The organism is Streptomyces phaeochromogenes (assembly GCF_001418655.1).
In the GTDB taxonomy this organism is placed as follows: Bacteria; Actinomycetota; Actinomycetes; order Streptomycetales; family Streptomycetaceae; genus Streptomyces; species Streptomyces phaeochromogenes.
In genome coordinates this window covers 1-48,974 of sequence record NZ_LIQZ01000115.1, presented here as the reverse complement: position 1 = coordinate 48,974, position 48,974 = coordinate 1, and the positions used below count along the sequence as shown (strand labels likewise).

The 48,974-nt window shown below is 68.7% G+C and carries 36 protein-coding genes, 1 other RNA gene and 2 pseudogenes; 21 read left to right on the top strand and 18 right to left on the bottom strand.

What is annotated here, in order from left to right; all coding sequences use genetic code 11:
- Positions 1 to 148: 148 nt before the first annotated feature.
- The 4 genes from AOK17_RS16375 to AOK17_RS16360 form a co-directional block, all read left to right on the top strand.
- On the top strand, positions 149 to 1,045 hold an 897-nt coding region (locus AOK17_RS16375; protein ID WP_245697191.1), incomplete at its 5' end, for an ABC transporter substrate-binding protein.
- Between the two features lie 175 nt (positions 1,046 to 1,220).
- Positions 1,221 to 2,060, top strand: a complete 840-nt coding sequence (locus tag AOK17_RS16370) for a Nif3-like dinuclear metal center hexameric protein (protein WP_055613208.1) — start codon at positions 1,221 to 1,223, stop codon at positions 2,058 to 2,060.
- Positions 2,057 to 2,800 carry a zinc ribbon domain-containing protein gene (locus AOK17_RS16365; protein ID WP_206190771.1) on the top strand — a complete coding sequence of 248 codons (744 nt, stop codon included), beginning with the start codon at positions 2,057 to 2,059 and terminating at the stop codon, positions 2,798 to 2,800. Before AOK17_RS16370 ends, AOK17_RS16365 begins: the two co-directional genes overlap by 4 nt.
- 62 nt (positions 2,801 to 2,862) lie before the next feature.
- Positions 2,863 to 4,227, top strand: a complete 1,365-nt coding sequence (locus AOK17_RS16360) for a bifunctional RNase H/acid phosphatase (RefSeq protein ID WP_055613201.1) — start codon at positions 2,863 to 2,865, stop codon at positions 4,225 to 4,227.
- A 106-nt stretch (positions 4,228 to 4,333) separates the two neighbouring features.
- Here the strand turns inward: AOK17_RS16360 and eda are convergent, their stop codons facing one another.
- The gene (gene eda, locus AOK17_RS16355; protein ID WP_055613200.1) at positions 4,334 to 5,017 is read right to left on the bottom strand and encodes a bifunctional 4-hydroxy-2-oxoglutarate aldolase/2-dehydro-3-deoxy-phosphogluconate aldolase; all 684 of its coding nucleotides are present in this window, start codon (positions 5,015 to 5,017) and stop codon (positions 4,334 to 4,336) included.
- A 93-nt stretch (positions 5,018 to 5,110) separates the two neighbouring features.
- A complete protein-coding gene (yaaA, locus tag AOK17_RS16350; RefSeq protein ID WP_055613199.1) occupies positions 5,111 to 5,893 on the bottom strand; it encodes a peroxide stress protein YaaA in 783 nt (260 codons plus the stop codon).
- Positions 5,894 to 6,043: 150 nt separating this feature from the next.
- Here yaaA and AOK17_RS16345 point away from each other — a divergent pair, with 150 nt between their 5' ends.
- Positions 6,044 to 7,495: an RNB domain-containing ribonuclease gene (locus tag AOK17_RS16345; protein WP_055613198.1), complete on the top strand. Its 1,452-nt coding sequence runs from the start codon at positions 6,044 to 6,046 to the stop codon at positions 7,493 to 7,495.
- Positions 7,496 to 7,499: 4 nt separating this feature from the next.
- On the opposite strand, the gene AOK17_RS16340 is transcribed toward AOK17_RS16345, so the two are convergent.
- Both AOK17_RS16340 and AOK17_RS16335 read right to left on the bottom strand, forming a co-directional pair.
- Positions 7,500 to 8,111, bottom strand: coding sequence for a hypothetical protein (locus AOK17_RS16340; RefSeq protein WP_055613206.1), 612 nt, complete (start codon positions 8,109 to 8,111; stop codon positions 7,500 to 7,502).
- A 68-nt stretch (positions 8,112 to 8,179) separates the two neighbouring features.
- Positions 8,180 to 8,959, bottom strand: a complete 780-nt coding sequence (locus AOK17_RS16335) for a MerR family transcriptional regulator (RefSeq protein WP_055613197.1) — start codon at positions 8,957 to 8,959, stop codon at positions 8,180 to 8,182.
- Between the two features lie 183 nt (positions 8,960 to 9,142).
- Here AOK17_RS16335 and AOK17_RS16330 point away from each other — a divergent pair, with 183 nt between their 5' ends.
- From AOK17_RS16330 to fxsT, 9 genes and pseudogenes are all read left to right on the top strand, one after another.
- Positions 9,143 to 9,601: a DUF4260 family protein gene (locus AOK17_RS16330; protein WP_079053056.1), complete on the top strand. Its 459-nt coding sequence runs from the start codon at positions 9,143 to 9,145 to the stop codon at positions 9,599 to 9,601.
- A gap of 100 nt (positions 9,602 to 9,701) precedes the next feature.
- Positions 9,702 to 10,211, top strand: coding sequence for a TetR/AcrR family transcriptional regulator (locus AOK17_RS16325; RefSeq protein ID WP_055613204.1), 510 nt, complete (start codon positions 9,702 to 9,704; stop codon positions 10,209 to 10,211).
- A 131-nt stretch (positions 10,212 to 10,342) separates the two neighbouring features.
- Complete coding sequence (locus AOK17_RS16320) at positions 10,343 to 11,167, top strand: AraC family transcriptional regulator (protein WP_055613196.1); 825 nt, start codon at positions 10,343 to 10,345, stop codon at positions 11,165 to 11,167.
- Between the two features lie 19 nt (positions 11,168 to 11,186).
- A pseudogene (locus AOK17_RS53960) lies at positions 11,187 to 11,969 on the top strand (DMT family transporter); the annotation flags it as partial.
- A 127-nt stretch (positions 11,970 to 12,096) separates the two neighbouring features.
- Positions 12,097 to 12,503: RNase P RNA component class A (gene rnpB, locus AOK17_RS16380), an RNA gene on the top strand.
- Positions 12,504 to 13,614: 1,111 nt separating this feature from the next.
- Complete coding sequence (locus AOK17_RS16310; protein ID WP_206190770.1) at positions 13,615 to 14,643, top strand: effector-associated domain 2-containing protein; 1,029 nt, start codon at positions 13,615 to 13,617, stop codon at positions 14,641 to 14,643.
- Positions 14,636 to 16,126: a VMAP-C domain-containing protein gene (locus AOK17_RS16305; protein WP_055613193.1), complete on the top strand. Its 1,491-nt coding sequence runs from the start codon at positions 14,636 to 14,638 to the stop codon at positions 16,124 to 16,126. The genes AOK17_RS16310 and AOK17_RS16305 overlap by 8 nt, the downstream gene beginning before the upstream one ends.
- A gap of 430 nt (positions 16,127 to 16,556) precedes the next feature.
- Complete coding sequence (locus tag AOK17_RS16300; RefSeq protein WP_245697188.1) at positions 16,557 to 17,441, top strand: AAA family ATPase; 885 nt, start codon at positions 16,557 to 16,559, stop codon at positions 17,439 to 17,441.
- Positions 17,438 to 21,922, top strand: a complete 4,485-nt coding sequence (fxsT, locus tag AOK17_RS16295) for an FxSxx-COOH system tetratricopeptide repeat protein (protein ID WP_055613191.1) — start codon at positions 17,438 to 17,440, stop codon at positions 21,920 to 21,922. The genes AOK17_RS16300 and fxsT overlap by 4 nt, the downstream gene beginning before the upstream one ends.
- Before the next feature lie 38 nt (positions 21,923 to 21,960).
- Here the strand turns inward: fxsT and AOK17_RS16290 are convergent, their stop codons facing one another.
- Together AOK17_RS16290 and AOK17_RS16285 are read right to left on the bottom strand one after the other, a co-directional pair.
- Positions 21,961 to 23,769: an HEXXH motif domain-containing protein gene (locus tag AOK17_RS16290; protein ID WP_245697187.1), complete on the bottom strand. Its 1,809-nt coding sequence runs from the start codon at positions 23,767 to 23,769 to the stop codon at positions 21,961 to 21,963.
- A 126-nt stretch (positions 23,770 to 23,895) separates the two neighbouring features.
- The gene (locus tag AOK17_RS16285) at positions 23,896 to 24,105 is read right to left on the bottom strand and encodes a hypothetical protein (protein WP_157881343.1); all 210 of its coding nucleotides are present in this window, start codon (positions 24,103 to 24,105) and stop codon (positions 23,896 to 23,898) included.
- 251 nt (positions 24,106 to 24,356) lie between these two features.
- Here AOK17_RS16285 and AOK17_RS16280 point away from each other — a divergent pair, with 251 nt between their 5' ends.
- A complete protein-coding gene (locus AOK17_RS16280) occupies positions 24,357 to 24,704 on the top strand; it encodes a CU044_2847 family protein (protein WP_055613188.1) in 348 nt (115 codons plus the stop codon).
- Positions 24,705 to 24,979: 275 nt separating this feature from the next.
- The gene (locus AOK17_RS16275) at positions 24,980 to 26,632 is read left to right on the top strand and encodes an N-6 DNA methylase (protein ID WP_055613187.1); all 1,653 of its coding nucleotides are present in this window, start codon (positions 24,980 to 24,982) and stop codon (positions 26,630 to 26,632) included.
- 28 nt (positions 26,633 to 26,660) lie between these two features.
- Here AOK17_RS16275 and AOK17_RS16270 read toward each other — a convergent pair whose 3' ends face one another.
- The 8 genes from AOK17_RS16270 to AOK17_RS16235 all read right to left on the bottom strand — a co-directional run bounded on the left by AOK17_RS16270 (position 26,661) and on the right by AOK17_RS16235 (position 36,997).
- On the bottom strand, positions 26,661 to 28,796 hold the full coding sequence (locus AOK17_RS16270; protein ID WP_055613186.1) for a UvrD-helicase domain-containing protein: 2,136 nt from the start codon (positions 28,794 to 28,796) through the stop codon (positions 26,661 to 26,663).
- Positions 28,797 to 28,842: 46 nt separating this feature from the next.
- Positions 28,843 to 30,093, bottom strand: a complete 1,251-nt coding sequence (locus AOK17_RS16265; protein ID WP_245697186.1) for an McrC family protein — start codon at positions 30,091 to 30,093, stop codon at positions 28,843 to 28,845.
- Positions 30,090 to 31,928, bottom strand: coding sequence for a DUF4357 domain-containing protein (locus AOK17_RS16260; protein ID WP_055613185.1), 1,839 nt, complete (start codon positions 31,926 to 31,928; stop codon positions 30,090 to 30,092). Before AOK17_RS16260 ends, AOK17_RS16265 begins: the two co-directional genes overlap by 4 nt.
- Positions 31,929 to 32,030: 102 nt before the next feature.
- A complete protein-coding gene (locus AOK17_RS16255) occupies positions 32,031 to 32,306 on the bottom strand; it encodes a PIN domain-containing protein (RefSeq protein WP_055613184.1) in 276 nt (91 codons plus the stop codon).
- Positions 32,299 to 32,505, bottom strand: coding sequence for a hypothetical protein (locus tag AOK17_RS16250; RefSeq protein WP_055613183.1), 207 nt, complete (start codon positions 32,503 to 32,505; stop codon positions 32,299 to 32,301). Before AOK17_RS16250 ends, AOK17_RS16255 begins: the two co-directional genes overlap by 8 nt.
- A 12-nt stretch (positions 32,506 to 32,517) precedes the next feature.
- A complete protein-coding gene (locus AOK17_RS16245) occupies positions 32,518 to 34,155 on the bottom strand; it encodes a hypothetical protein (RefSeq protein ID WP_055613182.1) in 1,638 nt (545 codons plus the stop codon).
- Between the two features lie 41 nt (positions 34,156 to 34,196).
- The gene (locus AOK17_RS16240; RefSeq protein WP_055613181.1) at positions 34,197 to 34,604 is read right to left on the bottom strand and encodes a hypothetical protein; all 408 of its coding nucleotides are present in this window, start codon (positions 34,602 to 34,604) and stop codon (positions 34,197 to 34,199) included.
- Entirely contained in the window at positions 34,601 to 36,997 is a 2,397-nt protein-coding gene (locus AOK17_RS16235; protein WP_055613180.1) for an AAA family ATPase, read from the bottom strand. Before AOK17_RS16235 ends, AOK17_RS16240 begins: the two co-directional genes overlap by 4 nt.
- Before the next feature lie 488 nt (positions 36,998 to 37,485).
- Here AOK17_RS16235 and AOK17_RS48490 point away from each other — a divergent pair, with 488 nt between their 5' ends.
- Positions 37,486 to 39,840 carry a DUF2786 domain-containing protein gene (locus AOK17_RS48490; protein WP_055613179.1) on the top strand — a complete coding sequence of 785 codons (2,355 nt, stop codon included), beginning with the start codon at positions 37,486 to 37,488 and terminating at the stop codon, positions 39,838 to 39,840.
- A 3-nt stretch (positions 39,841 to 39,843) separates the two neighbouring features.
- Here AOK17_RS48490 and AOK17_RS16225 read toward each other — a convergent pair whose 3' ends face one another.
- Complete coding sequence (locus AOK17_RS16225) at positions 39,844 to 41,112, bottom strand: McrC family protein (protein ID WP_055613178.1); 1,269 nt, start codon at positions 41,110 to 41,112, stop codon at positions 39,844 to 39,846.
- Complete coding sequence (locus tag AOK17_RS16220) at positions 41,105 to 43,207, bottom strand: AAA family ATPase (RefSeq protein ID WP_055613177.1); 2,103 nt, start codon at positions 43,205 to 43,207, stop codon at positions 41,105 to 41,107. The genes AOK17_RS16225 and AOK17_RS16220 overlap by 8 nt, the downstream gene beginning before the upstream one ends.
- 139 nt (positions 43,208 to 43,346) lie before the next feature.
- Here AOK17_RS16220 and AOK17_RS16215 point away from each other — a divergent pair, with 139 nt between their 5' ends.
- A complete protein-coding gene (locus AOK17_RS16215; RefSeq protein ID WP_107102413.1) occupies positions 43,347 to 43,757 on the top strand; it encodes an EVE domain-containing protein in 411 nt (136 codons plus the stop codon).
- Positions 43,758 to 43,939: 182 nt separating this feature from the next.
- The gene (locus tag AOK17_RS16210; RefSeq protein WP_055613176.1) at positions 43,940 to 45,253 is read left to right on the top strand and encodes a hypothetical protein; all 1,314 of its coding nucleotides are present in this window, start codon (positions 43,940 to 43,942) and stop codon (positions 45,251 to 45,253) included.
- Between the two features lie 193 nt (positions 45,254 to 45,446).
- On the opposite strand, the gene AOK17_RS16205 is transcribed toward AOK17_RS16210, so the two are convergent.
- Positions 45,447 to 45,884 (bottom strand): ATP-binding protein, encoded by a 438-nt coding sequence (locus AOK17_RS16205; RefSeq protein ID WP_055613175.1) that lies wholly within the window; start codon positions 45,882 to 45,884, stop codon positions 45,447 to 45,449.
- A gap of 161 nt (positions 45,885 to 46,045) precedes the next feature.
- On the opposite strand from AOK17_RS16205, the gene AOK17_RS16200 reads away from it, so the two are divergent.
- Positions 46,046 to 46,924 (top strand): helix-turn-helix domain-containing protein, encoded by an 879-nt coding sequence (locus AOK17_RS16200; RefSeq protein WP_055613174.1) that lies wholly within the window; start codon positions 46,046 to 46,048, stop codon positions 46,922 to 46,924.
- Positions 46,921 to 47,106: a DUF397 domain-containing protein gene (locus tag AOK17_RS16195; protein WP_055613173.1), complete on the top strand. Its 186-nt coding sequence runs from the start codon at positions 46,921 to 46,923 to the stop codon at positions 47,104 to 47,106. Before AOK17_RS16200 ends, AOK17_RS16195 begins: the two co-directional genes overlap by 4 nt.
- 37 nt (positions 47,107 to 47,143) lie before the next feature.
- Here the strand turns inward: AOK17_RS16195 and AOK17_RS50770 are convergent.
- Positions 47,144 to 48,974: pseudogene (locus tag AOK17_RS50770) on the bottom strand (Eco57I restriction-modification methylase domain-containing protein); the annotation flags it as partial.

The window sequence follows — 48,974 nt, the reverse complement described above, 5'->3', positions numbered from 1 at the left end:
CCGACGCCGACCTCGGCCCGGGCCCGATCTCGTACCGGACCATGAACCACCGGAGTGTGTGCCTGATGTCCCTACGACGCCGCGGTTCCGCCGCCGTCGCCCTCGCCGTGGCGGCCGTTCTCTCGCTCGCCGCCTGCGGGTCGGGCNNGGCGGCGAGGACTTCGCGAAGGCGGCCGAGGAGACGGCCAAGCTGGGGACCACGGCCAAGGCCGGCGAGTTCCCGCGCACGATCGAGCATGCGATGGGCGAGACCGAGCTGAAGGCCAGGCCCAAGCGCGTGGTCGTCCTCGACGTCGGTGAGCTCGACAACGTCGTCTCCCTCGGCGTGCAGCCCGTCGGCTGGGCGCCCACCGAGGGCTCGGCCGGGATCCCCTCGTACCTGAAGAAGGACGCGGGCAGCCCCAAGGACGTCGGCACGATCAACGCCCTCAACCTGGAGCCGATCGCGGGCCTGAAGCCCGACCTGATCCTCGGCAGCGAACTGCGCGCCGCCAAGCTCTACCCGCAGCTCTCCAAGATCGCCCCCACCGTGTTCTCCATCCGTCCGGGCTTCACCTGGAAGGAGAACTACCTCCTCAACGCGGCGGCGCTGGACAGGACCGCCGAGGCGAAGACCCAGCTCGCCGCGTACGAGAAGAAGGCCAAGGCCCTCGGCGACGAACTCGGCCCCGACAAGCCGACCGTCACCATGCTCCGCTACCTGCCGGGCATGATCCGCCTCTACGCGAAGGCGTCCTTCATCGGCACGATCCTTGAGGACGTCGGCATCCCGCGCCCCAAGAACCAGCAGATCAACGACCTCGCGGCGGAGATCAGCCCGGAGAGGATCGACGACGCCGACGCCGACTGGATCTTCACCGGCGTCTACGGCGACGCCAAGAAGACCGACCGCGCCACCGCCGAGGACAACCCGCTCTGGAAGAAGCTCGGCGCGGTCAAGGGCGGCCAGGCCAAGGACGTACCCGACGAGACCTGGTACCTCGGCCTCGGCGTCACCGCGGCCGGCGAGGTCCTCGACGACCTCAAGGGCTTCCTCGCCAAGTAGGACGACGACAGCACGACCACCTCGCGAAGTGGCCGGACCAGGATTGCCCGGACCGGGATTGCCCGGACCGGGATTGCCCAGGCCAGGACCGCCCGCTGCGGGGTCGCCCGGTCACAGCTGGTCAAGTAGCCCGCGACCGGTGGGGCACGGACACAAGGCAGGTAGCCTTTTGTTCGTGCCCCGTCTGTCTGAAGTCATCGCCGCGCTCGACGCTCTCTGGCCCCCCGCGAGCGCGGAGGACTGGGACGCGGTCGGCACGGTCTGCGGAGACCCCGACCAGGAGGTCTCCCGCGTACTCTTCGCCGTCGACCCGGTCCAGGAGATCGTGGACGAGGCGGTGAAGCTGGACGCCGACCTGCTGGTCACCCACCACCCGCTCTATCTGCGCGGTACGACGACGGTCGCGGCCTCGAACTTCAAGGGCCGCGTCGTGCACACCCTCATCAAGAACGACATCGCGCTGCACGTCGCCCACACGAACGCCGACCGCGCCGACCCGGGCGTGAGCGACGCCCTCGCCGGAGCCCTGGACCTCCGCGTCGTACGCCCCCTCGTGCCGGACCCCGCCGACGCCGACGGCCGACGGGGCCTCGGCCGGGTCTGCGAGCTGGACCATCCGCTGACCGTCCGCGAGTTCGCCGCCCGCGCCGCCGAACGGCTGCCCGCCACCGCGCAGGGCATCCGCGTCGCGGGCGACCCCGAGGCGCTGGTGCGGACCGTCGCGGTCAGCGGCGGCTCCGGCGACAGCCTCTTCGCCGACGTACGCGCCGCCGGCGTGGACGCCTTCCTCACCGCGGACCTGCGCCACCACCCGGCGTCGGAAGCCCGCGCCCACAGTCCCCTCGCGCTGCTCGACGCGGCGCACTGGGCCACCGAGTGGCCCTGGTGCGAGCTGGCCGCCGCCCAGCTCGACGAGATTTCCGACCGTCACGGCTGGGACCTGCGGGTCCATGTCTCGAAGACGGTCACCGACCCGTGGAACTCCCACTCCCCTTCACCTGGAGCCCCCAACTGAACGCCGCGCCCGCCGACCAGATCCGACTTCTCGACGTCCAGTCCCTCGACGCCCGCCTGCAGCAGCTCGCGCACAAGCGGAGGTCGCTGCCCGAGCACGCCGAGATCGAGTCGCTGACCAAGGACCTCACGCAGCTGCGCGACCTGCTCGTCGCCTCCCAGACCGAGGAGAGCGACTGCTCCCGCGAGCAGACCAAGGCGGAGCAGGACGTCGACCAGGTGCGCCAGCGCGCCTCCCGCGACCAGCAGCGCCTCGACTCGGGTGCCGTCACGTCCCCCAAGGACCTGGAGAACCTCCAGCGCGAGATCGCCTCCCTCGCCAAGCGCCAGGGTGACCTGGAGGACGTCGTCCTGGAGATCATGGAGCGCCGCGAGTCCGCGCAGGAGCGGGTCGCCGAACTGACCGAGCGGGTCTCGTCCGTCCAGTCGAAGATCGACGACGCGACGGCCCGCCGGGACGCCGCGCAGGAGTCCCTCGACGGTGAGGCCGCGACGGCGACGAAGGAGCGCGAGGTCATCGCGGGCTCCGTCCCCGCCGACCTCCTCAAGCTCTACGAGAAGCTCCGCGAGCAGCAGGGCGGCGTCGGGGCGGCCCGCCTCTACCAGCGCCGCTGCGAGGGCTGCCGCCTGGAGCTCAACATCACCGAGGTGAACGACGTGAAGGCGGCGTCCCCGGACACGGTCCTGCGCTGCGAGAACTGCCGCCGCATCCTGATCCGCACGTCGGAGTCGGGTCTGTAGGCGTTTGTAGAGGTCTGCAGGGGTCTGCGGAGTCCTGTTCGGGTCTGTAAGGAGCTTCTGGCTTGCGCGAGTTGATCGTCGAGGCGGACGGGGGTTCCCGGGGAAACCCGGGGCCCGCGGGCTACGGAGCCGTGGTCATCGACGCGGCGACGGGGGAGACTCTGGCCGAGGCGGCGGAGTACCTCGGCGTCGCCACGAACAACGTCGCCGAGTACAGCGGCCTGGTCGCGGGCCTCCGCGCGGCCCGCGACCTCGACCCCACGGCCACCGTGCGGGTCCGCATGGACTCCAAGCTCGTGGTCGAGCAGATGTCCGGCCGCTGGCAGATCAAGCACCCCGCGATGCGCCCCCTGGCGGCCGAGGCCCGCTCCATCCTCCCGCCCGACCGGGTCACGTACGAGTGGATCCCCCGCGCGGAGAACAAGCACGCGGACCGCTTGGCCAACGAGGCGATGGACGCGGGGAAGAGGGGCGAGCAGTGGTCCCCGTCGCAGTCGACGGCAGACCTGGACGCGGGGGGCACCGCGAGGCCGGCAGTGCCCCGTAAGGGGCGCGGGGAACTGCGCGACCAGCCGCAGCGGACCCGCAGCGAGACGACTCCCGCCAGCACCACCGACGTACGGGGGACGCTGGCAGCGCCGGGTTCGGTGGCGCCCCTTGAGGGGCGCGGGGAACTGCGCGACCAGCCACAGCCGACCCGCACCCGAACAGCTCCCGTCGCCACCCCCGACACCAACGACATCCGAGCCGCCCGGAACCTGGCCTCCGAGGCGCCGACCGCCGGAGCCGCTCCCCCGGACCTCGGCACCCCCACCACCTTCGTACTGCTCCGGCACGGCGAGACCCCCCTGACCCCCCAGAAGCGTTTCTCGGGAAGCGGCGGCAGCGACCCCGCGCTGTCGGACACGGGCCGCGACCAGGCCGACCGCGTCGCAACCGCACTCGCCGCCCGCGGGACCGTACAGGACGTCATCTCGTCCCCCCTCGCCCGCTGCCGCGAAACCGCAGCGATCGTGGCGGCCAGGCTCGGACTGGACGTGCGAATCGAGGACGGGCTCCGCGAGACGGACTTCGGGGCATGGGAAGGCCTGACGTTCGGAGAGGTCCGCGACCGCTACCCGGACGACATGAGCGCCTGGCTGAGTTCCCCGGACGCCGAACCCACCGGCGGCGGCGAGAGTTTCGAGGCGGTGGCCCACCGGGTGGGCGCGGCCCGCGACGAGTTGCTCGCGGCGCACACCGGCCGCACCGTGCTCCTCGTCTCCCACGTCACGCCCATCAAGACCCTCGTACGGCTGGCCCTGGGCGCCCCGCCGGAGGCCCTGTTCCGCATGGAACTGTCGGCGGCGTCGCTGTCGGTGGTGGCGTACTACGGGGACGGCAACGCGAGCGTGCGGCTGCTCAACGACACGTCTGCGCTGCGCTGAGCGGGGGTTGAGCGCGGGTTGGTCTCGGAGTGGGCTCGGGTGGGGAGTTGGCTGCGGGTCGGTCGGGGGGATTGCGCAGTTCCCCGCGCCCCTGAAGGGGCGTGCCTCAGCCGGGGGTGTGTCCCAGGCTTGCGGCTTCCCTTGCCAGGGTCTCCACCCTTGCCCAGTCCCCGGACGCGATCGCGTCCGGCGGGAGCATCCAACTTCCGCCCACGCACAGGACGTTGGGCAGGGCCAGGTAGTCCGGCGCGACGGCCGGGCCGATGCCCCCGGTCGGGCAGAAGCGGGCCTGGGGGAGCGGCCCCGCCAGGGACTTGAGGTACGCCGTACCGCCGGCCGCCTGGGCCGGGAAGAACTTCATGTCGCTCACGCCCCGCTCCAGCAGCGCCACGACCTCCGACGTCGTGGAGACCCCCGGCAGGAACGGCACCCCGGACGCCTTCATCGCATCGAGCAGTACGTCCGTCCAGCCCGGGCTCACCAGGAAGCGCGCCCCGGCGGCCACCGACTGCGCCACCTGCTCCGGCGAGATGACCGTGCCGGCCCCGACCACCGCCTCCGGCACCCCGTCGGCGATCGCCCGGATCGCGTCGAGCGCCACCGGCGTCCGCAGCGTCACCTCGATCGCGGGCAGCCCGCCCGCGACGAGCGCACGGGCCAGCGGCACGGCGTCCGCGACGTCGTCGACGACGACCACGGGGACGACGGGCGCCAGTTCGAGTACGGACGAGGACAGCGGCGAGGGCAACGGTGACGAGGACAGCGATGACGAGGGCAGGGGCGAAACCATGCGCTCATCCTGCCCGCGCCCCGCAGCATGCGCAAAGGTCGTTGCGCATGCTGCAACATGCGACGGCTGCCCCACCCGGCGAACCCCGCGTACTCAGTGAATCTCGTCCACCAGCACGTCCAGCATCCACGCCCGCCCCGCCCCCGCAGGCGCCGCCGCCTCGACCACGTATCCAAGATCCCGCAGCGCCTCCACCAGCTCCGCGGGCCCCGAAGGCACGGCACCGGACTGCATGAGGCTGCGGACGATGCGGCCCTTGGTCGCCTTGTTGAAGTGGCTGACGACCTTCCGGGTCGGCGCGTGCAGCACCCGTACGCTCGCCGTGCGCCCCGCGACCTCCCCCTTCGGCTTCCACGCCGCCGCGTACGCCGAGGACCGCAGGTCGAGCACGAGCCCGCTCCCGGCCGCCTCGGGCAGCACGGCGGCCATCGGCGCCCGCCAGTGCGCGCCCAGCGCCCCGAGGCCCGGCAGCTTCACACCCATCGAGCAGCGGTACGAGGGAATCCGGTCCGTCACCCGGACCGCACCCCACAGCCCCGAGAAGACGAGCAGCGAGCGCGCCGCCCGCCGCTTGGCCGCCGTGTCGAGCGAGGCCAGGTCGAGGGCGTCGTACAACACGCCCGTGTAGATCTCCCCGGCGGGCCGCGCCCCCGCGGTCCGCAGCTCCGTGTTCTTGGCGACCTCGCCGCGCAGGCCCTCGCTCAGCCCGAGCACCTCGCGGGCCTTCTCCTCGTCGCCCGCGCAGAGTTCGACGAGCTCCTCGAACACCGCCTGCCGCGCCTCGGCGAGCCCCGGCAACGACAGCGACTCCGGCTTCAACGGCGCGCCCCGCCCGGAGGGAGCCTTTCCTTCGGACGGCGGCAGCAGCACAAGCACGGCGGTTCTCCCTGGGACGTTCGGTACGGCGGTGGGTACGGAGTTCGGTAGTGGGTTCTGTACGGGGTTCTGCACGGCATTCGGTACGTGAGAGGGGTACGCGCAAGCCTACGGGGTGCCGCCCGTCCCACCCCGCCATACGCTCGCCGTATGCCCCGCCGCCAGATTCGTGTGACCGGCGCAGCCGAGGCGCCCCTGCGGGCCGCGCTGCGCGCACTGCGCACCGAACTCGACGTACCCGAGGCCTTCGGGCCGCGGGTGCTCGCCGAGGCGGAACGGGCCGCCCGCGAACCCACGCTTCCGGCGTACGACGCCACGGACGTCCCCCTCTTCACCATCGACCCGCCGACGTCCACCGACCTCGACCAGGCGATGCACCTGTCCCGCCGCCCGGACGGCTACCGCGTGCGGTACGCCATCGCCGACGTCGCGGCTTTCGTCGTACCGGGCGGTCTCCTGGACGCGGAGGCACACCGCAGGGTCACGACCCTCTACTTCCCGGACGGCAAGATCCCCCTCCACCCGCCGGTCCTGAGCGAGGGGGCCGCGAGCCTGCTCCCGGACCAGACTTCCCCGGCCGTCCTGTGGACGATCGACCTGGACGCGGACGGCCGCCCGACGTCCACCGAGGTCCGCCGCGCCCTCGTCCGCAGCCGCGCCAAGCTCGACTACGAGTCCGTCCAGAAGCAGCTCGACGCGGGCACCGCCGAGGAACCGCTCGCCCTCCTCAAGGACATCGGGCTCCTCCGCGAACAACAGGAAGTGGCCCGCGGCGGCATCTCCCTCAACGTCCCCGAGCAGGAGATCACCGAGCGCGACGGCGCGTACGAACTCACCTACCGCGCCCCGCTCCCCGCCGACGGCTGGAACGCGCAGATCTCCCTCCTCACGGGCATGGCCGCGGCCGAGCTGATGCTCGCGTACGGCACGGGCGTGCTGCGCACACTCCCGGCAGCGCCCGATGGCGCTGTCGGCCGACTGCGGCGCACCGCGCGGGCGCTGCGCATCGACTGGCCGCACCACGTCTCGTACGCCGAGCTGATCCGTTCCCTGGACCCGCACCTGCCCCACCACGCGGCCTTCCTCCAGGAGTGCACGACGCTGTTGCGGGGCGCGGGCTACACGGTCTTCCGGGACGGCGTCATCCCGGACCTCACCACCCACGCCGCAGTGGCCGCGCCCTACACGCACTGCACGGCCCCGCTCCGCCGCCTGGTCGACCGCTACGCCTCGGAACTGTGCCTGGCGGCGACGGCCGGGGAGGAACCTCCGGAGTGGGTGCTCGCCGCCCTCGACGACCTGCCGAAGCGGATGGCCGAGGGCACCCGCCGCGCGGGCACGGCCGAGCGCGAGTGCGTCGACATCGTCGAGGCGGCCCTGCTCAAGGACCGCGTCGGCGAACTCTTCGACGGCACCGTCGTGGACGTACAGGAACGCGAACCCACCGTGGGAACCGTCCAGTTGGAGTCCCCCGCCGTCGTCGCCCGTATCAAGAGCGAGGAAGGGGCCGGAGCGCTGCCGCTGCCGCTGGGGGAGCGGCTGCGGGTACGGCTCACACAGGCCGACCCGGGCTCGGCGAAGGTGCTGTTCGCTCCCGCGTGAGTTCCTACGCGGGCTCTTGAGTCGGCTCCAGCGCGGCGCGTATCTCCCGTACCAGCGCCTCGGGTTCGTCGGCGTGGAAGCGGATCATGGTGACGTCCTTGGGGCGCCCGAGGAAGGTGAAGTGCCGTACGGGGGAGGAGAGTTCGAGTGTGATCGTGGTCTGCGCGCCGATGGCCAGGTCGAGCCGGCCGTCGCGCTTCTCGTGCGTGGTGACCAACTCGCGGCGTACGGAGGTGATCGCGGCGAGCGGAACGCGAACGTCGACGTGGGCGGCGCGGCGGATACGCAGGAAGGCCTCGTCCCCCGTGTCGTCGAGCACATGGGGCCGGGTCACGGACGCCGCGTGCATGCCGACGATCAGGAGCAGTGTGTAGACGTCGAGCGCGAACACGACCCGGTGGACGGCGGGATGGTTCCGCAGGAGCACCGCCATACAGACGCTTTCGAGGACGGACACGAACCCGAAGCCGAACATCATCGCGCCCTGGCCGCGCCCGTACGAGAAGGCCCGCCCGTGCCCGATGCCGTGGGGCCGCCGGGCCACCCACCGGCCGATGCTCGCCAGCAGCCGCACCTCGTGGGCGATTGGGTGCCGCATGATGCGTACGGCCCGCATGGCGCCGCCCGTCGGCGTACTGCTGGCCGGCGTACCGCCCGCCGTCGTCACCGTGTCCGCCGCCGCGCTCATCGCGCACGCTCCACGAGCAGTTCGATCGTCCGGCGGACCGCCGCGGCCTGCGCGGGGGCGAAGTCGTCGAGAAAGGCACGGAAGAAGCTGCCGTTGCCGGTCATGTCGGTTCCCTCCAGGTCGAGTTGGCCGAGGCCCATGCCTTCCAGGGCCTCGTCGGGCAGGCAGTCGGCGAGGGCGCGGGCGGCCTCCTCGACGCGGGGGTCGGCAGGGTCGACGTCGACGAGCGCGTCGAGCAGGGCGTACGCCTCGTGCGTCCGCTCCAGTGCGCCGGGCACGTCCGCGGTGGCACGCATCGCGGACAGCAGTTGCTCGCGGTCCTCCGGGGCGGCGACCGTTTCGAGGAACGCGATCATCTCGCGGTCCTTCGCGGCCATCGCCGGTTCCGGGTTCCGGGTCAACTCGCCGAAGATCTCGGCCAGTTCGGGAGACACGGGCCCCTCGGCGGTCAGTCCGCTCCCGTCCAGCAGGGCGCGCAGCCGCAGCCGCCGCTCCCGGATCGCCGCCTCCTGGCGGGCCAGGTCGTCGTCGAGCTCCGCGAGCACCTCGGCGAGATCGCGCCCCGCGTCGTCCGCGAGGGCGTCCCGCACCTCGGCGAGGCCTAGCCCCAGCTCGGTCAGCCGTTTGATCCGGGCGAGCATGACCGCGTGCCGCAGGCCGTAGTCGCGGTAGCCGTTGGAACGCCGCTCGGGTTCGGGCAGCAGCCCGAGGTGGTGGTAGTGCCGGACGGTCCGCGTCGTGACGCCGACGGTCGCGGCGAGTTCTCCGATCCGCATGCTCTCAGTAGAAACGTTGACGTTGCGGCAGGGTCAAGCGGTGGCCTTCCCGGCGGGTCGCGGGTCGGTGGACATCCCTTGACGGCTAACGGTGTTAGCCGTAGGGTCGTGGCTAACGACGTTAGCCAGATGCCCGCGGCCGGCCCGCCGCACAGCCCGACCGCCCAGCCGCAGGAGGCAGCAATGAGTACGATCACCGCGCCCGGCACCGCCGACACCGCGAACGCCGAGGGCACGGACACCGCCCCCCGGCGCCGCCGCGTGCTCCCGGTCGCCCGCCGCACCGCCTGGCTGCTGAACGCGCTCTTCTGGTCGGCCTTCGCCGTACTCGAAGCCATGAACCACGGCTGGCTCGCGGGACTCCTGGCCGTCGCGTTCTTCATAGCGCCCGACCTGACGTTCCTGGTCGGTATCGGCGAAGCGCGCGGGATGGCGAAGGGCCGCCTCCAGCCCCGCGCGGTCCCGTACTACAACACCGCCCACCGAGCGCTCGTCCCGCTCGCCCTCATGACGCTCTACACCTTCGGACCGGTCACCTGGGCCCCGGCCTTCGCGGCCCTGTGCGGCTGGCTCGCCCACATCTCGTACGATCGCGCCTTCGGCTACGGCCTGCGGACGAAGGAGGGCTTCCAGCGTGACTGACGGGCAGGGCGACCGAGGTGCCGACGGGCGGGGCACTCAAGTCGGTGACAGGCGGGGTCCTCAGGGCGGCCAGGGCGCCCAGGGCGGTGGGTTCGGTGGGCTGTCGCCACGAGCCCGTTCGATCGTAGCGGCGGCCCGGGCGCTCCTGGAGGAGTCCGGCCCAGCCGCGCTGACCATGCGGGCCCTCGCCGACCACCTGGGCATCAAGGCCCCGTCCCTCTACAAGCACTTCCCCGACAAGTCGGCCGTGGAGGTCGAGCTGATCGCGCAGATGCTCGCCGAGTCCGCCGCGGCGCTGGAGGCTGCCGAGACCCAGGCCCCGGGATCGATCCCGGCCCTGGCCGAGGCGTATCGCGAGTACGCCCTCGAACACCCCCACCTCTACTGCCTGGCCACCGAGCGCCCCCTGCCTCGCGCCTTCCTCCCACCCGGCCTGGAGGACCGCGCCGCCGCGCCCCTCGTCCGGGCCTGCGGCGGCGACATGGACCTGGCCCGGGCGACCTGGGCGTTCGCCCACGGGATGGTGATCCTGGAGATCCACGGCCGCTTTCCGGACGACGCCGACCTGGCCGGGGCATGGAAGAAGGGCACGCGGGCGTTGCACCCCTGAGGAGGTACGACGCCATGGGGGCACGGGGTGATGGTGAGCGCGCGGATGGGCTTCGCCGGCCGGGCGGGTACGGGCAGGCGGCTGGCCGCGAACCGGTGAGTGGCGGTGAGCCAGCGACTGGCCGTGAGTCGATGGGCGGGCGCGAGCAGGCGGTCTGGACCCGGGCGACCCTCGGCCGGAGCGGTCGCCCCCTCGACCTCCTCACCGCCCGCTTCGACCGCCACCGCTACGCGCCCCACGCCCACGAGGAGTTCACCATCGGCGTCTGCGTCGGCGGCTCCGAGATCATCGACTACCGAGGCGGCCGGATCGAGACGGGCCCCGGCTCGATAGTCGTTCTCGCCCCCGGCGAGACGCACACCGGCGGCCCGGCGGCATCCGACGGCTACGCCTACCGCGCCCTGTACGCCGAGGTCCCCCTGCTCACCGAAGGCACGTACGGCATCCCGCACTTCCGCGACCCCGTCCTCGACGACCCCGAACTGGCCACCGCCCTCCGCCTCGCACACACCGAACTGAGCGTCTGCCCGGACCCGTTGGAGGCGGAGTCCCGCATCCCATGGCTGCTGACAGCCCTGGCCCGCCGCCACTCCACGGCCCGCCCGGTGTGCGACAGAATCCCGGGCGCGGACCGAATAGCCGAGACGGTCCGAGCCCGTCTGACGGACGAACTCCTCTCCCCACCCTCCCTCTCCGCCCTGGCCGCGGACCTGGACCTGTCCCGCTACCAACTGCTCCGAGCCTTCCGTACGAGCACGGGGATGCCGCCGTACGCCTGGCTGGCCCAGCACCGCGTGAACCGGGCCCGCTGCCTACTGGAGAAGGGCCACCGCCCGGCCGAGACGGCGGCCCTGGTCGGCTTCGCGGACCAGGCGCACCTGACGCGCTGGTTCCGCCGGGTACTGGGCGTGACTCCGGCGGCGTACCGCAACAGCGTTCAAGACTCCCGCCGCTGACCAGGCCGAGACTGCGTGCATGACTGCACGCGGCTGGTTTCTCTTCTCCCTGATGGGAGTGCTCTGGGGCATCCCCTACCTGATGATCAAAGTAGCGGTGGACGGTGGCATGTCCGCGTCCATGGTGGTGTTCACGCGATGTGCGCTGGGCGCGGCCCTGCTGCTGCCCTTCGCGATCCGCCAGGGAAACCTGATCGGAGTCGTACGAGCGCACTGGCGCCCCATGCTGGCGTTCGCGTGCATAGAGATCATCGGCCCCTGGTGGACCCTGACCGACGCGGAACGCCACCTCTCCAGCTCGACGGCGGGCCTGCTGATCGCGGGAGTACCCATCGTCGGCATACTCCTGGCCCGCTACTTCGGAGACACGGAACGCCTGGGCGCCCGCCGCATGACGGGCCTGGCACTGGGCCTGGCCGGCGTGGCGGTCCTCACGGCCCCACACCTGACAGGCGGAAACGCCCGCGCCCTGACGGAGATGCTGGTGACGGTGGTGGGCTACGCAACGGCCCCACTCATCATGGCCCGCTACCTGAAGCCGGTCCCGACCCTGCAACTGATAGCCCCCTGCCTGCTCCTGGCGGCGCTGGTATACGCCCCGGCAGCGGCGCTGACGTGGCCGTCGTCGGTCCCGTCCCCCTCGGTCCTGGCGTCCCTCTCGGGCCTGGGAGTGATCTGCACGGCCCTGGCCTTCGTGGTCTTCCTGGAACTGATCAGGGAGGCGGGTCCGACACGGGCGGTGGTCTTCACGTACGTCAACCCGGCGGTGGCGGTGACGGCGGGCGTGCTGTTCCTGAACGAGGAGCTGACGGCGGGAGTGGTGGCGGCGTTCACGCTGATCCTGCTGGGCTCGTTCCTGGCGACGGCGGCCCCGACGGCTCCGGTTCCAGGGCGGGCCGCGGGCCCGGTACCATGGTCGACACGGCAGACGAGCCGGGCGGACGGCCGCGTGGAGTCCCCTTCGGGGGCGCTTCCCGAGGAACGTCCGGGCTCCACAGGGCAGGGTGGTGGCTAACGGCCACCCGGGGTGACCCGCGGGACAGTGCCACAGAAAGCAAACCGCCAGGGACCTCGGTCCCAGGTAAGGGTGAAACGGTGGTGTAAGAGACCACCAGCGCCTGAGGCGACTCAGGCGGCTAGGTAAACCCCACCCGGAGCAAGGTCAAGAGGGGCGCGGTAACACGTGCCCTGCGCGGACGTTCGAGGGCTGCTCGCCCGAGTCCGCGGGTAGACCGCACGAGGCCGGCGGCAACGCCGGCCCTAGATGGATGGCCGTCTCCCCGGCCGCCGCGAGGCGACCGGGAGACAGAACCCGGCGTACAGCCCGACTCGTCTGCCGCTCTAAGTTTCTGCAGGGCAGGGCGTATTTTTTGCGATTCATTGACCTGTTGGGGTCGATTCCGGGTCGGACTTGAGTGCGTCTGCTAATAGCAACGTGCCGATGTCCGCCGCGTATTGCCCGTCCCGTCCAATTCATGGGGGACGGAAAGGGGTATTTCACGTTCCGGATAGGTGCGGGATGCCGTTGGGGGTTGACGGGTGGAGGATCGGGAAGTTCGGATAAATCCGAAAGTCGTGACAGATCTGGACGAGCGCGAACAGCGGCGAGCCGACTTCTCCAACGGCCTTCGCGAGGTGTCCTAGAGATCGAGGCCCTGCACCATGTCCGCGACACCAGCTTCGCCGAGGATGCCTCTCCGCTGCGGACCTGCAGCGCGCCCGCGCGATGGCCATCTGGCGCGACATCGACATCGGAGCCCTCCGGACGGCCGGAGTGAAGAACACCGCGGGCCAGCCTCTGCTGCAACGCTCGCGACCCTCGCCGCCCCCGCGCACTCCTCGGCCTCGAATGATCACGAACTGGACGTCATGCAACTATGCCGAAGCCCTGCTCCGCAAGGGGATCCCTGATGGGGCATGTGTTGCGGCATATGTTCGCTCGCGCCGCAGTGAACGGCCGTGGCGCTGCCCGGATCTTTTGACATTGCCTACCGTGAAGCCCGCAGTGAGAGCTAGGCATTCCGGATTCCTGCACCACTCGATGAGGCGTGACTGCGACGCAGCAGGTTCATCCTCGCGGCCTTCGTGCTGGGTGCCGCGAACGTGGGGTGGTATGTCCGCATAGCACCTTTTTCCACTCTTTTATGCGTACGACGTCCGCGACGTGATTGTGCTCGGCCGCACTGACGCTGAGCAGCGGCTGCGGACCGACCTATTGGTGCTGCACCTTCCCTGCCGCGACGGTGACGCCAATGTCGGCGTGGCAGGCGGGTCCACGTTGCAAGCGGCAGGGGGAGTAGGCGACTTGCCCGGACCGAAAGCCTCGTGGTGGCGAGGTGTGAAGTACCCGATGAACGCGACCACGCAATCCGGCCAGGTTTCCCCCGTACACAAGCGCTTCGCTTCGGCTTACCCTGATTTTCCCGCATGGCACACGAGGGGGACACGTGGGGTTACGGGACGTCGGTGCCTCCGCATCGCCGGGCATTGGCGCGTGGCGGGTCCGTGTACGAGACCACGAGCGCGCGGGAGTTGTCGGTGCCGGGGTGCTTCTGACAAGTGGAACCGTCCTCACCTGCGCGCATGTCGTTGAGGCGGCACTGCGTCTGCCTGGGCCCCATACCGACGCGGCGCCGGAGGGACAGATCCTGCTGGAATTCCCTGCCACCGCACAGGGCCCGCACGAGTCGATCCACGCTCACGTGGCCGAAGCCGGCTGGCTGCGCTCGCCTCCGGCGGGTGATGTCGCGGTGTTGCAGCTGGAGGGTGAGCTCCCGGCGGGCGCGGTCCCCGCGCCGCTCGGCAGCTGCGGCACGGGCACCAGTGAGTCGGTCGCGGTGTACGGGTATCCAAGCGGGGTACCGGACGGAATCTGGGCCCGCGGGCAGATAGTGGGGGCCGGCGGAGCACACCCCGCATGGAGGCAGATTGACGGCCTCGACCCTGTGGGCGCCCCTGTCACGCGGGGCTTCAGCGGTGCGGGCGTGTGGGACCTTCGGCGCGGTCTGGTTGTGGGCGTACTCGCGGCCGTGCTCGCTGCGCGCTCGACGCACGCCGTCGTAGCGACACGGGTCGCGTGGATGATTCCGCTGGACGTCCTGGACGGGACCAGCTTCGCGATCGCGGCGCCCGCCCCGCCTCGCGCTGCTCCGCAACTGACCCACATCGACGAACCCTTGCCTGCGCGTGTCCTGTGGGCCGTGGTGGATCGCCTGCTGGCGATCGAATCGTTCCGAATCGACGCGGGATACCAACTGCTGCTCCAACTCCCGCCCGAGATCGTCTCCGGGATCGCGCGGCAAAGCAGCCCACGCATTCAGCTCTATCAGATTGTCCGTAGGTGCGGAGAGTTCGAACAGGGCCCTGTCGCCCTGGTCACGGCCGTGCAGTGGATTGAGGGGGACACCACCGCGGTGAAGAATTTCGTGGAAGAGGCGAGGAAGACCTGGCCCGAACGTCTGGGCAGCGATGACTGACTCGGCGGCGTCCCGGGACTCGCAGTCCGCAGCCCAACTGGCGGACGCTCTCATGAAGGTGTCGGTGCTCGACGACCTGGAGGTACGCCGCATCTGCGTGGTCGATGCCATGGAGCGGCTACGACTGCGCCTGTCCGTGGCCGAGTTCGACGACAAAAAGATCCACATCGTGGTGATGGTGCGTGCCTTCGGATCCGTGACCGACGGCTGGCGCCATCTCACTGAGTCCGTACAGCACTTGGCGGACTACGACCTGCCCTCCCGACATGCTGCGGCACTGGCCCACCCGGTCGTCGCTCCGCTCCTCGATGAACCCGACCAGCACGAGTTGAGCGCCCTGTTGGCGGGGCTCGACAGGACCACCGTGCCGGAACTTGCAGCCGTCTACCACTCGGCGGCCGGTGACCACTTTGGCCCGTTGCCCGACATCGTCCACACCGCTTGGGACGCCTACCAACTGCTCGGGCACACCAACCGTCCCGCGGACGGAGCTCCGCGCACCCTGCGGTTCCTGCAGGAACTCGCGGTCGTGCTCACTCCAGAGCGCGGGGACGCGATCCGGTCCTGGACGAACCGCCATGTCCGCACCACCGTCCAGGACAACCTGGAAGCCCAATGGATTCTGGACGATTCCCGTACGCACACGGGCAGATGGCGCACCGAGCCCGGACATCCGGCCCATCTGCTCATCCGGCTCGCACCGTCGACTGGTTCGCCGGATCGGGTCGACATCACCTGCTGGGCGAACAGCGGTTCGGCCTGGGCGCCGCGCCGGCGCGACGAGCGCTCCGTGCCGGTGTCCGCGGTGCGACGCCATGTGGCAATCCTTCTCGACCGTGAGGAGATACGGCTCCGCGCCCACCGGGGCGGTCTCGTAATCGAGTTCATACTCCCCTTCTCTCTGGTGAATGAGCCGGTGGAGGAGTGGTCCCGGCGCGGCGCCTTCGGGGAAGAGAAGGTGTGGGACAGCGAGTTCGGCGGACCGTCCATCGGGCACGGCTACAAGGTCGTCGTACGAAGCCTGGAGCGCATGGAGGCACTGCAGTTGCACAGGGTGTGGAACGAGCGGTGGGACGTACTGACCGATGCCGCGGGGGGCGCACGGATGCACCGTTGCGAAGAAGGCGATGGCGCGCAGCACGACCATCTCTACGCGCGTCTCGTGGACGATCCCGCTGTCGTCCTCATGGCCTTGGGTTCTCCACCTGACGGGCAGCGTGGTAAGAGCGAGTTGCTGGTCGGCTTGCAGGCGGGTCTGCCGCTGGTGCTGTGGAGCCGATCGGGGCCGCTGACGGAACACGCGCACACCGTGGCCGAGAGCGCGCTCGAGGGCCGATTGAGCCAGGCGCTGGACCGGTTGGCGCGCTTGCGCTCCGCTCCCCGTACGGGGGACCATGGCGGCGAGGGATTCACCAACCCTCGTATTGCCGTGCTATGGGACGACCCGAACAGGCTCCCGGAGGTGCCGGAGCCAATTATCTGAGAACGACCGAGGCGCTGCACGACCCACTAGGGTGTGACCGACCTGACCGCCGGTCACAACGCTATTCGTGACTGGCCAGCACGACAATCGATCGAAACCGGGCATCGCTGGATCCGGGGCCGGTCGCCCAGTGGACCCGGTCCGGGTTCCGGGAGAGGGGGTGGCTATGGGCAACGACGTCCCGGAGGAGCCGCGTGTGCCTGGCGGCGCATCGGCGCCGTCAGGTGATGCCAATGACTGGTGGATCTACGGCGGCACGGGTGACGTGTCCTCCATGCCCCTGGCCGACCGGCTGCCCCCGCCGCCTCCCTGGCGCGACTTCGACGGCGGTCCTGTCGTCCCCGGCGCCGCTCCCCGCGACGACTCCGAGATCCGCCGCCGTCTGGGTGCGTCTGACGCGATGGTTCGTACGTCCTCCGACGAGGCTGACATGGTCAACGTGGCGCTGTTCTTACGCAGGCCGCTGATCGTCACCGGCCCTCCTGGAATCGGTAAGTCCAGCCTCGCTCACCGGGTCAGCCGCGAACTCGGCCTCGGTCGTGTCCTGCGCTGGACGATCACCAGCAGGTCCACCGTCAAAGAGGGGTTGTACGCCTACGACGCGATCGGGCGCGTGCAGGACGCCGCTGCGAGCGGCGCGTTGCACGGCTCCGCCACAACGGCGGGCCGGCTGTCGGAGGACGGGTCGGCTGCCGACGCTCCGCTGCATGGCGGTTCTGACGGTCTCCATGGGTTGGGTGACTTCGTCCAACTGGGCCCGCTCGGCACCGCGTTGATTCCCCGGGATACTCCGCGGGTGCTGCTGATCGACGAGTTCGACAAGGCCGACACCGACCTGGCCAATGACCTGCTCGGGGCGTTCGAGGACGGTGAATTCCAGATTCCCGAGCTCTCCAGGGTGCGTTCGCGGATGCCGGAGGTCGAGGTGCACACGGACGACCCCGACGACACCTTTGTGGTGCGCCGGGGACGGATCCGTTGCCGGGCCTTTCCCTTCGTGGTGATCACCAGCAACGGCGAGCGATCCCTGCCTCCCGCCTTCCTGCGCCGTTGCCTCAGCCTGGAGATGCCCCCGCCCGACGCCGACCGGCTCGCGGCGATGCTGGCGGCGCAGTTCACCGGCGGTGAGGGGAGCGAACGTGCCGCGATGATCCGCGACTTCCTCGCACGCGCCTTGGCGGGTGGCACCCTGGCCGCCGACCAACTGATGAATGCGGAATTCCTGCGCGTCTCGCCCTCGGGCCCGGGTGAGGCCTCCTGGAACCGGCTGCTGCACTCGCTGTGGCGGAGGCTTGACGAAGTTGGTTCTGCATGACCCTGCCGCCCTCCCGCCACGGTAGGGCGAGTGACGGTACTGCGCCGGGTATCGCCTCGCACGAGGAGGCCTGTCCCGATCTGACGCTGCACGAGGCCGGTGAGGTCGCCTGGCTGGCCGTTCAGCTCGACCTGCGTGTCCGAGCCGTACGCGAGGCTCGGGCCGAGGCGGCATGGAACGCCACGCCCGCCGAGCGGTCCCCGGATGCCGATGGCTCTTCTCCCCGCCCTGTCGACCCTTCCGATGCCGACGTGCCGCTGGAGGAGGAACTGGAAGCTGCCGGCAAAGGACGTCTTGAGGAGCCGAGCCGTTCCGGGGAAGGCGAAGAGGTTCCTGCGGCGCCGGCGCCGCTGTGGCCGACGCACGTCGGTGTGCCCGTTTCCCTGGCCGGCGCGCCGGAGTTGGAGTCGGAGTCGACCAGCGGCTCGACGGTGTTCTCGGACCTCCAGGACGGTCCCGGGCTCGATCGGTCCCGGCAGATCGAGAAGGCACTTCTGCCGCTGCGCAGGCGTCTGCGCTCGCGCACGGTGCGAGTGCTGGACGAGGAGGCCACGGCAGAGTCCCGGGCGGAGCGGGGCGTGTGGGTGCCTCGATTCCGGCCCGCCAGGGAGCGCTGGCTGACCATGACCCTGGTGGTCGACACCGGGGACTCCATGGTCCTGTGGTCACGAACCGCCACGCAGTTCGCGGCGGCAATGAGGGGCTCGGGGGTGTTCCGCGACGTACGGGTGTGCACCTGGCGGTCGGGGGACGGTGTCGGATCCGAGGGGGGTGCGCCTGTCCTGCCCGATGCCTTCGGCCGGCAGACGGCCCTGGTGCTGACCGATCTGTACGCGAGTCGCTGGCGGGACGGGAGCGGGCAACGCGTGCTGGCTCAATGGGCAGCCCGGATGCCCGTGGCCGTGGTCAGTGTCCTGCCCGAGCATTTGTGGTCGCGCATGGCCGTGGTCCCGCACCGGACCCTGCTGCGCAGCCCTGACCCCGTCGCGGCCAACTGCCTGTGGTCGCATCGGCCGGACGGCTTCGACTTAGGGAGAACCGATTCGGACGTCAAGGACGCGATGGCCGCGTCACTGCCCGTACCGGTGCTGGAACTGACTCCGGAGGCCCTGAGTACGTGGGCCGGGTTCGTCCGCCATGAGCGGGCGGCTGAGTACACTATGAGAGCCGTGACGGTGTCCGCGAGGGCGCAGGCCGTCTCACCCGCGCGGTTCCCTCCGCCGCTGGTCTCGCCGACCGACCGGGTGCGTCAGCTGAGGGCGCAACTCAGCCCCACCGCTTATCACTTGGCCCAGCTCGTCGCGGCGATCCCCGTCAACATGGCGATGTTGGAAGTGCTGCGCAAGAGGCTGCTGCCCGAGGCCCGCCCCTGGCACCTGACGGAGTTGCTGCTGAGCGGACTGCTGCAGCCGGCCCCGGCCGATCTCGATGTCCCGGCACCGGCAAGGGTCGAGTTGGAGTTCGCCTCCGGCGTGCGCCAGGAGCTGCTGGCCGAAGGGACCCGCAGAGAAACCGCTCTTGCGATGAAACTGGTATTCGATCATCTTTCGACAGTCCTGCCGGGTTCTGCCAGCGGTGCCGTGCGCCAAATGCGCGATCTTGTGGCGGACCCGAGCCGTGCCGCCCTCGTGCCCCTGGACGGGGTACGAACATGGCTCACCCCCGCACTGCCTGCGTTGAAGGCCCTCGACGGGCAGCACACAGTGGCAGCGGCGGTCCTCTATGACCGACTGCGAACCGAGGAAGAACCGGCTTCCGCACGGGCCGGTCAGCGGGGTCCCTCCGCCCACGAGACCACGGCCACCATTCCGCGTGATGACCGTGATACACAGAGTAGTGAGTATGTCGGTTCGGAAATCGCCCTCCTAGGCGGTGGGAGTGATCACGTTCCCACTGGAGTGGGTGAGCCCGGGCAACCTGAAGACGCTGGAGGGATCGTGTCCGTGAGTGGCGTGCAGCCTGTCCCCGCAAGGACGAGGGGAGATGGGGCGCAGAAACCGCCGCCCGTCTGGGGCAACGTACCTCCACGGAACCGCGCCTTCACCGGGCGTGGGCAATTGCTGGAGGACCTGCACCGTCGCCTGCAGGAGGGAACCACCGCCGTCCTGCCGGAAGCCCTGCAGGGCATGGGCGGTGTCGGGAAGTCGCAGCTCGCCGTTGAATACGTCTATCGCCACATCAACGAATATCAGGTGGTCTGGTGGATCCCCTCCGAGCAGTCGCAGCAGATCCGGCAGGTGCTGGTGGAGCTGGCCAGGCGGCTTGGACTTGAGGTCGGTACCGGCGAGGCCAACACGGCCGTGCCCGCGGTCATCGAGGCCCTGCGGGTAGGCGAGCCGTACAAGAACTGGCTGCTCGTATTCGACAACGCGGAGGACCCCGAAGCCGTCCGCGAATTCTTTCCCACCAACGGCCCAGGACGCATTCTCGTGACCTCTCGCAACGCTCAATGGGCTACCGCAGCACGACCATTGGAAGTCGATGTTTTCGCGCGCGAAGAAAGCCGCCAGTTGTTGCAGTTGCGCGCGCCAAATCTCGACGACCCCACAGCGGACCGGCTCGCCGAGACTCTCGGCGATCTGCCCCTCGGTATCGAGCAGGCCGCCGTTTGGCTTTCCGAGACCGGAATGCCCGCGGACGAATATCTACGACTGTTCGAACAGCAGGCCGCCGAGTTGATGGTCAGCGACCCTCCCCGGGACTATCCGCTGTCCGTCGCCGCGGCCTGGAACGTCTCGCTGGAGCGACTTCAGAAGAACCACCCGGCGGCCCTGCAACTTCTCCAGGTATGCGCGTTCTTCGCCCCCGAACCGATTTCACGGCGATTGCTGACCGGTGTCCGTGACGCTCCGGTTCCCCCGGAACTCGCCGCCGCACTGAGCGATCCGATCCGGTTGGGCCGGGCCATCCGGGAGATTAACCGGTACGCGCTGGCCAGAATCAACCACAGCACCAACACCGTCCAGCTGCACCGGTTGGTCCAGCGCGTGCTCATCAACCAGATGCCGGACGCGCTCAAGGAGCAGATGCGCAACGGCGCGCACCGCCTGCTCGCCAAGGGCGACCCCGGCGCACCGAGCGACCCGCGCCAGTGGCAGCAGTACGGCGAATTGCTCCCGCACGTGCTCAGCAGCCACGCCGTGGAGTCCGCCGACCCCTGGGTGCGCCAGCTGATCCTCAACGAGATCCAGTACATGTTCTCGTGGGGCGATCACGAAGGGTCTCGTGACCTGGCGCAGCAGGCCTACGACACATGGAAACGCCTCGACGGCGAGAACCATGAGCACGTGCTACTGGCGGCCAAGCTCTACGGCGACGCGCTGCGCATCCTGGGCCACTACCAAAAGGCGTACGAACTCGACCAACGCACCCGTCGGGCGATGACCGAGACACTGGGCCCGGAGCACGAGATGACGCTGGAGATCACCAGCATGCTCGCCTGGGATCTCCGCATGCGCGGCGACTTCACGGCCGCCTCCCAGTTGGACCGGGAGACCTTCGAGGCCAGCAGGCGCCTGTACGGGCCCAATGACGTGTCCACTCTGATCGTCGCTCACCGAGTCGCCCTGAATCTCCGCCTCACCGGCGACTTCCGTGAGGCGCTGGAGCTGGACCAGGACACCCACCGCCGCAAGGTGGAGGAACTCGGCGAGAATGCGCTGTCCACCCTGGCCACCCTGGCCGGAGTGGCTGGCGACCGCCAGGAGGCCGGCGAGTACGTCGAGGCCCGTGACCAGCAGCAGGAAGTTTCCGGACGCTACGAGTACAACTTCGGGCCGACGAACCCCAACACCATCGGCAGCTATCGTGGCCTGGCGGTCGCGGAACGTCGAGCGGGCCGTCACCAACAGGCACTGGAGCTCTCCACCAAGGCGCTCACCCTGTTCCGCAACCGCTACGGCGACAGCTATCCCGATACCCTGGCCGCGCTGCTCGCCCACGCCGTCGACGTCCGGCACAGCGGCGATCTCCAGTCGGCGCTCCACCTGAGCGACCAGGGATGCAAGGGCTATGAGCGCCTGTTCGGGCCGACCCATCCCCATGCTCTGGGCGCGCAGGTCAACCACGCTGTCTGCCTCAGGCTGCTGGGACGCACCGAGGAAGCTCGCCAACTGAACGAGCAGATCGTTTCGGACCTCGGCGAGAGGCTGGGTTCCGATCACCCGAACGTGCTGGCCTGTTCCACCAATCTCGCTGCCGACCTCTATGAACTGGGCGAGGTCCAAGCCTCCGTGGACCTCAGCGTCCGCACCCTGGAGCAGAGCCGGCTGCGGCTGGGAGAGGACCACCCTGCAACCCTTGCCACGGGCGTCAACCTCGCTCTTGGCCTGCGACTGCTGGGCCGGGTCGAAGAGGCCGATGCCTTGCGCGCGGACACGCTGGTGCGCTACGAACGGGTACTCGGCGCCGACCACCCAGCCACCGCTGCAGCAGCCGACAACAAGCTGGCCAACTGTGACATCGACCCGATGCCGCTGTAGCGACGCGGACCGGGCGGGCCCTTACGGCCACGTCCGTGTCAGGACTCGTCGCACACCGCGGGGTTTCGCCCGATCCAGTCGGCCACCTCGACCGGATCGGGCGACCGCCCGCACCGCTCACGTGTCTGCTGGTGAACCGCTCGGACCACCTCCGGGCGGCGCAGAAGGGCATGCGCCGCGGTGGGTTGGCCGGCGTCGGACAGCGCCAGGCCCAACCCGGCCCAGGCGGAAGGCAGTCCGGGGTATTCGGTCAGCACGTCCAGGTAGCCCCGCACGGAGCGGGCCGCGTCGCCGCGGAGCAGAGAGACATCGGCAGCCACCAGGGCGGAGGGTCGGTTCGAAGTATCGTCATTGGCACGTGCCCGGGTGAGCAAGGCCTCCGGCTCGGCCAGCCGTACGCGCCTCAGCTCACCCCGTGCATCGGGCGAGCTGGCCTGTGGGTCGGGCCGCAAGCGGGAGCGGACACCGGGCGCCGTGCTCGGGTCTGCACCGCTGCTCCATGCCTCGGTGAGCACCCGCACCTGACCGAGGTCCGGCCGGGTGTGCCGGGCTCGCCAGACGGCCCGCAGATCGGCCCCTTCCGCACGGGCCAGCTCTCCCGGCCACCCCGGTACGGGCTCGTACGGCCAGTCGTCGGCCGTTTCGGCCATCCGCTCGACGAACTGCCGGCCCGCCTCCGTCAGCCCGGCCGACGTGCGCAGCGTCGCCAGCGCCTCCCCGACCGCCGTGTGCCAGACGGCGTACTCGAAGTGGGCGAGGTCAGCGGCAGGACCGCTCAGCGCCCGGCGCTCGACGCGCCAGAACTCCGTCACGCCCGCGAAGGCGTATGCGCCGTGCAGCACACCTGACAACGGACGTGGGTCGCCCCTCCACGGGGCGTAGAACAGCGGATCCTCCGCACCCGGCGAGTCCTCGTCGAACAGCGGGAGTTGATGCAACAGGCCGTTGAGGACGGAGTGCCGGGCCTCGTGAACCATCGTCACGGCCAGTTCGACCGGATCGGGGGGCAGCGAGATCAATGCGCTGCCGAAGGCTTCGCTGTAGGAGGCGCTGGCGGTGCGGAACCGAGGCGCGGCCGGCAACGGGACGACGACCCGCAGTGTGGCGGCCAGCAACTCCGTTGCCTGTGGGTGCCTGGCGGACAGTAACTGCCCTGCTTCACGTAGCAGTTGCTGCCAGCGTTGAGCCTGATCGTGGCTCAGCGAGACGCTGGACGAGGGCAATGTCTGCGCGCGGAAGTCCCGGTACGGATCGCAGTCCTCCAGAACCAGGGGAAAAGCGCTCCTCTCAGGGTCCCAGGCGGCCCTGCGCACCGGCTGCCAGTTGCTCGACGTCCGGCCCGGATCAGCGGGCAGACTCAGTCGGCGTTCGCCCGCGGTCAGCTCCGCCGGGCCGGATCCCGCACGGGGGATGCGGAGAGTGACGACGGCAGGTGTTCGAGCCTCGTCGTCCATCGCCACAGGGAGGCGGATCCTGCCCAGCGTCGGCAGCGCCACGCAGCCTTCGCGCACCGGTAAGCGAATCGTTCCCTCAGTTCCCGAGCGTAGTGCCGCGGCGGCTGCCAAGCAGTGCAGGTATCCGAGTTCCGCCCACAAGGGCAACCCGTCCCGGCCTTCGTGCGGAATCTTGTCGCCGTCGCGCAGACGTTCCAGGACGCGTACCGCCCAGATGCCGGTACCGGGATGCTCCAGAAGGTCGACGACCACGTCGGGGCGGGCCTGCTCCGCCCGGAGCAGGAGATCCAGGGCGATTCGCAACGATGGCAGCGCTGGACCGGCGTCCACCGCACACTCCCGTGCGGTCTCCGCCACGGCGCGCACCATGAGCATGCGACGACTGCGTTCCACGGCGCGGATCCGGCGCGCGGTACCTGGTGTCAGGCGTCCCACGGCCAACGCGTCGACGTCGGATGCCGGCGTTCGATGTCTGCCGAGCGTCGTCCTGGTGTCGGAAGGCGGCTCGAACATCCGGCTCTACAGATCGCTGGCGTCGCAACCAGCGGCGAAGTATGGGCTGCCGCCACCGCCGTTATTGCTCTGGGCTGCGGACCTCTCGCCGAGGTGCCGAACCAGAGCGTGCAACGCATCCACGACCAGTGGGTCATGGAAGGTCATCACTTCCTGGAGCCCGCACTGGCTGAGATCGACAAGATCGGTCTCGAACTCGGTCGCAGAAGTCGTCACGTCCCGTTGCCCCCTGTCGGTGTGCCGAGGTTGGTTGCATCGCATCCAAAGGTCCTCTCTCATAGTGGACCGTTGATTGCGGCACCGGAAGGGTGCCCAGAAGCCACTTCGGCCGGAACTAGGTAGTCCGATTCCAGATTTCAGACATGGTGTCCCACTGTGGCATCTCCTTCGCTACCGTCTGCCGGGAGGTACGCGCGAGTACGCCATGAGATGCGCGACGTACGCCGAAACGGTCGGGGGCGAGAGCAGTGGGCGAATTGCTGCGGTTCGAGCTGGAGGACGGCGGGTCCGTCGTCGCGCAGATGGACGATCTCGGGAGTGGTGTCGTCCCGGCGACCAGCGCCTCGGATGTCGTGGCCCGCGCCACCGCCTCGTTCGAGTCCGCGCTGGAAGGGGTCCGCAGAGCGGCAGCCTCCACACTGAACCGAATGAGTAGTCTCCCCCAGCGCCCGGACGAGGTCACCGTCGAGTTCGGCATCCAACTCGACGCGGAGGTCGGCGCCGTCCTGGCCCGCACGGGGGCGCAGGGCCACATTCAGGTACAGGTGACGTGGCGCCGGAAGGATGTCGACGGCCAAGGCGGCACTCCCCAGTAGCGCTTCGCCAGGGCTGGCCGAGCTTCTTCGATGCACGCAACATCGATGTAGCTCCGGGCGGAGATCCCGATCCGGCGAAGCACCCTGCCCCGGTCTGGAGGAGGAACCCGAGGCACGGGAGCGCGGAGACGAGGGCGAACAGCTGCTTCTCTTCGCGGAGTCGTTCCAGGAGTAGTGAGGGAAACCAGTACACAGGTAAGAATTGAATCGATTGTTAACGCCGTCAACGAATTCATGCGTTGATGGCTTGATCGACCTTGTGTACGGTTGCCCGTATGACGGACACCCCCGCCCCATCGGCCGGCCCGCTGGTCACCGGCTCCGAGATCGCCCGGCTGGCGGGCGTCACCCGCGCCGCTGTCTCGAACTGGCGGCGACGCTACGACGACTTCCCGACGCCGGCCGGTGGCGGTGCCAACAGTCCGCTGTTCGACCTGACTGAGGTACAGGCCTGGCTGGACAGGCAGCGCAAGGGGCAGGACGTCTCGGTGGACGTGCAGCTGTGGCAGGAGCTGCGCGGAGTCTACGGTGACGACATGATCGGCGGGCTTGCCGACGTCACTCAACTCCTTGCCGAGGGGGAGGCGCCCGCGGAGCTACCGGCGGACGTGGTCCGGCTCGTGACGGATCTGACGGAGAGCAGTGGGGCGGCCGAGGTGGTGAGCGCGCTCGCTGAGCGCTTCACCGACTCCGTGCGTCGGGCAGGTTCGGACCAGGTAACCTCGCCGCGCATCGTCCGCGCAGTACGCCATTTCGTCGGCGAAGTGGCGTCCGGCGCGACCCTCTTCGACCCGGCCTGCGGTATTGGCACCTTGCTGCTCGCCGTCGGCCCAGAGCATGGGCCCACGCGGATGGGGCAAGAGTCCGACGCTCGCAGTGCTCGGTTCGCGCAATTGCGGGCCGACCTCACCGGACGTACAGGTGTGGTGGTCGCCGCCGCAGACTCGCTGCGCGATGACCGATGGGTGGACCTGGGCGCCGACCTTGTCGTCTGCGATCCGCCGGTCGGTGAGCCCGACTGGGGGCGCGAGGACCTGCTCCTCGACTCACGTTGGGAGTTCGGTACTCCGTCGCGCGCCGAAGGCGAACTCGCCTGGTTGCAGCATGCCTACGCGCACACTGTGCCCGGCGGTCGCGTGCTCATGGTCATGCCCGCCTCGGTTGCCTACCGCAAGGCGGGCCGCCGTATCCGTGCCGAGCTCGTGCGACGGGGCATCCTCACCCAGGTGACCGCCCTTCCGTCCGGTACTGCGGCTTCGCACGCACTCCCGATTCATCTGTGGCACCTGCGCCGCCCGCTAGCCTTGGGCGACGCCGTCACTGTCGTCCGCATGGTCGATCTGACGGCGGGCGACCCCGACGGCTCTCTGGAACCGGGGCGCGACCAGCTGGCGGACGTTCCCCTGATCGATCTGCTCGACGACACTGTCGACCTCACGCCAGGCCGCCACGTTGAGGAGTCCCACCGCGACTACGTTGTTGAATACCAGGCTCTGAGAAGGGAGCTGAACGAGCAGGTGCGGCTGTTGGCCGAGCTGCTGCCGGCGCTGGCAGCGGGTGCCGGCCCCAGTTCCCTGGACGGCCCTACCGTCAGCGTCGCCGACCTCGCCCGCGCCGGGCTCGTCGAGTATGGGGATCCGGAGCCGGTCTCGGTCAGCGACCAGCTTGACACCGACTACCTTCAGGGGTTTCTGCGCAGCGCAGCGAACACGCGACGTTCTACGAGCTCCAGCGGCACCTTTCGCCTCGACGGTAAGGGTGCCCGCATCCCGCAGATGGACATCACTGGTCAACGCCGGTACGGGGCAGCATTCCGCGCTCTCCAGGAGTTCGAGGAGCGATCGCGAAGGTTGGCGGAGCTGAGCCGGGACGTAGCGAGTCTGGCGAGAGACGGTCTCGGTAACGGGGCGCTCGCACCCGATAACTGACCGGTCATCACGTCACTGTCCTGATAAGTCACTTCGGCTGCGGTACGAACGAACTCACGGTCCCGCTCCACGAAACCGCCAAGGCCTCCCGCGACCGCGTGCAAGCCACGAACAGCAGGCACCTCTCCCGCAGCAGATCCGAATCATGCTGCAGCGCGTCCACGGAGACAGGCGTCACCTCACGAGAGAACGGCATCGCACCTGCCGTCACCCCCAGGACGGCGACGCAGCGGAACTCCAGCCCTTTCATGGCGTGCATGGTGGCGAGCCGTACCCCATCCACGGTCGGCCCCGGGTTGTCCCTGACCCGGACCACTGGCACCTCGGCCGCGGCCAGCTTGTCGTACGCCTTGTCCAGCAGGACGTTGAATCGGGCACATACGCCGATCTCCGAAGGGCGGATGCCCTGGGCTATCCAGCCCTCGACGCGCTTTACGAGGGCCGCGACCTCCGCCTGCTCGGAGCCATACCCGTCCGTGTGGGGCCTTCGGCCGTGCAGCAGCGAGCGGTATCCGGCGAGGCTGTCGCTGCCTTCACCGCCCAGGTCGTCGACCGATACCGGGCTGAGGATGCCGGTCGACCAGACGAGGATCTCTTCCGTGGAGCGGTAGTTGATGCGCAGACGGTGGGTGCGTCCGGTCACCGAGATGCCCAGGGAGCCGAGAGAGACCTTCGAGTCGTAGATCCGTTGGTGAGGGTCGCCCGTGATGAACAGGTCGTCGCTGCCGGGTGCCACCGCACCGCGCAGGACGCGCCACTGGGTGGGGTGGAGGTCCTGGGCCTCGTCGACCACGACGTGGTCGTGGGTGGGCGCCGAGCCGGCCAGGAGGTCCGCCGCTCGCGCGCACACCTTCAGATGCGTTGTGGCTTTCTGAGTACGCAGCATCGACTCGAACAGCTCGACGGCGGACCATAGTTCGTTGCGTCGAGCGGACGGCAGAGCGCTCCCGCGACCGCGCCGCAAGGCGGTCCGGTAGGCGTCGGGGGTGCGCAGGTCCTGAGCAAGGATGACGTGTCGGTACTCCTGAGCAAGGAACTGCTCCGACCATGGCAGCTCCAGCTTCTTGACGACACGTTGCCACAACTGCCGTTCCTCCCGGTCGTTCACGGGGGAGGGGGACCTGCCGTCGAGACGGGTCACCACGCCGTGCGCGTAGGCGTTTACCGTAGTCACGTCGACGCGACCGAGGAGCGCCTCGTCGCCGTCCAGGAGCAGGGACAGGTTCTCGCGCAGTGACGCGGCAAGGGCGTTCGTGTACGTGGTGAGCAGCACCCGGGTGTCGGGCGAGCGCGCGAGGAGATGCTTGACGCGATGCAGGGCCGCGACCGTCTTGCCCGTGCCAGGACCGCCCGTGATCTGGACCGGGCCGCCATACGACACTCGGTAGGCGACTCGGCGCTGAGAGGGGTGGAGGAACACCCGCCAGGCCGTGAACGGCTTCTCCAGAATATCCGCCAGCTCTTCGGGCCCCGTGACCAACGTGATGCGGCTCGTAGTGTTGGCGATGGCGACAGCCAGACTCTCGTCCGGGTCGGGACCCGCGTCGACCGGGCGGCGTACGGCGACCACGTCCCGGTACACCTCGTCGGGGCTGAACCCCTCGGAGAGGAAGTGCAGTACCTCGAACTGGTCCTCCGGCAGCAGCGTCTCGAAAGCGTTGAGCTGCACCTTGTCGACGATGGTCCGCACCGCGCGCAACACCTGGTCATCGATGCCGAGTTCGCGCAGCACCTTGTCCGAGTACTTCGAGAAGAGCAGGGAGTCGGCGGCCGCGGCAGCTTTCTCCAGGGCCGGGGTCAGCTGCTCGATGGCAACCACGTTGCGGACTTCGAGCGCCCGCGTCGCGGAGTTCGTCGTGTACAGCCGCTTGGCCGCCCAGGTGTACGCGTCGTCGTGCCGTACGACGTTGACGAGCAGGAACACATCACTGCCGTCGTCGGGCGCGAGGACGACGCCGCGCCAGAAGTCGTTGATGCGGATGGTTCGCATGCGTGCGTCCTGCGCGTTCTGCACGGACTCCAGGTGGAGACCCTTGTCCGCTTGCAGTTCGGGCACGGTGAGCAGCTGGAACTTCTGCATCGCCTTGCGTACGCCGGCCTTGACGGGCTTCTCCAGGATGTCGTAGCTCTCCCAGAAGCTGTTGGCGAACGCGAGCTGCGGCACGAGGTGAACTCCCCACCCTGGATGGACTCCAACACTCCGCAGTCGATCACACGCGTGGGGTGTCCGCCAGCCGTTGAGCCACTGATCCGATGTCAGTAAGCAGGCCGGCTGGTTCCTGGTCCAGGTCGAGGGCGTGCTGATGGATGACGATGTCCGCGTGCCGCACCTTGTGGGCGGCATGCGAGGCGTTGCCCTTCGCGTACACCAGGTGTCCCTCGCGCAGCCCGAGAGCTGTGCAGTAGGCCAGCATCTGGTACAGGTCGGCGTCCGGATAACCGTCCCGCTTCTCCGCCTTGTACTTGGCGTCCACCACGGCGCACGGCGATCCGTCCGCGCCGTACAGCACGAAGTCGGGCTTCATGCGGATCTCGGCAGCGGTGTCGAGGTGGTGCGGATCCTGGAGACGGGCCGTGTGACCTGTGCCCCGGAAGGCCTCCCGCAGTGCCACCGTCACGAAGTCCTCGAAGAGTTTGTTCATGTTGAACAGGAACCCGTCGACGCGGAGCCCGCCGGGCGCGTGCTCGGCGGAGGCTCCGTCCAGGACGGCACGAGCGAGGTGCAGGGCATGGTGGTAGCGGGAGTTGAGACGGGTGGGCTGCCAGCTGGGGAGGGGCTGTCCAGGCACGATCGTGGTGACGTCGGCCAGGCGGGCACGCTGGTGCAGCAACCTGCGGCGCACCTCGCGGGGGACACTTGGTAGGCGCAGCAGACGCTCGACGGCGGCCCGCAGGATGCGGTTCTCCGCTATGTCGGTGGTGAACTCGTCGTACGCCACTTCCACCGGCAGCGTCATGCCGAAGCGGCGCCGTATCTGCTCGGCCTCCCGGATGCGTCCGCGTACGACGAGGGCGGTCTCCTCCGTCGCCCGGTATCCCTGCAGCAGACCTTGCCGGAGGGCCCGGTCCGCCTGCCGCTCCACGGCGTGGGCGAGCGCGGGCAGCACCTCGCGGTGCTCGGCCATCGATACCTGCCCGTCGCGCCAGGCGCCCTTCGGGTCGAGGCTGTGACCGAGCAGGAAGAAGAGCCGGGCGATGGGCACCTTCGGTGTGATGCGGATGGTGACGGGCTCGCTGACACCCGGCACGGCGACGGCCACAGCACCGACCTTGCTGCCGGCCCGCAGTGACCAGTGGCCCGGTGCGTACGGATCCGGAGCGGCGTCCACGATGCGCGCGGCGGTGAGGGCCCGGCCGACGGTGTCCGTCAGAGGTACGGAAACGGCCGGTGCGTGTTCGACGAGATGCACAGACTCGACAGTCGGCACGATCGCCGACACGGGCTCGGTGCCGGCGGTCACCCCAGTGACTCCCGAACCAGCGACTGCCGCAGCGCTGCCAGCCCGTATCGCTTCTCGATGTCCACGCCCTCTCCGTAGTGGTGCTCCTCCAACAGGGGCAGGATCTTCGTCCGCCAGGTCCGCTCCAGGCCGCCCTCTCGGTAGACGCCTTTCTTCATGAGGTACGAGGGCCCGATGCGGAAGTCGGCGTCGTCGATTCGGGAGTTGAGCGCGTCGAGCAGATCGGCGGGCTCGGTGTCCTTTCCCTCCTTGGCCAGCCAGCGGCGCAGCAGTCCGCTCGTCGGCTCTGTACGCGGGGACAGCTCGACGAAGGCGAAGCGGCGACGCATCGCCGCGTCCACGAGCGCGATGGACCGGTCGGCGGTGTTCATCGTGCCGATCACGAACAGGTTCGGCGGCAGGGCGAAGTCGTCGCCGGAGTAAGGGAGTTGCAGGGACTTGTTCCGGTATTCGAGGAGGAAGTACAGCTCGCCGAAGACCTTGGCCAGATTGGCGCGGTTGATCTCGTCGATGATCAGGAAGTGTGGGATGTGCCGGTTGCCCTCGCGGCCCGCGAGTGCGGCCAGGTCGCGCAGTGGGCCCGCGGTGATCCGGAAGGCGACCTCCTTGGTTTTCGAGTCCTCCTTCGGCCGGAACCCTTCGACGAAGTCCTCGTACGCGTACGAGGGATGGAACTGGATGAGTTTCACCTGCTCGGGCCCGCCGCCCAGGAACTCGGCGAGTTTCAGGGCCAGATACGTCTTGCCGGTACCCGGCGGGCCGTACAGCACCAACTGCCGCTCGTCCGAGAGCAGATCGCGCACCTCGCGCAGCCATTCCGTGTCGTGGACCAGGAGCTCGGCAGCCAGCTCGTCCGTGGGGTCCGGCAGCTCCAACTCGCGGCGGGCGACCAGCGCAGGAATCTCCACGCTCGGATCGCGCTCTATGGCCTCGGCCTCCTCCGCCAGCTCTTCGTCGCTCAGGCCGAGCCCTTCGACGAGGGCCTGGACCGTGGAGAGGTCGACGACGTCGTGCTGGATCGACAGCTTCTGCTGAAGCTCCTCCGGAAGATCGTCGTACGGATATCCGGTCGGCTGCCAGTCCACCGGCCGGCGCAGGTTGGACCGCCGGTCCTCGGACTCCGTCTGCTCCGCCTCGCCGGTGATCTCACCGACGTACAGCTGCCCGCCGGAGATGGTGCACACCGTGTCGCCGGGCTTCACCCGGGAGAGGAAGGCGTGGAGCTCCTCGACGAGCTGCTGCTTCTGGCCGTAAGTGGCCGTCGACTCGTAGTCGTCCTGGACGAAGGTGCGCAGATCGTCCTTGCTGGTGCCCTGTCGCACACCCTGCCGGAGTCGGGAAGCAGCGAGGGAGATGCGGCCCTCGGGAAGCCAGATGCGCTGGACCAGGTCCATCCCCGTGACGTTCGAACCACGGACGAGCCAGGGGCGGTTGGGGCCCGCCCACACCCCCGACATGTAGTCGGACAGCGGTGCTCCGTCCTCGGTCCGCCACTCCTCCCACCCGTTGCGCGGGGCGCCGACCAGTAGCACGGCGGCAAAGGAGGGTGAGCCGCACACCACATCCTCTGTCAGTTCCAACCAGCCCGGCCAGCGCGTGGAAGCAACGAGTACGCCCTGTTCCGTGAGCTCCGTGCGCCGCTTGGACGGGCTCTTGAAGTGTGTGGCGAGCGACGGCATCACATGATCGCGCGCGGGTGATCCGGCCCGCACGAGGAACTTCCTGCTCCCGTTCGTCCCGGTCTCGTCCAGCAGCACCCCACGCGCCCGTTCGATCCCGTCCCCGTTCGGCAGCCGCAGCCGGAATTCTGGGTATTCCGTGTGCTCGTCAACCATTGTCTCTGCTCCCCCTCGACAGAAGCGACAGAAGATCCCTTGCAACAGTAGGGGCCCGGACTGACAACAGTCCCGAACCGTACGGGCAGCCGCCGACACGCATCACGGCCATGGCGCTCCGGAGGTGTGGTGCGGTGTTGAGGATCTCGAACCGCGGGCCCCCGCCTGTCCAGCGATGAAGTCGAGCGCGTTCATGGCCGCCGCGGGGCCGATCCGCGAGGTCAGTAGATAGCCGAGCTCGGTGAGCACCATGGATGACACCACGAGGTGGCCTGCGCGGGCGAGGGCTCCCTGGTGGGCCGTGTGGCGGGGGTCCTTGGGTGTGAACAACCGGTACAGGGCGTTGGTGTCGGCGATGGCGACCGGAATGTCAGTCATCGGTCCCTGAGTCGTCGGCGGCTGTGCCCATGCCTCGCAGCGCCGCCTGGATCTCGTCGTCGTCCAGCACAGGGCCGCCCAGGTCCGGAAGGCCCAGGTCGCCCATGGGGTCGGTACGGAACAGGTAGGCGGGCCGGCCCGTCAGCGCACCGCGGGGCACGACGTCCACTATGGGCACCCCGTTCTTGGTGATGGTCACTGTCTCCCCGCCTCAGGTCAGGGTGTTGGTGAGGTGCGGACCGATGTAGCCGATGAGGATTCCGTGTTCGGTGCAGGCCCCGTCGTAGTAGTGCAGGCGGGGTGCGACCGTGTTGCCACCGCCTATGCGCAGATGGGCGCCCATGAAGACCCTGCCCTCCGGATGCACGCCGTCGGGGACCGGGAACGTGCGCGCTTTGCGCCAGGCGCCGTTCGTCTTCACCGTCTTCGACTCGTCTCGGACGACCTTGCGGGGTGAGATGACGTGCGACCCCTCGGGTGCGTCAGCGCACCATTGCTTGAAGTCGCAGTTCGCCTTTCCGGTCGCGGCCGCATCGGCGAAGTCCTGGAGCGCCAGCAGCGCGTCCCAGGCCATACGGACCCATGACGAGCCGTAGGCCTGGTCGTCGAGTTCCAGGGTGTACTTGCGACGTCCGGTGAAGTGCACCCGCGGCATGTCATTGACCCGGTCCAGAATCTCCGCGAAGGATGTCGGCGCGTTCGCGGAGAGATCCACCGGCGCGTACGCCTGCTCGGCGGCGCCCAGCTCCAGAAGCCGTCTCTGCAGTTCCCGGACCTGTGCCTTGGCCTTGTGGAGTTCCTTGTACTGCTCGTCGTGGTCGACGACGAGTTGGGTCTCGTTGGCCTCCGCCTGGCGGAGCTCGTGCTTGAGGTCGCGGATCTCGTCGGCCCTGACACGCTGCTCGCGCCCAGCCTCCTCAAGGATCTCCAGCAGGACGTCGTTCTCGTCGCGCAGCCGCTCCAGTTCGGAACTGCCCACGCCGTCCCTGGCCCGCGTACGCATGACGGGTACGGAGTCCAGAGCGTCGGGCAGCGGCAGACGGGTGGCGAGGCTCTGGGGGAGCTGGGCCAGGATGCGGCGGGCCTGCTGCGGTCTCTCGGCGATCACGCGTTTGGACATCACACGGTGCCGCTGGCTGTCGGCGGGCCAGGCGGGATCGACTCCGGGCAGGTAGGTGCGGATGCCGCCGTTGTAGACGCGGTGGTACTCCAGCGCCCGGTTGAGGGCCGACTCGGCGCTCGGTGTGAGGACGTAGAGGATGGCCAGCCCCGCCAGGGGGCGGACGAGGGGGTCGACCGTCTCTTCCAACCAGGCGTCGAAGTCCACACCGTACGGTGTGCTCGCCATGACGACGGGCAGGCGTCGGTTGGCGTCGCACAGTTCGTCGATGACGGATTCGACGTCCTCGGCCTCGATGACCTGCGGCATGGCGGTCACGTCTGCCCGGCCGTCGCGTGCGTCGAGCACGTCGAGCAGGCTCTTGGCCAGCCGGGGCGTCTTGGCGGGTACGGGAATGGCGTCGGGGTCGTCCGGGAGGTGTTCGACGTCCAGCTGCACCCAGGTCGGCCCGTCGGCGACCTGCCGCGTCACCACGGTCGTTTGCCACGTGCCGCCCGGCGCGGTTTCCCGGAGCCGCCAACGTCCGTAGGTGCCCGTCGCGGCGGTGACCGAGTCGTGGTCGAGAGTCACCCCGTGGGCTATTTCGTTGCGGCCCTCGACGAAGGCATCGATGTTGTATCTCTTCGGCGGTTGGGTGAGCCAGTCGCGCAACTGCTCGTCGACCAGCGCCCCGGTCCTCACGTAGTCGGCTTGGCTGGTGACCACCATGCGGTAGCGGCGGGCGTCCATCGTGTGACTCCTGAGATGCGTGAGGGAGACGGGTCGGGGACTCAGGTTTTGCCGGCCGCCAGGACACGCAGCAGTTCGCTCACGTCCTGGTGCCAGGCCCGTACTTCGGCGGGTGTGGGCGGCAGTTCGTACGTGTGGTGATGGCAGGCGGCGCTGAGGCCGGACCAGACGGCGTACCACTGGCGGGCGACGGAGGGGGCGATGTACCACTGCAGGCAGAGCATCCGGGTGCGACCGTTGCTGCGGGTCATGCGAGGGCTGACCGTCTGCCAGTAGGCGTCGAGGGTCTCGTCGAGGGCCAGGCGGAGCAGTATCGCCGCGGCACGTGCTCGGACACCGGGAGTGAGGGTGGTGCTGCCCGGGGGGTTGAGCAGGTGGTCGGCGGCGGTGACAAGAGCGTTCGTGGAGAGACCGCCACTGGGCGCGGAGGAGTGGGCGAGACCGGTCACCGGGCCTGGACCTCCTTGGCGAGCCGTTCCGTACGCCTGACCAGATCACGGTGATCGCCGACAGGTGTGGTCGGGGCCTGGTGGGAGGCCTGGTTCAGTAGCCGGATCAAATCCCGTGCAGAGGTGCCGTGATCGCGTGCGATCGCGTTCAGTACGTCGCCCGGTCCTGCCCCCTCCATGCCCATCGCGATTGCTGCGAGGCCGGTGAGGGGGCCGGGCCGTGTGACCTTCTGCTGGATCTTGCTCTGCTCCAGCCCCGCCTCGCGAAGGGTGCGCCGGGCGGCGGCCTGGTACGCGGCCTCTACTGCGAGGCGGCACATCGGGGGCAGTACCCTGTCGGCCACCTCCGGTGGCAGGTGCGGGTCGAGGGCGACGGCCCTTGCCTCATCCAGCGCCTGGCTCACCGGGTCGCTGACAGGGACGACTTCAACGACCGAGTCGGGCTGCCGGGAGACGTCCATGACCGTGGCTCGCAGGCCGAGGCGGCTGATGGCCTCCTTGAGCCGGGTGTCGTGAGTGAAGACGACGACCTGCCGGTGCTGGGCGTACAGATCGAGGACCCTGGCGAGGCCGTCCACCTTCCCCGGATCCATGGACTGCACCGGGTCGTCGATGATCACGAAACCGAACGGGCTGTCCTGGTGGGTGGCGCGTGGGATGAACAGGGAGAGGGCGAGTGAGTGCAGCTCGCCCTGGCTCATGACGCCGAACGCGGGCGCATCTGCGTCGTCCACGGAGACGGGAAGACTGACCTGCCGCTGCGGGCCGACGCCCGCGAGCCCGATCGCACCCAGCGAGACACTGCTGCGCTCGCACAACAGCCGCCAGATCTCCCCGGATTGGTCGGCAAACGGCTTGAACCGGGCGTCCCGCAACTCATCGGTGAGCGTGCGCAGCCAGGAGCGTACCGCCTTGATCTGCTTGGTGACCGGCTTCGCAGCCTGCGCGGCCTCCGCCTGCCCAAGCCACGCGGACAGCCGTGCTGCTACAGGCTGCCAGCGCCCGTCCTGTGCCGTGATGCGGCGGACGGCGTCGTCGCGCACTTGGAGACAGGCGTCGGCGAGGACGGCCGCGGCGTGTTCCGCGTGCTCCGCCAGCTCGCGTGGCTCACGTACGGCGCGGCAGGCCGTCAGATCGCGCCAGAGTGCGGCGAGTGAGGGTTCGTCGGCCTGGAGCCAGGCAGCGGGTGGCTGCATCAGGTCGTGTACCTCACGTACAGCGGCCGTCAGTTCGCGGTGTGCGGCCTCGGCGTCGGCCGCCTCCGCCTGGAGTCTTTCGACCTGCGCGCGCGTCCGCTCCGCCCAGGCGCGGTCCAGCAGATTCGTGCTGCCGCAGACCGGGCAGTCGGAGACGTCGGGGTGGCGGCGGCGGTGTTCCAGCGCCGTATCGAGCAGTTTGATCAGCTGCCGGGCGTCCTCGGCGGAACCATGACGGGCGTCGTCGGCCACGGCGGCCGCCGAACGCAGCCGGGCCACGGCTTTCGTGATGGTCTGGAGGTCGGGGCTCTCCAGAGCGGCCAGCCGACGCAGCCGGGACAGGTGCACCTCGTCCGCAACACTGTGGCCCTTCAGTAGCGCCCGGACCAGGTCGAAGTCGGGGCTCCGGCCGGACAGGGCCGCGACCGCCTCAGCGGCGCGCGGGTCGTCCACTGTTGACAGCTCCTGGATCACTGTGGCGGTGAGGGCCTTGGCGGCGTTCTCGGTCTCGGTCAGCGTTTTGGCCCGAGCCCGGGCCGCCGTGTCGGTGTCACTGAGGAGTTCGAGGCCGAGGATCCGGGAGATCTCGTCGTGCAAGGCGGTGAGTGGCCCGTTGATGACTGCACCCAGCTGCGTGTAGGGGAGGAATGGCCGATACAGCGTCAGCTGTTCGGCGTCGATCACGTCGTGCAGGTCTTCACCGGTGGGCTTTCCGGCTTGTTCCACGACGGTACGGGACTCATCGAGCCCTTCGCCGTGCCAGACCCGGCGTACGGTCACGGGCTCCTTGCCGCCTTCGCTGTCACCGTCGAAGCAGAGCTCGACACCGACCTCGGGCGAGGAGTGCTCGTGGAGGTTGCGCCAACCCTTCTTCCACACCTGAGTGCGCCCCTGCCAGCGGAAGTTGTCGCCCGTCAGAGCCATTTCCGCAGCCTCGGCGAAGCTCGACTTGCCGGAACCGTTGCGGCCCGTCACCAGCGTCAGCCCGGGGCCGGGACGCAGCTGGACGGTGGCGGCGGGCCCGATGCCTCGCCAGCCGGCCGCGGTGATGGATTGCATGTACACGGTTCCGGAATGGCCACCGCTCCGTGCCTGCGCGGCCGGCAGCAGATCACGCAGCTGGGCCTGCTCTTCCACGGACAGCCCGGATTTGGGCAGGCGGGCGAGGAGTAGATCACGGAGGGCGGTGTCGCTCATGGCTCGGCTTCCTCGGGTGCGCTTGAGGCTGCGGCAGGCGTGCCCGAGGTGTCGCCAGGGGACGGTGTGCCGTTGTCAGTACGAGCATCGCGTGATTCCGTTAGCACTGTCAACATGCTTATTGAAATCTCCATCGATCAAGGATGTGTACATTCGTTCTAGGGTCTTCGCTCGCCGAGTGCGTCTCAAGGGCACCCGAGGTGTCAGCGCTTGGAAATCTCGACCTTGACCATTGCGTGATCCATGTTGTCGGCGAACTCCAGGACACCCCGTTGGGGCTCCGGCGCCCTGGGTGCGACACCTGGGCTGAAAAAGGCCTGTCCTGACTGCTGTTGAGCCTGATCTGATCTTGCCTGTGGCCTATGACGAGCCACTGACAGCGGCCGTGATCCGGCCGTTGTCGAGGTTCATAGGATGTGAACTCGTTTCGATCGCGGGGTGCGGACGGCCGCCTCGTGCGGTTGGCCCATGGGGAGGGCGTAAACGTCATGACGGAGCAGAGCACAGCCCATGCACCGGCTTCGGTTGCGGACTTCGGCTCGGCCCGAGAGGTCTGGCTGCGGGCGCGGGTCACTGAGCTGAGTGAGGCGCTGACTGACTTCGGTCCGCAGCTGCATGCCCTGATCCCCGCGGATCTGGGAGACCGGCGGCTGGTGGACGCCCTGGTCCTGTGCCGAGTCGCGGCAGACGAGGCACGCGTCCAGCCTGTCGCGGAGACAGCCGCGTGGCTGGAGCTGCTGATCCCGCACGGTCATCGTCACGACCTGGCCGACGCCGTGCGCCAGCTGCGCTCCGCTCTCACCGTGGCCGAGGACCCGGCGCTGTGGTCCTGGCACGCGCGGGAGTGGGAGGAACTCGTCCTCGCGCTCTGGAGGAGTGACCGGGTCAGGGCTGTCGAGCCTGGCCGGACCGACGACGAACTGGTCTCGCGGTGGGGTGTGCGGACGACCGACAGCCTGTACCCCGAGCGGGCGCAGCACGAGAACGGGCTGTCGCTCACGTCGTTGACAGAACATCTCACGGACGAGACCGAAGAACCCCTGAGTCTGCTCGCGGAGGCGGTCCTGTCGCAGCGGCATGTCGTCGAGGCGATCGAGAACTCCCTGGCCGTGTACGAGGGTGGTCTTCAGGGCGCCAAACACCTCGCTCTCATAGCCGAACAGCAGCTCTATGTAGGGGAGCTGGGAGCGTGGTGCGACAAGCATGCGGGAGGCACGTCCCAAGCGACGGAAGACTTTCTGACAGAGCTGTACGAGTCCACGGAGACCTACTCCGCCGAGGTTCTCGATCCGTTGATCCGCTCTCTCTCGGCCTACGAGCGAACCCTGTTCCGCACCGCCATGTCCCCCGAGCGGCGTGACGGGAACGCCTACCTGACAGAATTCGTCGACTGCGTGGCAAACCCTTCGGCAAGCGCGTGGACGGACGGTGCGCTCGACACCGGTGTCGCGGAGGAAGCTGCCGAACGCCAGGCGCGAGGGGAGCTCACCTGGCACTCCATGCGCGGCTCCGTGCCGGTCTGGTACCACATCGTCACCTCCCCCCAGGAGCGAGCGGCCGCACTGGCCTTCTCCGGAACGGCCTCGTCGTCCGCGATCCGCGTGGACGTCGATGTCGTCCTGGCCCGTCAGGGGACCCTGTTCGAGGGGCTGGGATTGGACGGACCGGAGGACTGGTATCCCGAGCCCGGTATCGAGCTGCGCTACTCCCAGCACAGCGCCACCGACCTGTGCGAACTCCTGAGTCTTGCCGAACTCGGTCACGCCCGCCTGGAGTTCGTGATCCGGGGTACGGACGGCCGATTCGAACTGCTCCGGTCGATGCGGGCCGAGATCCGGGACGCCGACGCCTCGGCCTGGTGCCGGGGCGCGCTGTACGGCCTGCGGAAACTGGTACCGGACGTCGATGACCTGGCGGACGTGATCGCGTCCGAAGAGTCCACGGAGCAGCAGGACGAAGACGAATGGGAAGACGGGTGGGACGACGAAGAGGAGGACGGTCAGGGTCGTCCGGACCCCACCTCCACCGCGAGCGGCGCGGACAGCCTCGAGACGCCTGCGCCGCCCAAGTCCGCCCGGCTGTCCGACGAGCTGCTGGCCAAGGTGAAGGCCATCCTGCGCCAGGCCGAGGACCCGGCGGCCACGAATGCCGAGGCGGAGGCCTTCTTGCAGAAGGCGACGGCGATGATGGCCAAGTACGGCATCGAGCAGGCCATGCTGCGCGGTGACGACCCCGCCGCTCGCGAAAGGCCGGCGGATCGTGTGGTCGAGGTCGTCGCCCCCTGGATGGGCGAGTGCAAGCGACTCCTGTCGGCCATCGCATTCGCGATGCGCTGCCAGCCCGTCTATCCAGGGGGCAAGGCGAACAAGCACCGGGTCCACCTGTTCGGCTTCCCCTCGGACCTGCACTCCGTCGAAGTCCTGTACGCGAGTCTGCGCCTGCAGATGCTGCAAGGAGCCGAACGAGCAGACGCACGGCTCCGGCCGCCGGGGGAGCTCCCGCGGGCCTACAAGCGTTCCTGGATGCTCGGCTTCATCAGGGCCGTGGCCCTGCGGATCGGTGAGGCTGAACGCGCGGCCCGGGAGGACAGCGAGCGTGACCGCGCCGAGGCCGCCGCGACGGACCCCTCCGTACAAGGTCGCAGCGTGGCACTCGTCCTCGCCGACCGGACCACCGAGGTCGAGACCGAGGTCGCCTCTCGCTACCCGAAGCTGGGCAAGGTACGGCGTACGCGCTTCACCGGCAGCGGATACCGGCAGGGGCATGTGGACGGGCAGCAGGCCGACATCGGAGGCCTCGCTCTGGACGACGAGAACGAGGAGTGGGACGAGCTCACCGCTTGATCGTCATCGTCGTGGCGGTAGCGGGGCTTGGACGGAGGCCAGTACTGACCGGATCCGCGTGGTCGCGGCGTCGGGAAGCGCATGGGTGTCGATGCCGAGGACGTCGATGATGCCGAGTCCGCCCCGCGGGCTGTCGACCTGGAGGGTGCGGTGGGCGTGTCCACCGGGCCGGGGATGGATGATCACGCCTCTCGGGGCGTCGCTGGGGGCGTAGCCGACGCTGTAGGTGAGGAGTTGGTGGATGTCGGCGGCACTGATGCTGTGGCGGTCGTAGCGCTTGTACTTCGCGTCCACCGGCAGCAGCGTGCGTTGGACCGCGTCACGCCGGGGAAGGCTGAGCAGGAGATCGGGTCGGAAGGCGGAGGTGCTGCCGAGGTCTCCACGCACGGTGATCGCCCTCGGGCCACTGCTGGCAACGGCGTGCCCACCGTGCAGAGCGCAGGCCTCGGTTGCCAGTCGGCGAACGACTGCCTCCCAGAGCGCGGGCATGGCCAGCAGCAGGCCGTCCGCCGTGGTGCCGTGGTCGGTGAGAAGGTCGGTCACGCCTCCGCCGCGCAGCAAGAGGCGGGCCCAGGTGTGGGCGGCACGGTAACGGGCGTTCAGACGCGTGTATTGGGTGCGGTCCAGAGCGCGCAGCGCCGCGGCCGGGGTGGGAGCACACGGAAAGGCGGCGGCGATTCCGTGGAGGTCGCGGGCCAGGTCGGAGCCGGCGGCCAGGCTGAGCGCGGCCCTCAGCGCGCTCCCCAGGACGCGGTTGTCCCAGATGTCCGGCTCCCGGTCGAAGGTATGGACGTGTAGCTGGTCCAGTTGCCCGTAGCGGCGGGTGGCCTGGGCGGCGGCGTCCAGGCGTCCTCGGAGCACCGGTTCGAGACTCTGGCGGCGTACGTAGTCCCGGCGCAGTCCCTCCCGCAGCAGCTTCTCGCACTCCCCGAGAAGGGCGGCGGCCACCAGGTCGGCGTAGCCGTCGGGGCCGATGGCCCAACGTCTGGCGGTCGCCGGGACGGGTGCGCCGAGGGCGTAGGCGAGCCAGCTCATGAGCTGCTCTCCCGGGATGGCGAACTTGGGCTCGACGATCAGGCGGACACGGTCCAGGACCAGGATCCCGACGGTCCCGTCCGCCTTGAGCCGCCACCCGGTGCGCTCCGGGGACAGCGTGAGGCAGCCGCGTGCCTGAAGCGCACCCAGGCGGTCGATGTCGCTGGGTGTGAGTTGTTCGAAGCCCAGTTGGGCGGACTCGTATTCGCCGAGCCGGACCTCGGTGCGGTCAGGCATCGGGGCCCGGCGCGCCGCTGGTGAACTCGGTCGCCAGCGCGTCGGCGAGATCCTGCGAGGACATGAGGACGGGGCGTCCGGTGTCCGCGTCGACGAGGCCGCCGAGGATGCGGTGCAGCAGGTCGGCCCGGCCGAGGCAGTAGTCCTCCAGGAGCGGGATCACCTCGTGGTGGAAGGCAGCGGCCAGATCCTCCTCGGTGGCGATCGGCTCGCCGTCGCGCAGCAGGTAGGCGTGCCCGATCTGGTGGTCGGCGTCGAGATGGCGGGTGATGCGGGTGTTGAGGGACTCGAAGAACGCGGCCAGGTCGAGAGGGCCGACGGTTCCCGAGACGGCGTCCGGGTCGGGGCCGACGGGCAGGAAGGCGAAGCGGCGGCGGACTGCAGCGTCCAGGTGGCTGATGCTCCGGTCCGCGGTGTTCATCGTGCCGATGATCCGGACGTTCGTCGGCACGGCGAAGCGCCGCTTGCTGATTGGCAGGGCGACCGGCAGGTTCCGCTTGTCGAGTTCGAGGAGCGTTATCAACTCACCGAAGATCCGCGGCAGGTCACCGCGGTTGATCTCGTCGATGACCAGAAGGAACGTCTGCTCGGGGTGGGTGGTAGCCCGGCTGCACAGGGTGTGGAACAGACCGTCCGCGAGGGCGAGGGTGAGTCCGGGGCCCGTGGCGCTCAGGTCCGGCTTGAAGCCCTCTACGAAGTCCTCGTATCCGTACGAGGGGTGGAACGTGACCAGGTGGATACGGTCGCCGTGCAGCATCTGGGCCTGGGCCTCGGCACGTTGGCGGGCGTCGGCTCCGAGCACGTCGGCGCGGCCCGCCAGGGCGAGGGCAGCGCCGAGCGCGAGCCGGGTCTTGCCTGTACCGGGTGGCCCGTGCAGGATCACCTGCCCTTTGCGCTCCAGCGCGTCCAGTACGGCTTGTACGTCCTCGGGCAGCGTGACTGGCACGCCCGCCTGAGCCTGGCCCGTGTCCGGGCTGGAGTCGGCTTGGTGTGCGGTGAACTTGGCGAAGAGGGCCGGGTCGACCTTGGCGAAGGTGGAACGCCATCCGTGCTGGGGCTTCGACAGCTTCTGTCCGTGGGAGACGTCCCAATTCACTGAGACGACTTGCGGAAATTCCGGACGGTCCGGTTCGAAGCGATAGTTCCCGTCGACCGTGCCGGTGGCCAGGATCTCGTCCATCCCGCGGTTGGCGACGACCTGGTCTCCCGCCTCCAGGTCCCGGAAGGCCAGCAGCCGGCGGGCGAGAGTCAGACTGCCCCCACTGCTGCGCGGCCAGTGCTCATCCAACGCCTGCTTCAGTTCGGTGTCGCTCTGGTACTGGCCGAGATCACCGAGTTCGCCCCATCCGACGCAGATGAACCCGCCGTCCCGGCACTCCTCCCACAAGCGGCCGCGCTCACCGGGGGCGATCTTCCAGATGGTGCGCTGCCGGGGACGCGGATCGAAGTGCCTGTACAGGAAGCGCATCACCTCCTGCCCCGTCCAGCCTTCGAACTCGACACGCTCGCCCACGAGTTCCCGCAGCTGACGATTTCTGCGCCAGGCAGGTGCGTCGGCCTCCGCCGCGCCGCCCAGCAGGGTGACGAACCTGCGCAGATGCTCGGCCGCGTAGATGGGCAGGAAGTGCTGGGGGAAATAGGTAGCGAGTGACTTCGTCACCAACGTTGGCCCGAATCGCAGCACTTCGAGGTCGTCCAGAGCCTCGAAGTCTCCCGACCTGACGGCGTCGAAGGCCCGGACGAACTGTCCGCGCAGTTCCGCCCAAGCGTCCTGCGGATCCATGCCGCGCAGGGGAGCTGCCAGCCGCCACTCGCCGGAGACGTGGTGATACATGATGTGCTTCGCGGCACTGCCGCCCTTGATGCTGCCCAGGTGCGGAGTGCCGAACTCCATGAGTCGGCAGTACGCCGGCCCCGATGCGGACGGCGCGACCTGCCCGAGGGCGTAGCGCGCCAGCGGCAGCCTCGCCCACTCCTCCAGCGGAAACAGGGACAGCACCTGCTTGCGCTCGTCCTCGGCCGCCGACTCGATCTCCGCCACGGCACGCCGGTCGAACTCGGCCGCCGCCGCGCGCACATCCACCCCACCTGTCATAAAGGTCATCATGCCGGAATCGGCGGCAATGTCCCCTGAGCAAACCGAGGTTGAGTGACTTCCTGCGGGCGGCCTACGCGGGTGGCACCATGGCGGGCCACGGCGAATCCGTTCCTGGGTCAGAGCGGACGCCACGGCGATGGGGGAGATCGTGGAGGACTGGATCTACATCCTCAACCCGAACAAGGACACCCTGGACGGGGAGCCTTCCGGCAAGGAGACCATCCGCCGTCTCGCCCGCGAAGACCCCGGCCGCGACTTCTGGCTCAGCCGACGCAACCGCATGAACCCAGGCGACCGCCTGTGGTTCTTCTTCAGCCACCCGGAATCGGCGGTAGCCGCGGTGGGCGAGGTCGACAGGGAGCCCCGGGAGGTCCCCGACGACCCGGACTTCCCGTACCGGGTCGATGTGACCCTGCTGCCCAAAGCGACGGACGCGCTGAACCGCGATCCGGTGGGCCGGGACGAGCTGGAACTCGGCCAGGTGCGGTCGGTGCAGAAGGTCAAGCCGGGGGCGTTGCCGATCTTGCTGGCCCGGGCCGGTCTGTGAGACGACCGCGGCTTCGCGACGTTCTTGATCTGGACAATCCAGATCATCGCAGGTGAGGGGCACCCTTTCGTTGTCAGATCGTCAGTTCACCTGGAGACGGCGCCCGTAGCTGAATACACGAGGTTCATGCCGTTCTTGTCGGACGTCAGCCGTAGGCTGTCGCTGGAAAACTGGGGGAGACGATGACTGACGACCGCAAGGCAATCGTTCCGGTGTGGACGCTGGCGACCGGTGACGTCCGGGTGCCCGCATTGGCCGGAGACGAGCCGATGACGGCAGAGCGCTTGGCCGAACTGCGCAGTGTGCTGGCCGGCCTGGCCGACGAGCCGATTGCCACACTTGAGGTGCATCCGCTACCCGACAAGCTCGACCGCAGCCGAGGTATTCCGCTCGATGCCGCGAGTCCCTTGGCACAGCACCTGTCGCAGCTCATCACGCAATCAGCGCGAAGTTCCTCCGTGGCCGCTACGGCGACCGCTGCCGGCGAAGGCCTGTATCGCATGGTGGTTCCGGCGAAGGTTGCCGCCCAGTTCGGTCAGGGCATCGTTCGCCCGATGGCGGCGAAGGGGGTGGCCGGTGGCATCCGCGGTGCGCTCGTGAACTCAACGGGCATCGTCGGCGGTGCGACGTTCGTGCCAGTTGGTAAAGCGGCAGCAGCAGGCGCAGTCGGCGGAGCCGGTGCAACAGCCGGCGTCGCGGTAGCCGGTAGCGCGGCGCTCACTGTGGCCGCGCCGCTCGTGCTCATGGCCGTAGCGGTGGGGGTGAGCGCGAATGCCGATTGCAAGCGCCAGCAGGCTATTGAACACATCACAGAACTGCTGGAGCAGCTGCACGAAGAGAAGCTCGATGACGAGCGCAGCGAACTCGACGGCTGCCGCGATGCCATTGACAAAGCCACCGCCATTCTTCTCGATCAGGGCAAGCTCGGTGTCTCGCTAGGACTGGACTCGGCAGTGCACGCCATCAGCAAGGCGCTGGCCGCCGCTGACCGCCGCCTTGTCCAGTGGCAGAGCGCACTCGACAAGTTGCCCGACGGCAAGGCCGTCGAGATCGGCACGCTGACCAAGTCGTTCCCCGGCATCGACGATCAGGGCGGCACATTCCGCACTCACCTCGAACTCGCCGCCCTGGCCATTGCGCTGAAGCAGCGGGTCATCGTCCTGCAGGCCGTCGAGCATGCCCAGAGCGACCCTGGCAACTTGTTCGAGAACTTCGCTCGCGCACTCAAGACCGACCATCAGCGCCTCGACAAACTGGAGTCGAGCATCGCCGGTGTCCTGCGACGACTGTCGGCGCTGGAACTGGCACGTCCGCAGGGTTTGAGGCCCGTCTTCACAACCGGTGAAGTCGATCGCCTGATGCGCGCGGTAAACCGGATTCACAAGCTGGGCGACGGCGTCGTGGTCAATAGCCCCACGACAGACGTGGCGGTTGAGATTGCCCGCGACAAGGACGGCTCGGTGGTTGTGTTCCCTGCGCTGCCCGCGTCGGCGTAGGCGCGGTCGCACTCACTTGGTGCGTGATGCGGGGTTGCCTGAAACCTTGAACGCGGTTGTGGCTCTCTTGCATTGTTCAGCACCGTGAGTGGTGTTCCCCCTCGCGTCCCCTGGCTGGGAACGGATCGTGGCGAGGGTGTGTGGCAGGGGCGGAACGGGGATGCTGCCCCAACTGGCCTGTGGGGGAGGGGCTTCAGCATGACCGCGGACTCATCTCCGCCCACACGGTCTTGCCGCCCGGCGGATAGGGATCCGTGCCCCAGCGGTCGGCGAGGGCGGAGACCAGGAGTAGGCCGCGGCCGGACTCGTTCGCCGCGTCCAAGGCCGTGGGAACGACTGGAAGTTGTTCGCCGCGTGGGTCCGTGACCGAGCAGCGTACGGTGCCGGTTGCCTCGTCCAGGGTGAGGGCGACCTGGAAGTCGCGGCCCTGGATGCGGCCGTGCAGCGCGGCGTTGGCAGCGAGTTCGGCCACGACCTGTTCGGCGCGTTCGGTGACGGCGGGTGACACCTGCCAGGCCTGGAGCCGCTCGACGGCGAGCAGTCGGGCGAGGCGTGCGCCGCGGCGGGTGGAGGACAGCCGCTGGGCGAAAGTGCGTACGACGGCGATGGCTTGGGGTGTGGGGGCGCTCATGAGACCACCGTGGGGGAGCGCGGGGGAGTGTTCCAGAGCTGCAGCCCGTACGCTGCGTCAGCGTACGGGGACGTTCTGTAGACGGTACGTCGATCTTGCCGTCACTCTGGGTGAGTCGATCGCGGGGAACAGCGCACGTACGCACCTGGAGGTGGCCGCGTATGACCGACTGTACGGAGAGCATGGACGGCGCGGGCAGTGATGACCTGACCGCCTGTGAGGCGGAGCGGGAGCCCGACCCCTCGGACAGTCTGCGGACCTTCGGGGCCGTCGTCCAGGCCCTGCGCGAGCACGCCGGGTTCAGTAGAGCCGACTTCGGGGACCTGGTCCGGTTCTCCAAACACACCGTGGAGTCGGTGGAGTTGGGGCGCCGGATGCCGGACGAGTCCTTCGTGGAGCGGGCGGAGGAGGTACTGGGGAACACTGGCGCGCTGCGGAGGGCGGCGAGATTTCTTACGCGGGGGGAGGCGGGGCTGGCGGCTTGGTTTCGGCGGTGGGCTCGGCTGGAGCGGGTGGCGGTGAGTCTTTGTACGTATGAGTGCAGGCTGGTGCCGGGGTTGTTGCAGTCGGAGGGGTATGCGCGGGCGGTGTTCGGCAACAGCATTCCGCCGTTGTCGGACGAGCAGCTGGAGGCCCAGGTCGCTGCTCGATTGGAACGCCAGAAGCTGTTGCGTGAGAGGCCGAATGTCCCGTTCAGCTTCATCGTGGAGGAGCACATGTTTCGGCGACGGCTCGGCGGAACCGAGGTGACGCGGGGCTTGCTTGACCACGTGCTGGAACTCACTGCTCAGCGCAATGTGACGCTTCAGGTCGTGCCGCTGGACGCTAAGTTCCACGCGTGCCTGGACGGTCCTGTGAGGCTTCTGGAGACGCCGGAGCGTCGGCGGCTCGCGTACTCGGAAGGACAGCAGAACGGGCGTCTGATCAGCGACGCGAAAGAGGTGAGCCTCCTCTACCAGTGCTATGGCACACTGCGCTCGCAGGCCCTGAACCCCCAAGACTCGCGGGGCCTGGTGGAGCGAATGCGAGGAGAGCTATGAGCACGACGGAACTCGCTTGGTCCAAGTCCAGCTACAGCGGCACCCAGGGCGACGACTGCGTTGAGGTCGCTGTCACTGAACAGGCCATCTGCGTACGGGACTCCAAGGATGTGACGCGCCCTCACTTCGCGGTCGGGCGTGACGGCTGGATGTCGTTCGTGCGGTACGCCGCGCACAGCTGAGCCTTTTGGGCGGGCCCAGCCGTACGGCGATTGAACCTCAGCAGGCCTCGGGCCGGGCCTCGTGTCGGGGGCCCTGGCCTGAGGGCGGGGTGAGGGGCGAGGTGTAGTTCGCGCCGTCCACCAGCGGGTTTTCCACGCTGAGTCCGACCTTCGCCATGCGGTCGTATTCTGTGAGGACCAGGCGCTTGGTTCGGTACTCGCCGTACTTGGAGATCTCGTTGTACTTGAGGCCGCCCTTCTTGTCGGTCTGGAATGACTCCAGGATGTAGTCGGCGTCGTCGCGAGAGACTCCGTAGAGGTGGAAGAGCAACGCGTCTAGTTCGGCGCGGATCACCATCCGGCGGGATTCATTCCAGTGGAAGGGGGCCTCTGTGTCGCCGAGGCCCCGGGCGAATGCCTCCATGTCGTGGGATGTATAGGTGAGCTCAAGGACACGGCGTGTGATGAAGGATGCGAAGGGGGCAACTGTGCTCGGTGATGGAGCGGGCAGTTGTTCGGAGACCCCCTGCGGGACACTCGGCTGCGTCAGACTATTGCGCAGCGCGTAATCGAAGACGAAGGAGTTATAGATGGCTGCCAGGAGGGGCAGCTGATGGACTTCGGGGCCCGCAGAGATGATCCAGCCGTATGAGGCTGCTCCCCAGGGGATGATCGCCGCAATCGATGTCCGTTCGTCTGTGCTGCGAGCAACCCGGCGGTGCCCGAGGAGTGCGGATGAGGGCTTCACCTTGCGGCGATCCATGCGTTCTCGTACCACGGATTCCTCTACCCAATACTCGGGCAGCGTGACAAATTCCGCGGTGTCCAGGTCTCGCAGTGTCGGTTCCGCCGAGGAGACCGAGTTTGCGAATCGGTGCGTGAACTGATGCCCCATACGTCCTTCATGCAGAGCCAGCATCCGCTCGTTTCCCCGAACGAAGGTGTTTCCCTCCAGTTGCCACCCTTCGTTCTCAAGGGAGTCTCGGTTGCGGAAAAGGCGAAAGTCGTCCGTCATGTCGAACAGCCGCTTGAATTCTAGCCCCCAGGGGTTCCCGGACGGATGGGATCTGTTTCGGAGGGGTTGTGACTTTCGATAGATGTCGACCATCAGGTCGGCGTCACGACGTGTGCGGAACACTGGCAGTGTGCCTGTGTTCGGGTTGATCAGGGAAATCTCCTCAGGGGAGAGTGTGAACACGGCTTTGCCGTCGGCGAGTTCATCGGGGTGACCGAGGAAGAACGCGAAACGCGCGGCAGGCTCGGTCAGGCCGCGGCCGGTGAGGGAGATCAGAGAGAATTGATAGCTGGCGTGCACCGCAGGGAAAATCCTGATTCGCTTGCCATTCTCAAAGTCATATAGGTGCTTGACTACACTCCGCCGTGTCAGGTCCTGGAAGAGGAACTGCGCACTCGCTCCCGTCGCGACTTGTGTTGGGACGACTGCTCCGCAACGTCCCTGCTGCCCGGTGATGGAAACGAACCGCTCAGTGAACAGTTGGTCGGTTTGGAGGAAGTTGACGCCTTTGACTGCCAACCCCTTGCTGACGAGAGGGAATGTGCCCGACTGGCCAAAGTACAGGAACGTCGACTTTACCCGTCGCCGAGCAGCTCGATAGCGCTCCCCTTCCTCTGGGTTTTCGGTTGACCATGCCGCGATCTCCACTCGACGGGCTGTTCCAGAGATCAGGGCAAGGCTTGGTTCAACGACGCTGAAGTACTCCTGATCCTTGAAGTCGACCTTGTCCCACGGCGGATTCCCCAACACACAGTCGAAGCCCCCCGCCCACCCCGTAACCGGATCAACCCCCGACGCCGTCAGATCCTCCGGCACATTGAAGACATCCGGAAACTCCAAGTGCCAGTGGAAGAACCGGTACTCCCCACTCAGC

What these genes read in the sequence shown, in the direction of transcription:
- AOK17_RS16320 (WP_055613196.1), top strand. Translation starts at nt 10,343, where the DNA reads ATGGGCGGGCGCGAGCAGGCGGTCTGGACCCGGGCGACCCTCGGCCGG.
- AOK17_RS16195 (WP_055613173.1), top strand. Translation starts at nt 46,921, where the DNA reads ATGAGCACGACGGAACTCGCTTGGTCCAAGTCCAGCTACAGCGGCACC.
- AOK17_RS16275 (WP_055613187.1), top strand. Translation starts at nt 24,980, where the DNA reads ATGACGGACACCCCCGCCCCATCGGCCGGCCCGCTGGTCACCGGCTCC.
- fxsT (WP_055613191.1), top strand. Translation starts at nt 17,438, where the DNA reads ATGACCCTGCCGCCCTCCCGCCACGGTAGGGCGAGTGACGGTACTGCG.
- AOK17_RS16300 (WP_245697188.1), top strand. Translation starts at nt 16,557, where the DNA reads ATGGTCAACGTGGCGCTGTTCTTACGCAGGCCGCTGATCGTCACCGGC.
- AOK17_RS16220 (WP_055613177.1), bottom strand. Translation starts at nt 43,207, where the DNA reads ATGACAGGTGGGGTGGATGTGCGCGCGGCGGCGGCCGAGTTCGACCGG.
- AOK17_RS16200 (WP_055613174.1), top strand. Translation starts at nt 46,046, where the DNA reads ATGACCGACTGTACGGAGAGCATGGACGGCGCGGGCAGTGATGACCTG.
- AOK17_RS16225 (WP_055613178.1), bottom strand. Translation starts at nt 41,112, where the DNA reads ATGCCTGACCGCACCGAGGTCCGGCTCGGCGAATACGAGTCCGCCCAA.
- AOK17_RS16210 (WP_055613176.1), top strand. Translation starts at nt 43,940, where the DNA reads ATGACTGACGACCGCAAGGCAATCGTTCCGGTGTGGACGCTGGCGACC.
- AOK17_RS16345 (WP_055613198.1), top strand. Translation starts at nt 6,044, where the DNA reads ATGCCCCGCCGCCAGATTCGTGTGACCGGCGCAGCCGAGGCGCCCCTG.
- AOK17_RS16235 (WP_055613180.1), bottom strand. Translation starts at nt 36,997, where the DNA reads ATGAGCGACACCGCCCTCCGTGATCTACTCCTCGCCCGCCTGCCCAAA.
- AOK17_RS48490 (WP_055613179.1), top strand. Translation starts at nt 37,486, where the DNA reads ATGACGGAGCAGAGCACAGCCCATGCACCGGCTTCGGTTGCGGACTTC.
- AOK17_RS16340 (WP_055613206.1), bottom strand. Translation starts at nt 8,111, where the DNA reads ATGCGGGCCGTACGCATCATGCGGCACCCAATCGCCCACGAGGTGCGG.
- AOK17_RS16260 (WP_055613185.1), bottom strand. Translation starts at nt 31,928, where the DNA reads ATGGTTGACGAGCACACGGAATACCCAGAATTCCGGCTGCGGCTGCCG.
- AOK17_RS16215 (WP_107102413.1), top strand. Translation starts at nt 43,347, where the DNA reads ATGGGGGAGATCGTGGAGGACTGGATCTACATCCTCAACCCGAACAAG.
- AOK17_RS16305 (WP_055613193.1), top strand. Translation starts at nt 14,636, where the DNA reads ATGACTGACTCGGCGGCGTCCCGGGACTCGCAGTCCGCAGCCCAACTG.
- AOK17_RS16335 (WP_055613197.1), bottom strand. Translation starts at nt 8,959, where the DNA reads ATGCGGATCGGAGAACTCGCCGCGACCGTCGGCGTCACGACGCGGACC.
- eda (WP_055613200.1), bottom strand. Translation starts at nt 5,017, where the DNA reads ATGGTTTCGCCCCTGCCCTCGTCATCGCTGTCCTCGTCACCGTTGCCC.
- AOK17_RS16255 (WP_055613184.1), bottom strand. Translation starts at nt 32,306, where the DNA reads ATGACTGACATTCCGGTCGCCATCGCCGACACCAACGCCCTGTACCGG.
- AOK17_RS16245 (WP_055613182.1), bottom strand. Translation starts at nt 34,155, where the DNA reads ATGGACGCCCGCCGCTACCGCATGGTGGTCACCAGCCAAGCCGACTAC.
- AOK17_RS16205 (WP_055613175.1), bottom strand. Translation starts at nt 45,884, where the DNA reads ATGAGCGCCCCCACACCCCAAGCCATCGCCGTCGTACGCACTTTCGCC.
- AOK17_RS16330 (WP_079053056.1), top strand. Translation starts at nt 9,143, where the DNA reads ATGAGTACGATCACCGCGCCCGGCACCGCCGACACCGCGAACGCCGAG.